Annotated in this window: 47 protein-coding genes and 1 riboswitch (1 of these 48 running past the window's edge); of the genes, 28 read left to right on the plus strand and 19 right to left on the minus strand. The window is 72.5% G+C overall.

Annotated features, from left to right (window positions below):
• The first annotated feature begins 127 nt into the window (after positions 1 to 127).
• Both ACFVYF_RS03060 and ACFVYF_RS03065 read left to right on the plus strand, forming a co-directional pair.
• Positions 128 to 1480, plus strand: a complete 1353-nt coding sequence (locus ACFVYF_RS03060; RefSeq protein WP_389449834.1) for a histidine kinase — start codon at positions 128 to 130, stop codon at positions 1478 to 1480.
• 316 nt (positions 1481 to 1796) lie between these two features.
• Positions 1797 to 2429, plus strand: coding sequence for a response regulator (locus tag ACFVYF_RS03065; RefSeq protein WP_389450635.1), 633 nt, complete (start codon positions 1797 to 1799; stop codon positions 2427 to 2429).
• A gap of 258 nt (positions 2430 to 2687) precedes the next feature.
• Here the strand turns inward: ACFVYF_RS03065 and ACFVYF_RS03070 are convergent, their stop codons facing one another.
• From ACFVYF_RS03070 to ACFVYF_RS03080, 3 genes are all read right to left on the minus strand, one after another.
• Complete coding sequence (locus ACFVYF_RS03070) at positions 2688 to 4115, minus strand: MFS transporter (RefSeq protein WP_389449837.1); 1428 nt, start codon at positions 4113 to 4115, stop codon at positions 2688 to 2690.
• 120 nt (positions 4116 to 4235) lie between these two features.
• Positions 4236 to 5429, minus strand: coding sequence for a lipid-transfer protein (locus ACFVYF_RS03075; protein WP_389449840.1), 1194 nt, complete (start codon positions 5427 to 5429; stop codon positions 4236 to 4238).
• Between the two features lie 9 nt (positions 5430 to 5438).
• Positions 5439 to 7589, minus strand: coding sequence for an acyl-CoA dehydrogenase (locus ACFVYF_RS03080; protein WP_389449843.1), 2151 nt, complete (start codon positions 7587 to 7589; stop codon positions 5439 to 5441).
• Between the two features lie 236 nt (positions 7590 to 7825).
• On the opposite strand from ACFVYF_RS03080, the gene ACFVYF_RS03085 reads away from it, so the two are divergent.
• The 5 genes from ACFVYF_RS03085 to ACFVYF_RS03105 all read left to right on the plus strand — a co-directional run bounded on the left by ACFVYF_RS03085 (position 7826) and on the right by ACFVYF_RS03105 (position 13702).
• Positions 7826 to 9571, plus strand: coding sequence for an MFS transporter (locus ACFVYF_RS03085; RefSeq protein ID WP_389449846.1), 1746 nt, complete (start codon positions 7826 to 7828; stop codon positions 9569 to 9571).
• Positions 9572 to 9874: 303 nt separating this feature from the next.
• Positions 9875 to 10525: a class I SAM-dependent methyltransferase gene (locus tag ACFVYF_RS03090; protein ID WP_389449850.1), complete on the plus strand. Its 651-nt coding sequence runs from the start codon at positions 9875 to 9877 to the stop codon at positions 10523 to 10525.
• A gap of 58 nt (positions 10526 to 10583) precedes the next feature.
• Positions 10584 to 11552: an N-acetylmuramoyl-L-alanine amidase gene (locus ACFVYF_RS03095; protein ID WP_389449853.1), complete on the plus strand. Its 969-nt coding sequence runs from the start codon at positions 10584 to 10586 to the stop codon at positions 11550 to 11552.
• Positions 11553 to 11710: 158 nt separating this feature from the next.
• Positions 11711 to 12580, plus strand: a complete 870-nt coding sequence (locus ACFVYF_RS03100) for a hypothetical protein (protein ID WP_389449856.1) — start codon at positions 11711 to 11713, stop codon at positions 12578 to 12580.
• A 111-nt stretch (positions 12581 to 12691) separates the two neighbouring features.
• Positions 12692 to 13702 (plus strand): LLM class F420-dependent oxidoreductase, encoded by a 1011-nt coding sequence (locus ACFVYF_RS03105; RefSeq protein ID WP_389449859.1) that lies wholly within the window; start codon positions 12692 to 12694, stop codon positions 13700 to 13702.
• 320 nt (positions 13703 to 14022) lie between these two features.
• Here ACFVYF_RS03105 and ACFVYF_RS03110 read toward each other — a convergent pair whose 3' ends face one another.
• A complete protein-coding gene (locus tag ACFVYF_RS03110; protein ID WP_389449862.1) occupies positions 14023 to 14571 on the minus strand; it encodes a hypothetical protein in 549 nt (182 codons plus the stop codon).
• A 160-nt stretch (positions 14572 to 14731) separates the two neighbouring features.
• On the opposite strand from ACFVYF_RS03110, the gene ACFVYF_RS03115 reads away from it, so the two are divergent.
• Complete coding sequence (locus ACFVYF_RS03115) at positions 14732 to 15025, plus strand: hypothetical protein (protein ID WP_355784178.1); 294 nt, start codon at positions 14732 to 14734, stop codon at positions 15023 to 15025.
• A gap of 84 nt (positions 15026 to 15109) precedes the next feature.
• Here ACFVYF_RS03115 and ACFVYF_RS03120 read toward each other — a convergent pair whose 3' ends face one another.
• From ACFVYF_RS03120 to ACFVYF_RS03130, 3 genes are read right to left on the minus strand one after another with little or no spacing between them, the layout of a single operon-like run.
• Positions 15110 to 16180, minus strand: a complete 1071-nt coding sequence (locus ACFVYF_RS03120; protein ID WP_389449865.1) for a prenyltransferase — start codon at positions 16178 to 16180, stop codon at positions 15110 to 15112.
• Complete coding sequence (locus tag ACFVYF_RS03125; RefSeq protein WP_389449868.1) at positions 16177 to 16911, minus strand: class I SAM-dependent methyltransferase; 735 nt, start codon at positions 16909 to 16911, stop codon at positions 16177 to 16179. Before ACFVYF_RS03125 ends, ACFVYF_RS03120 begins: the two co-directional genes overlap by 4 nt.
• The gene (locus tag ACFVYF_RS03130; RefSeq protein ID WP_389449870.1) at positions 16905 to 18314 is read right to left on the minus strand and encodes a glycosyltransferase family 4 protein; all 1410 of its coding nucleotides are present in this window, start codon (positions 18312 to 18314) and stop codon (positions 16905 to 16907) included. Before ACFVYF_RS03130 ends, ACFVYF_RS03125 begins: the two co-directional genes overlap by 7 nt.
• A gap of 277 nt (positions 18315 to 18591) precedes the next feature.
• Between ACFVYF_RS03130 and ACFVYF_RS03135 the strand changes: the two genes are divergently transcribed.
• Positions 18592 to 19335: a TetR family transcriptional regulator gene (locus ACFVYF_RS03135; protein WP_389449873.1), complete on the plus strand. Its 744-nt coding sequence runs from the start codon at positions 18592 to 18594 to the stop codon at positions 19333 to 19335.
• A gap of 72 nt (positions 19336 to 19407) precedes the next feature.
• Here the strand turns inward: ACFVYF_RS03135 and ACFVYF_RS03140 are convergent, their stop codons facing one another.
• The gene (locus tag ACFVYF_RS03140; protein ID WP_389449876.1) at positions 19408 to 19641 is read right to left on the minus strand and encodes a ferredoxin; all 234 of its coding nucleotides are present in this window, start codon (positions 19639 to 19641) and stop codon (positions 19408 to 19410) included.
• Positions 19642 to 19643: 2 nt separating this feature from the next.
• Positions 19644 to 21101 carry an aldehyde dehydrogenase gene (locus ACFVYF_RS03145; protein WP_389449878.1) on the minus strand — a complete coding sequence of 486 codons (1458 nt, stop codon included), beginning with the start codon at positions 21099 to 21101 and terminating at the stop codon, positions 19644 to 19646.
• A gap of 172 nt (positions 21102 to 21273) precedes the next feature.
• Here ACFVYF_RS03145 and ACFVYF_RS03150 point away from each other — a divergent pair, with 172 nt between their 5' ends.
• The gene (locus tag ACFVYF_RS03150; RefSeq protein WP_389449881.1) at positions 21274 to 22299 is read left to right on the plus strand and encodes an MBL fold metallo-hydrolase; all 1026 of its coding nucleotides are present in this window, start codon (positions 21274 to 21276) and stop codon (positions 22297 to 22299) included.
• Positions 22300 to 22414: 115 nt separating this feature from the next.
• On the opposite strand, the gene ACFVYF_RS03155 is transcribed toward ACFVYF_RS03150, so the two are convergent.
• Positions 22415 to 24820, minus strand: coding sequence for an ATP-binding protein (locus ACFVYF_RS03155; RefSeq protein ID WP_389449883.1), 2406 nt, complete (start codon positions 24818 to 24820; stop codon positions 22415 to 22417).
• Positions 24821 to 25065: 245 nt separating this feature from the next.
• Positions 25066 to 25132, plus strand: a riboswitch (cobalamin riboswitch).
• 129 nt (positions 25133 to 25261) lie between these two features.
• On the opposite strand from ACFVYF_RS03155, the gene ACFVYF_RS03160 reads away from it, so the two are divergent.
• From ACFVYF_RS03160 to ACFVYF_RS03185, 6 genes are all read left to right on the plus strand, one after another.
• Positions 25262 to 26488, plus strand: coding sequence for a prenyltransferase/squalene oxidase repeat-containing protein (locus tag ACFVYF_RS03160; RefSeq protein WP_389449886.1), 1227 nt, complete (start codon positions 25262 to 25264; stop codon positions 26486 to 26488).
• Positions 26485 to 27141 (plus strand): SCO2322 family protein, encoded by a 657-nt coding sequence (locus ACFVYF_RS03165; protein WP_389449889.1) that lies wholly within the window; start codon positions 26485 to 26487, stop codon positions 27139 to 27141. The genes ACFVYF_RS03160 and ACFVYF_RS03165 overlap by 4 nt, the downstream gene beginning before the upstream one ends.
• Positions 27142 to 27264: 123 nt before the next feature.
• Entirely contained in the window at positions 27265 to 28392 is a 1128-nt protein-coding gene (locus ACFVYF_RS03170; protein ID WP_389449892.1) for an energy-coupling factor transporter transmembrane component T, read from the plus strand.
• A complete protein-coding gene (locus ACFVYF_RS03175) occupies positions 28389 to 30143 on the plus strand; it encodes an ABC transporter ATP-binding protein (protein WP_389449895.1) in 1755 nt (584 codons plus the stop codon). Before ACFVYF_RS03170 ends, ACFVYF_RS03175 begins: the two co-directional genes overlap by 4 nt.
• Complete coding sequence (locus tag ACFVYF_RS03180; protein ID WP_389449897.1) at positions 30140 to 31000, plus strand: ECF transporter S component; 861 nt, start codon at positions 30140 to 30142, stop codon at positions 30998 to 31000. Before ACFVYF_RS03175 ends, ACFVYF_RS03180 begins: the two co-directional genes overlap by 4 nt.
• Positions 31001 to 31374: 374 nt before the next feature.
• Complete coding sequence (locus ACFVYF_RS03185) at positions 31375 to 31788, plus strand: transglycosylase SLT domain-containing protein (RefSeq protein ID WP_389449900.1); 414 nt, start codon at positions 31375 to 31377, stop codon at positions 31786 to 31788.
• 148 nt (positions 31789 to 31936) lie between these two features.
• Here ACFVYF_RS03185 and ACFVYF_RS03190 read toward each other — a convergent pair whose 3' ends face one another.
• Positions 31937 to 33244 (minus strand): alpha/beta hydrolase, encoded by a 1308-nt coding sequence (locus ACFVYF_RS03190; RefSeq protein ID WP_389449903.1) that lies wholly within the window; start codon positions 33242 to 33244, stop codon positions 31937 to 31939.
• A 104-nt stretch (positions 33245 to 33348) separates the two neighbouring features.
• Here ACFVYF_RS03190 and ACFVYF_RS03195 point away from each other — a divergent pair, with 104 nt between their 5' ends.
• Positions 33349 to 34032, plus strand: coding sequence for a YoaK family protein (locus ACFVYF_RS03195; RefSeq protein ID WP_389449906.1), 684 nt, complete (start codon positions 33349 to 33351; stop codon positions 34030 to 34032).
• 215 nt (positions 34033 to 34247) lie between these two features.
• On the opposite strand, the gene ACFVYF_RS03200 is transcribed toward ACFVYF_RS03195, so the two are convergent.
• The gene (locus ACFVYF_RS03200) at positions 34248 to 35417 is read right to left on the minus strand and encodes a steroid 3-ketoacyl-CoA thiolase (RefSeq protein ID WP_389449909.1); all 1170 of its coding nucleotides are present in this window, start codon (positions 35415 to 35417) and stop codon (positions 34248 to 34250) included.
• A 504-nt stretch (positions 35418 to 35921) separates the two neighbouring features.
• On the opposite strand from ACFVYF_RS03200, the gene ACFVYF_RS03205 reads away from it, so the two are divergent.
• The gene (locus ACFVYF_RS03205) at positions 35922 to 37166 is read left to right on the plus strand and encodes a cytochrome P450 (RefSeq protein ID WP_389449912.1); all 1245 of its coding nucleotides are present in this window, start codon (positions 35922 to 35924) and stop codon (positions 37164 to 37166) included.
• A 181-nt stretch (positions 37167 to 37347) separates the two neighbouring features.
• The gene (locus tag ACFVYF_RS03210) at positions 37348 to 38985 is read left to right on the plus strand and encodes a hypothetical protein (RefSeq protein ID WP_389449915.1); all 1638 of its coding nucleotides are present in this window, start codon (positions 37348 to 37350) and stop codon (positions 38983 to 38985) included.
• On the opposite strand, the gene ACFVYF_RS03215 is transcribed toward ACFVYF_RS03210, so the two are convergent.
• Positions 38945 to 40996 carry a bifunctional glycosyltransferase 87/phosphatase PAP2 family protein gene (locus ACFVYF_RS03215; protein ID WP_389449918.1) on the minus strand — a complete coding sequence of 684 codons (2052 nt, stop codon included), beginning with the start codon at positions 40994 to 40996 and terminating at the stop codon, positions 38945 to 38947. The two genes, ACFVYF_RS03210 and ACFVYF_RS03215, sit on opposite strands and share 41 nt — an antisense overlap.
• Before the next feature lie 370 nt (positions 40997 to 41366).
• Between ACFVYF_RS03215 and proP the strand changes: the two genes are divergently transcribed.
• Together proP and ACFVYF_RS03225 are read left to right on the plus strand one after the other, a co-directional pair.
• Positions 41367 to 42770, plus strand: coding sequence for a glycine betaine/L-proline transporter ProP (gene proP / locus ACFVYF_RS03220; protein ID WP_389449921.1), 1404 nt, complete (start codon positions 41367 to 41369; stop codon positions 42768 to 42770).
• Between the two features lie 227 nt (positions 42771 to 42997).
• The gene (locus ACFVYF_RS03225; protein ID WP_389449924.1) at positions 42998 to 43669 is read left to right on the plus strand and encodes an O-methyltransferase; all 672 of its coding nucleotides are present in this window, start codon (positions 42998 to 43000) and stop codon (positions 43667 to 43669) included.
• 22 nt (positions 43670 to 43691) lie between these two features.
• On the opposite strand, the gene ACFVYF_RS03230 is transcribed toward ACFVYF_RS03225, so the two are convergent.
• Positions 43692 to 44087 carry a hypothetical protein gene (locus ACFVYF_RS03230; protein WP_389449926.1) on the minus strand — a complete coding sequence of 132 codons (396 nt, stop codon included), beginning with the start codon at positions 44085 to 44087 and terminating at the stop codon, positions 43692 to 43694.
• 128 nt (positions 44088 to 44215) lie between these two features.
• Between ACFVYF_RS03230 and ACFVYF_RS03235 the strand changes: the two genes are divergently transcribed.
• A complete protein-coding gene (locus ACFVYF_RS03235; protein ID WP_389449929.1) occupies positions 44216 to 44620 on the plus strand; it encodes a DUF1992 domain-containing protein in 405 nt (134 codons plus the stop codon).
• A gap of 454 nt (positions 44621 to 45074) precedes the next feature.
• On the opposite strand, the gene ACFVYF_RS03240 is transcribed toward ACFVYF_RS03235, so the two are convergent.
• On the minus strand, positions 45075 to 45923 hold the full coding sequence (locus tag ACFVYF_RS03240) for a hypothetical protein (RefSeq protein ID WP_389449932.1): 849 nt from the start codon (positions 45921 to 45923) through the stop codon (positions 45075 to 45077).
• A gap of 5 nt (positions 45924 to 45928) precedes the next feature.
• Positions 45929 to 46645 carry a hypothetical protein gene (locus ACFVYF_RS03245; RefSeq protein ID WP_389449935.1) on the minus strand — a complete coding sequence of 239 codons (717 nt, stop codon included), beginning with the start codon at positions 46643 to 46645 and terminating at the stop codon, positions 45929 to 45931.
• A 187-nt stretch (positions 46646 to 46832) separates the two neighbouring features.
• On the opposite strand from ACFVYF_RS03245, the gene ACFVYF_RS03250 reads away from it, so the two are divergent.
• On the plus strand, positions 46833 to 47348 hold the full coding sequence (locus ACFVYF_RS03250) for a GNAT family N-acetyltransferase (protein ID WP_389449938.1): 516 nt from the start codon (positions 46833 to 46835) through the stop codon (positions 47346 to 47348).
• Between the two features lie 38 nt (positions 47349 to 47386).
• Here ACFVYF_RS03250 and ACFVYF_RS03255 read toward each other — a convergent pair whose 3' ends face one another.
• Positions 47387 to 49453: a DHA2 family efflux MFS transporter permease subunit gene (locus tag ACFVYF_RS03255; protein ID WP_389449941.1), complete on the minus strand. Its 2067-nt coding sequence runs from the start codon at positions 49451 to 49453 to the stop codon at positions 47387 to 47389.
• A 168-nt stretch (positions 49454 to 49621) separates the two neighbouring features.
• Between ACFVYF_RS03255 and ACFVYF_RS03260 the strand changes: the two genes are divergently transcribed.
• From ACFVYF_RS03260 to ACFVYF_RS03270, 3 genes are all read left to right on the plus strand, one after another.
• Entirely contained in the window at positions 49622 to 50587 is a 966-nt protein-coding gene (locus ACFVYF_RS03260; RefSeq protein WP_389449944.1) for a peptidoglycan-binding protein, read from the plus strand.
• A 113-nt stretch (positions 50588 to 50700) separates the two neighbouring features.
• Positions 50701 to 51702: an ArsR/SmtB family transcription factor gene (locus ACFVYF_RS03265; RefSeq protein WP_389449947.1), complete on the plus strand. Its 1002-nt coding sequence runs from the start codon at positions 50701 to 50703 to the stop codon at positions 51700 to 51702.
• Between the two features lie 227 nt (positions 51703 to 51929).
• Entirely contained in the window at positions 51930 to 52331 is a 402-nt protein-coding gene (locus ACFVYF_RS03270; protein WP_389449950.1) for a hypothetical protein, read from the plus strand.
• 333 nt (positions 52332 to 52664) lie between these two features.
• On the opposite strand, the gene ACFVYF_RS03275 is transcribed toward ACFVYF_RS03270, so the two are convergent.
• Positions 52665 to 53324 carry an HAD-IA family hydrolase gene (locus tag ACFVYF_RS03275; protein ID WP_389449953.1) on the minus strand — a complete coding sequence of 220 codons (660 nt, stop codon included), beginning with the start codon at positions 53322 to 53324 and terminating at the stop codon, positions 52665 to 52667.
• Between the two features lie 338 nt (positions 53325 to 53662).
• A complete protein-coding gene (locus ACFVYF_RS03280; protein ID WP_389449956.1) occupies positions 53663 to 54244 on the minus strand; it encodes a TMEM165/GDT1 family protein in 582 nt (193 codons plus the stop codon).
• A 471-nt stretch (positions 54245 to 54715) separates the two neighbouring features.
• On the opposite strand from ACFVYF_RS03280, the gene ACFVYF_RS03285 reads away from it, so the two are divergent.
• On the plus strand, positions 54716 to 55360 hold the full coding sequence (locus ACFVYF_RS03285) for an HNH endonuclease family protein (protein ID WP_389449959.1): 645 nt from the start codon (positions 54716 to 54718) through the stop codon (positions 55358 to 55360).
• Between the two features lie 80 nt (positions 55361 to 55440).
• Positions 55441 to 56729, plus strand: the 5' portion of a protein-coding gene (locus tag ACFVYF_RS03290; RefSeq protein WP_389449962.1) for an alkaline phosphatase D family protein. It continues 373 nt past the right edge of the window; only the first 1289 of its 1662 coding nucleotides appear in the window; its start codon is at positions 55441 to 55443; the stop codon falls past the right edge of the window.

Consider the following 56729-nt stretch of genomic DNA (forward strand, 5'->3'; position numbering starts at 1 on the left):
CCGGCCGGCTCCGTACAAGCGCATCTGCCCGGCACCCCCGCGGATCCCTAGGCTGGAGGTCTTCGGCTCGTACGCGCTGTTTGCGTACCGCCGGGCCGCGCGGATCGTCTGAACGGGGAGCAGGGACATGTCCTGGATACGAAGGGCCGGCCTCCGGATGGACGCCTGGCAGGCGGCGCGCACGGCGTGGAAAGCCGACATGGAGCAGTTCAAGCACGACCGGCGAACCGCCAAGAAGGCCGGGAAGACCCCCGAGCACGAGCACGTCGGTCCGCCGCCGACCGGCTTCGCGCTGCTGCCCTGGCTGCTGATGGGCATGGGCGCCTTCTCCAACCTCTTCCAGGACAAGACCGCCAACCCCTGGATCGGCGGACTGGGCCTGCTGACCTTCAACTCCCTCTACATCTACGTCGTGTTCCGCGTCTTCGCGAAGGAGTTGCGGGAGGCGCGCTCCACCCGGCTGGCGCTCGCCCTGATGACTGTGGTGACCTGCGGGCTCGCCATCGGTTACGGCGGCAACTGGCTGCTGTTCTTCCCGCTGCTCGGGCTGGCCGTGGGGGCGACCCTGCGGGGCCCCTGGCTCGGCAGGACGGGGCTCGGCCTCAGCGCGCTCGCCGGCGTGGTCGCAGGCTTCCGCGACGGCTGGGGCGCGGTGAACATCGCGTACGGCACCTTCCTCTCCGCCATGGTGACGGCGGCGATCCTCTCCCTCTCCGAGGCCGTACGCGAACTGCGGGAGGCGCGCGAGGAGTTGGCCCGCCGTGCGGTCGAGAAGGAGCGGCTGCGCTTCTCCCGCGATCTGCACGACCTGCTGGGCCACACGCTCTCGGTGATCGTCGTGAAGTCGGAGGCGGCCCGCCGTCTGGCCCACCGTGATCTGACGGCCGCCCTCGTCCAGATCACGGACATCGAGTCGGTGGGGCGCCAGGCCCTCACCGAGATCCGCGAGGCGGTCACGGGCTACCGCGAGGGCAGTCTCGCCACCGAACTGGACCGTGCCCGCTCGGCACTGTCGGCGGCCGGTGTCGAGCCGGTGGTACGGCAGTCGGGCACCCCGCTCGGCCCCCAGACCGAGGCACTCCTCGGCTGGGTTGTGCGCGAGGCGGTCACCAACGTCCTGCGGCACAGCGACGCCACGCGCTGCGGGATTACGGTCGACGGCACCCCCGAACGGGTGCGCCTGCGCATCACCGACAACGGCACCGACCGTCGCGTCGGCAACGGCACCGGCAACAGCGGCACCGGCAACAGCGGCACCGGCACCAGCACCGGCAGCGGCCACGGCCACGGCTCCGGGACCGCGTACGGGCACATCATGGACGGGATCGGCGGCACAGGTCTGAAGGGCCTCACGGAACGCCTCGCCACCGCCGGCGGCTCCCTGGGAGCGGGCCCGGGCCCGCGGGGCGGCTTCGTGGTGACGGCGGAACTCCCGGTGGAATCAGCGGACTTGATGGAACCGATCGCCCTTCGCGCGTGAGGGAGTCGGTCACGGCGTGCGCCGAGGCGGTGGCTGGTCACGGCCTGCGCCAACACGGTGGCCGGTCACCGCCTGCGCCGACGCCGTGGCCGATCACGGCCTGCGCCGACGCCGTGGCCGGTCACGGCGTGCGCCGACACGGTGGCCGGTCACGGCCTGCGCCGACACGGTGGCCGGTCACGGCCTGCGCCGACACGGTGGCCGATCACGACCTGCGCCGAGGCGGTCCCGCGCGGCGGTGGGCCGCTCCGCTCCCTTACCCGCCCATGACGCGCCGGCCCCCGCCGGGCCGCCTACCCTTGCCCCCGTGACCGAGATGCCCCAGGACCACCGCCCCGCGAAGTCCATCAGAGTGCTGCTCGCCGAGGACCAGGGCATGATGCGCGGCGCCCTCGCCCTGCTGCTCGGGATGGAGGCGGACATCGAGGTGGTGGCCCAGGTGGGGGCCGGGGACGTGATCGTCGACACCGTGCTGACGCGTCGGCCCGATGTGGCGCTGCTGGACATCGAGTTGCCCGGGATGAGCGGCCTGGACGCGGCGGCCGAGCTGCGCGAGCAGGCCCCCGACTGCCGGGTGCTGATCCTGACCACCTTCGGCCGCCCCGGATATCTGCGGCGCGCCATGGAGGCCGGTGCCGCGGGGTTCCTCGTCAAGGACGGGCCCGTGGAGGAGCTCGCCCAGGCGATCCGCCGGGTGCTGACCGGCGAGACCGTGATCGATCCGGCGCTCGCCGCGGCCGCGCTGAGTGCCGGGCCCAGTCCGCTCACCGCCCGTGAGTGCGATGTGCTCAAGGCGTCGGTGGACGGCGCCACCGTCTCGGACATCGCCGCCAAGCTGCACCTCTCCGAGTCGACGGTCCGCAACTACCTCTCCGCCGCCATCGGCAAGACCGGGACCCGCAATCGCATGGAAGCGATGCGCGAGGCCCGTCAGCAGGGCTGGCTCTGACCGACGGCCGGCTCGGCAACTGGCTACTGCCGGCTGTCGCTGTCGCCGACGGCTCACGGCTGACGGCTCACAGCTCACAGCTCACGGCTCACAGCTCACGGCTCACAGCTCACAGCTCACAGCTCACAGCTCACGGCTCACGGCTCACGGCTCACGGCTCACGGCTCACGGCTCACGGCCAGGCGATCCGGTCGCACCTCGGTTCCCGCCTCAGCCCGCACATCGGTTCCCGCCTCAGCCCGCACACCGGCTCGCACCTCAGCTCGCGGTGATCTTCCGCGGCAGCCACACCAGCATCACCACCGTGCCGGCCAGCAGGATGACGCCGCCCGTGCGGAACACCAGCGCGTATCCGGCGGTGAGGGCCTCGGCCGAACCGCTGCCCGCCGTACGGGCCGCCGCGATCGTCGACATGACGGCCAGGCCGAGTGAGCCGCCCATCGTCCGTGAGGTGTTGATCAGGCCCGACACCAGCCCGGCGTCCCCGGCGGCGGCCCCCGAGGTGGCGAGGGAGGCCAGCGGTGTCCCGGCCAGACCGGCGCCGGCCATCATCAGGATTCCCGGGACCAGGACGGCGGTGGGATACGTCCCGTCCGCCGTCATCGTCGACTGCCAGCCGAATCCCGCAGTGGCCACCAGGGTGCCGAGGACCGCCACGTTGCGCGCCCCGATCACCGGCATGAGACGCGGGGCCGCCTTCGATCCGAGGACCACCGCGAGCGAGCTCGGAACCAGGGCGAGTCCCGCGGCCAGCGGCGTGTAGCCGAGCACGTTCTGCAGGTAAAGCGTCATGAAGAACCACATGCAGAACATGGCGCAGCCGGACAGGAACAGCGCCGCGTTCGCTGAGGACACCGACCGCAGCCGGAGCAGCTTCAGCGGCATCAGCGGTGCCTTCGTCCGCGACTCCACCAGCAGGAACAGGCCGATCAGGACGAGTCCGGAGACCAACGGCACCAGCGTCGCGGCCGCCGTCCACCCCTCGGCCTCCGTCTGCACGATCCCGTAGGCGAGCGTCGCGAGCCCCGCCGTCACCAGCAGCGCGCCCGGCAGGTCGAGCCGCCGCCGCGCGCCGGCCCGGCTCTCGACGAGCCATCGCGCGGCCCCGGTCAGCACGACGGCCCCGACGGGCACGTTGATCAGCAGCACCCACCGCCACGAGAGGCCCTCCACCAGCAGTCCGCCGACCAGCCCGCCCGCCGCGCCGCCGCCGGCGCCGACCGCCGACCAGGTCGCGATGGCACGCGCGCGTGCGGGGCCCTCCGGGACGGCCGAGGTGAGGATCGTCAGCGTGGAGGGTGCCAGTACGGCGGCACCCAGGCCCTGCGCCGCCCGGGCGACCACCAGCTGCCAGCCGTCCTGGGCGAGGCCGCCGCCCAGCGAGGCGAGCGTGAAGAGGGCGAGTCCGACCAGGAACATCCGCTTGCGCCCGTACAGGTCACCGGCCCGTCCGCCAAGCAGCATGAACCCGGCGAAGGCAATGGCGTACGCGTTCACCACCCATTGCAGCCCCGGCGCGCTCAGGCCCAGGCCCGCCCGCATGGACGGCAGCGCCACATTGACGACGGAGATGTCGAGGAGGACCAGGAACTGTCCGGCGCAGGCGAGCGCGACCACCAGCCAGGTGGGCGGCGCGGTGCGGAGCGATATGGAGCTGTCTTCAGCGGCTCGGAGCATGGGTGTCATGCTCTCAAGCCGGTTGCACCCCTTGCATCGGGGTTTCCCTGCACACTGCCCAGGCCCCCGGCCCCAAGGCCTGTCCGGCGGTTCGTGATCAATACCCCCGGACCCGGCCGCGCCCGACGATCAGGCCCCCGTCCGCAGCAGCGTCACCACCGCCGCGCCGCCGAGGCCGATGTTGTGGGCGAGCCCCACGCGCGCGTGGGGGACCTGCCGGGCCCCCGCCTCGCCCCGCAGCTGCCAGGTCAGCTCGGCGACCTGCGCGATCCCGGTCGCGCCCAGCGGATGCCCCTTGGAGATCAGCCCGCCGGACGGGTTCACGACCCACTGTCCGCCGTACGTGGTCGCCCCCGACTCGACGAGTTTGCCGGACTCCCCTGGGCCGCACATGCCGAGCGCCTCGTACGTCAGCAGTTCGTTGACGGAGAAGCAGTCGTGCAGTTCCACGACGTGCACGTCCTCGATGCCGAGGCCCGACCGCTCGTACACCTGGCGCGCCGCCTCCCGGGACATCGGCTGCCCGACGACGTCGATGCACGAACCGGAGGCGAAGGACTCCTCGGTGTCGGTGGTCATCGCCTGGGCGACGATCTCCACGGCCCTGGCGCCGAGTCCGTGGCGCTCGACGAAGCGTTCGGACACGACGACGGCCGCCGCAGCTCCGTCGGAGGTCGGCGAGCACTGGAGCTTGGTGAGCGGCCGGTGGACGGTCTTCGCGGCGAGGATCTCGTCGACCGCGTACACGTCCTGGAACTGGGCGTAGGGGTTGTTCGCCGAGTGCCGGTGGTTCTTGGCGCCGACGGCGGCCAGCTGTGCCTCGGTGGTGCCGTACCGCTCCATGTGCTCGCGTGCCGCATTGCCGAAGATCTGCGCGGTGGGCGGTGTCATCTCGAAGCCGTGCCGGGCGGCCATCACGCCGTAGTGCCGGGCCACCGGTGAGGTCGAGAAGTCGCCTCCGTCGGCGCCGCCCCCGAGCGCCCCGCGCTTCATCTTCTCGAACCCGAGCGCAAGCACGCAGTCACCGGCACCGCCCTCGACGAACTGCCGGGCGAGCATCAACGCCGTTGATCCGGTGGCGCAGTTGTTGTTCACGTTGTAGACGGGCACTCCGGTCAGGCCCAGTTCGTAGGCGGCCCGCTGGCCCGCGGTCGAGGCCTGGAAGCAGTATCCGACGGGCACGTGCTCCACTTCGGCGTACGAGATCCCGGCATCCGAGAGGGCGTTGGTGCCCGCCTCCTTCGCCATGTCCCAGTACTGCCACTCCCGGGTCTCGGGCTTCTCGAACTTCGTCATGCCGACCCCGACGACGTACGCCTTCATCGCGCGCTCCTAATCCCGTGGCAGGCCGAGGATGCGCTCGGCGACGACATTGAGCTGGACCTGGGTGGTGCCGCCCGCGATGGTCAGGCAGCGGGAGAGCAGGAACCCGTGCACGGCCCGCTCGCCTGCGCCCTCGCGCACCGCGCCCGCGGGGCCGAGGAGTTCGAGCGCGAGCTCGGCGACCTTCTGCTGGTGGGCGGTCTGGACGAGCTTGCGGACTGAGGCGCCCGCGCCGGGTTCCAGGCCGGACACCTGCCGCAGCGTCGTCCGCAGTCCGATGCAGGCGAGCGCCTGCGCCTCGGCGAGCAGGGTGCCGAGGCGGGCCCCGTCGATCTCGTCCGCCCGTGCGAGCAGCGCTTCGAGACCGGTGTCGAAGGTCAACTGGTCGGCCATGTGGACGCGTTCGTTGCCGAGGGTGTTGCGGGCGACCCGCCAGCCGTCGTCGACCTCGCCGACGACCGCGTCCGGCGGCAGCGACACGTCGTCGAAGTAGACCTCGTTGAAGAGGGAGTCGCCGGTGATCTCCTTCAGGGGGCGGATGTCGATGCCGTCGGTGTTCTTCATGTCGACGACGAAGTAGGTGAGGCCCTTGTGCCTGGGCGCGTCCGGGTTCGTCCGCGCGAGCAGGATCCCGTGGTCCGCCCACTGGGCCGCACTCGTCCACACCTTCTGTCCGTTGACGCGCCAGCGCCCGTCGGCGGTCCGCTCGGCACGGGTCCGCAGCGAGGCGAGGTCGGATCCGGCGCCCGGCTCGGAGAAGAGCTGGCACCACAGGAGGTCCCCGCGCAGGGTGGGCAGGAGGTAGCGGTCCTGCTGCTGCGGTGTGCCATAGGCGATCAGGGACGGCACGACCCAGGTGGCGATCCCCAGATCGCTGAGCCGTACGCCGGCCGCCGCCAGCTCCTGCTGGACGGCGAGCTGTTGGACGGGTCCCGCGCCGAGTCCGTACGGCGGCGGCAGATGCGGGGCGGCGTACCCGGTGGGCGCGAGCAGGCGCCGTACCTCCGCGGGGGCGAGGCCGCGTGCTCCCCCGATCGCCTCCCGGGCGAGCGCACGGTACTCCGCCGCCTGAGCCGGCAGCTCCATGCGCAGCTCCCGCCGGGCGCCGGCCGCCGCGAGCCGCACGGCCCGCAGCCGGTGGGTGTCCCCGCTCCCGAGCAGCTGCCGTGCCACCAGGGCCCGGCGCAGATACAGATGGGCGTCGTGCTCCCAGGTGAACCCGATGCCGCCGAGGATCTGGACGCAGTCCTTGGCGCAGGAGCAGGCGGTGTCGAGGGCGGTCCCGGCGGCGAGAGCGGCCGCCAGCTCGCGCGTTCCGTCGGGTTCCCGGGCGGCCCGGGCGGCGTCCCAGGTCAGCGCCCGGGCTTGTTCGAGCCGCACCAGCATGTCGGCGCACAGGTGCTTGATGCCCTGGAAGCGGCCGATGGGCCGGCCGAACTGCTCCCGTACCTTCGCGTACTCGGAGGCGGTGTCCAGCGCCCAGGCGGCGGTTCCGCAGGCGTCCGCGGCGAGGACGACGGAGGCCAGATCGCGGACGAGGACGGAGTCGACGGCGAGGATCCGGCCGGCCGGGACCCGTAATCCCACCGCCCGGACCTCGGCGGTCCCCCGCGTCGGGTCGGCGCTCTCGTGGGGCCTTACGGCGAGATCTGCGGCGTCCACGGCCGCCCAGACGGTGCCGCTCTCGGCGGCGGCCGCCAGGATCAGCAGGTCGGCGTCGGCACCGGACAGGACGGGCGGCGCCTGACCGTCGAGGACGTATCCGTCGTCCGTCGGCACGGCGGTCAGGGACCCCGTCCCGAACGCCACGGCCGCGATGCGCGACCCGCCGGCCACCGCGCCCACGAGCCGGGACGCGCCCGCCGCCGCCAGTACCGCCGAGGCCAGCACACTCGCGACGTACGGCCCCGGCAGCGCGGCGCGAGCCGCCTCCTCCACGACGACGGCCAGCTCGACCAGGCCTCCACCCCCGCCCCCGTACTCCTCGGGAAGGTGCACGGCGAGCAGTCCCTGTGCGGCGAGGGCGTCCCAGTAGGGCGGCCTGCCGCCGCCCGGCGCGTCGAGCAGCTTGCGGACCTCCTCGGGCGGCGCGGCCCGCGCGATCCACCCCCGTACCGCGTCGGCCAGTTCCCGCTGCTCCGGTGTGATGCCGATGCCCATGCGCGCCTCCCCAGGCCCGAGGTGGGGCGCCAGACTAGAACACGTTCCATTATGACGGTAGGTCAGATCCCCATGGAAAGGTCAAGAATTCGTTAGTACGCCGAAGCATCGGAATAGTTGCCCGGGCGCACGGGGTTCGGATTACACGTATCCCGCACGGATGACCACGTTCCCGTCCCGCACGGATCACCACCCCGACCGCCACCCCTCTTCTTCCGGCCTGGAGGCCCTACGCAATGACGGACACGACGACCGGCCAGCCCACCCGGAGGCCGAGCGGCGCGATCGTGCCGGTGCTGGCCTTCGCGGGCATCGTGGTCGCGGTGATGCAGACCCTGCTCGTCCCGGTGATCAAGGACCTGCCGGAGCTGCTGGGCACCGCCCCCAGCAACGCCACCTGGGTCATGACCTCCACCCTGCTCGCGGGAGCCGTGGCCACCCCGATCATGGGCCGCCTCGGCGACCTCTACGGCAAGCGGCGCATGCTGCTGATGAGCCTGTCCGTGATGGTCGTCGGCTCCCTGATCGCCGGTTTCACCAGTGACCTGCTCGTGATGATCGTCGGCCGGGCCCTGCAGGGCTTCGCCATGGGTGCGATCCCGCTCGGCATCGGCCTGATGCGCGACATGCTGCCCCGCGAGAAGCTCGGCTCGGCGATGGCCCTGATGAGCTCCTCCATCGGCGTCGGCGGCGGACTCGCGCTGCCGCTCGCGGCGCTGGTCGCCCAGCACGCCGACTGGCACGCCCTCTTCTTCCTCGCCGCCGGCCTCGGCGTGCTCTCGATCGTCCTGACCCTCGTCGCCGTACCGGAATCACCGATGCGCGCCCCGGGCACCTTCGACGTGCTGGGCGCGATAGGCCTCTCCGCCGGCCTCGTCCTCTTCCTGCTGCCGATCACCAAGGGCAGCGACTGGGGCTGGACCTCCGCCACGACGCTCGGCCTGTTCGGCGCGGCGGCCGTCGTCCTCGTCCTGTGGGGCGTGATGGAGCTGCGCGTGAAGGCTCCGCTGGTCGATCTGCGCACCACGGCCCGCCGCTCGGTGCTCTTCACCAACCTCGCCTCGATCATGGTCGGTGTCGCGTTCTACGCCGTCTCCCTCGTCCTGCCGCAGCTGCTCCAGCTGCCCAGGTCCACCGGGTACGGCCTCGGCCAGTCGATGGTCGTCGCGGGGCTGTGCGTGGCGCCCCTCGGCCTGACGATGATGTTCACCGCCCCCGTCTACGCCCGGCTGTCGGCGAAGTACGGCCCCAAGATCACGCTGATCCTGGGCATGCTGATCATCGCCATCGGCTACGGCGCGGGCCTCGGCCTGATGAGCGCCGCCTGGCAGACCATCGTGATCGCGGTGATCCTCGGCGCCGGCATCGGCCTCGCCTACTCCTCGCTCCCGGCGCTGATCGTCGGCTCCGTCCCGGCGTCGGAGACGGGCGCGGCCAACGGCCTCAACACCCTGATGCGCTCCATCGGCACGTCGGTGTCCAGCGCCGTCATCGGCATGGTGCTCGCCAACACGGCGAACCACGTCGGCGGCGTCGCGGTCCCGACCATGCACGGCTTCCGGGTGTCCTTCCTGATCGCGACGGGCGCGGTGGCCGTCGGTCTGCTCATGGCGCTCTTCCTCCCCCGCCAGCGCCAGGCGGCCAAGCCGCAGCTGCGCGCGAGCAGCGAGGAGGACGCGGCGCTGGAGCGCGCGCACGAGGTGCTCGGCGGCTTCCGCGGCCGGGTCGTGGACCTCGAGGGCACTCCGGTTCCCCGCGCCAAGGTCACGCTGATCGACCGCCGAGGACGGCAGGCGGGCGCCACGCTCTCCGCCGAGGACGGCAGCTACGCGCTGGCCGTACCGGCCGAGGGTGCGTACGTCCTCGCCGCGAAGGCCGCGGGCCACGGTCCGCTCGCCTCGTCGGCGACCCACGCCGGCGACGACCGCCCGGTCGAGCTGGACCTCGCCCTGCCGGGCCGCGGCGCGGGCGTCCCGGCCTGACCCTTCCGCCCTCCCGGTCACCCCCGTCGCCCACGCGACGGGGGTGTCGTGCGTCGGGGGGCGGCGACGGACTCGTACCCGCCATGGCGCGCGAAGGGGCGCCCGCGCCGTCGCACACCGGACGTGGGACACCGACGGACTCGTGCAGACCATCGAGCGCGACGGGCGGCATCGGCGGTCGCGTGCCCGACGGGCGCCCGCGGTCGCGTACCGAACGTGGCGCACGACGGGGCGCCCGCGGTCGCCTGCCGCACGTGGGGCACCATGGGGCGTCCACAGGTTCGTACGCAACGGAGGACCCCCATGCCCGCGGCACCCAAGCCGGAGATCCTCGCCGCCTTCGAGGCCGCGAAGGGGTTCATGCCCGTCGGCGAAGGGCTGGCGCTGTACGAGGCCGCCGTGGAGGCGGGCCGGCTGGGGCTGCCGCTGCTGGAGGTCGGCACCTACTGCGGGCGCTCCACGATCCTGCTCGCCGGCGCGGCCCGCGAGGCCGGGGTCACGGCGATCACGGTCGACCACCACCGCGGCAGCGAGGAGCAGCAGCCCGGCTGGGAGTACCACGACCCGGAGACGGTCGACCCCGAGGTCGGCCGCATGGACACCCTGCCCACCTTTCGCCGCACGCTCCATCGGGCGGGTCTCGAGGACCACGTGGTCGCGGTCGTCGGCCGTTCGCCGCAGATCGCCGCCTTCTGGCGCACGCCCGTCGGCCTCGTCTTCATCGACGGCGGCCACACCGACGAGCACGCGAACGGTGACTACGAGGGCTGGGCGCCCCAGGTCGCCGACGGCGGACTGCTGGTGATCCACGACGTGTTCCCGGACCCGGCGGACGAGTTCACCGGCCAGGCGCCGTACCGCGTCTACCGCCGGGCCCTGGACTCCGGCGCCTTCACGGAGCTCTCGGCGACCGACTCCCTGCGCGTCCTGCGGCGAACGGGCACAGGGATCTGAGGGCGCGATCATGGGCCGGTCCGGCATGATCTGCCGGACAGGCCCTAGAGTCGCTGACGTGTCGTACGTAGGTCCTGACTTCGATCCTCCTCAGCCGCGCCGTTCCCGGCGGGGCCCCCTCACCGTCGCGCTCGCCGCGCTGGTCCCCGGCGCGCTGGCCGGCTGGCTGGTGTGGCAGGCCGTGGGCGACTCAGGAGACGGGGGCGGGTCGGACAAGGCGGTGCCGCGGTCGCCCGCCACGTCCTCCGCGCCCGCGTCGCCGACCGAGTCCCGCAAGGACGACGGCAAACCGAGCGCGTCGGCCTCGCCGAAGCCCACCGGCAAGCCCTCCGCGTCGCGCCCCGCGGGCTCCGGTCCGCTCCGGGGCAAGGTCGTCGTCATCGACCCGGGCCACAACTCGGGCAACTTCCAGCACACGGCCGAGATCAACCGCAAGGTGAACATCGGCACGAACTGGAAGGAGTGCGACACGACCGGCACGTCCACCAACGCCGGTTACGCGGAAGCCAAGTTCACCCTCGACGTCGCGCGCCGGATGGCCACGCTGCTCGAACAGCAGGGCGCCACGGTCGAGTTCACCCAGGACGGCGACCGGCCCTGGGGGCCCTGTGTCGACGAGCGGGCGCGGATCGGCAACAAGGCGCACGCCGACGCGGTGGTGTCCATCCACGCGGACGGTTCGGCGGCCGGCAACCGCGGCTTCCACGTGATCCTGCCCGGCGCCGTGCACGCGGGCGCCGCGGACACCCGGCCGATCGTCGCCCCCTCCCGCGATCTCGGCGAGCGCATCGCGGGCAACTTCGTGCGCGTCACCGGCAGCGCGCCCTCCAACTACATCGGCGACCGGACCGGCCTGGTCACGCGTAAGGACCTGGGCGGTCTCAATCTGTCAACGGTTCCGAAGGTGTTCATCGAGTGCGGCAACATGCGCGATAGCAAGGACGCGGCACTGCTGACCAGCGGCGCCTGGCGGCAGAAAGCGGCGCGGGGGATCTCTGAGGGAATCGTGAGTTTCCTGCACGGGTAGTGATCAGTGGGTAGAACCCGGCGGACACCCAGGTGGGACGGGCGATAGTGTCATCCCTACGATGTGGGGCCACCCCCGCGCTTCGATCAGCCGCTCAAGGGCAGCAGGACGACAGCGATGCCTCCACCGACGACGAGACGACTGACGAAGGACCTGAAGTGAATATCCGCTCCCTCACTCGAGGCGACGGCGTGGTGATCGGAGCAGCGGTATTGCTGTTCATCGCGTCGTTCCTCGACATCTACTCGGCCGACGGAGCCTCCAGCAGCTACGACTTCCCCAACGTATGGGGAAGCGGCGGAGTCCTGCTGAGCGTCACCCTCGCGGGGATCATCGGCGCCGCGCTCATCGTCGTCTCCCGGCTGCTGCCGCAGGTCCCGAAGGTCGCGGGTCTCGACCTCGGCCAGTTCGGTGTCGCCTTCACGGTCTTCGCCGTCTGGAGCGGGCTGGGCAACCTCGCAGACCCCACGAGCGCGGTCGACAACATGCCGCAGTTCGGCGAGGGGATCGACGCGGGCATCGGCCTGATCCTCAGCTTCATCGCCGCGCTCATCCTCGCGGCCGCGGCGATCACCAGTCCGCTGCTTCCCTTCCTGAAGGTCGCCCTCATCGGCGCCCCGAAGCCCGCAGCGCCGCAGCCCTACGGCGCCCAGCCGCAGGGTGGTTACGGCTACCCGGGCGCCCAGGGACAGCCGGGTCAGCCCTACGGGGCGCACCCGCAGCCGGGTCCGGGTCAGCCGTACGGCGCCCAGCCCGGTCACCCCGGTCACCCCGGTCAGCCGCAGCAGGCGCAGGCCCCGCAGGCTCCGCAGGCGCAGCAGCCCGCCGGTGACTTCTCGCCGTTCTGGTTCGCCGTTCCGGTGGCCCGGCCGCTGTACGGGGAGGACGGTTCGCCGGCCCCGATCGCCGAACTGGCGCCGGGCACCTGGTACCTGGCCGTCGAGCAGCGCGGCCCGAGCCTGGTGGCCCAGACGCAGGACGGCCGCCGCGGTGTCCTGCAGGACACGACGGGAATCCAGCGCGGCTGACGCCCGCTTTCCGTACGGCCCCTCGCCCTTCCCGGGTGGGGGGCCGTTGTCGTACAGTCGCCCTTCGGCAAGAATCTGACGGTTCGTCAGAACGCAGATGCTGGAGGGGACATGCGGCTCGGTCTGGCACTCGGCTACTGGGGGCGCGGCCCCTCCGCGGACCATGTGCCGCTGGCGCAGGAGGCGGAACGGCTCGGCTACGACTCCGTGTGGACGGCCGAGTCCTGGGGCTCCGACGCCTTCACCCCGCTCACCTGGATCGCTGCGCGGACGTCCCGGATCAAACTCGGCACGGCCGTCGCGCAGATGGCCGCGCGCTCCCCCACCACGACCGCGATGCACGCCCTCACCCTCGACCATCTCTCGGGCGGCCGGATGATGCTCGGCCTCGGCCTGTCGGGACCGCAGGTCGTCGAGGGCTGGTACGGCCGCCCGTTCCCCAAGTCCCCGCTCACCGCGACCCGCGAGTACGTCGACGTCGTCCGCCAGGTCCTGAGGCGGACGGCCCCCGTCGCGCTCGACGGCCGCTTCCACGCCCTCCCCTACCGGGGCCCCGACGGCACGGGCATCGGCAAACCGCTGAAACCGATCACCCACCCCCTGCGGGCCGACCTGCCCGTCCTGCTCGGCGCCGAGGGCCCGAAGAACATCGCACAGACGACCCGCATCGCCGACGGCTGGCTGCCCTTGTACTGGTCGCCGCTGCGCACGGAGGTGTACGAGGCCTCGCTGGCGGCGGCCCCGGAGGGCTTCCTGATCGCCCCCATGGCCCGGGTCCACGTCTGCGACGACGTCTCCGAAGGACTGCTGCCCGTGAAGGCGATGCTCGGCTTCTACATCGGCGGAATGGGGCACGCGGCCCGCAACTTCCACGCCGACCTGATGGCGCGGATGGGCTTCGAGGAGGCGGCGCGGACGATTCAGCGGCTGTTCCTGGAGGGGCGCCGGGAGGAGGCGGTGCGCGCCGTGCCGGACGCGTTCGCCGACGAGATCTCGCTCGTCGGCCCGCGCGAGCGCATCGCCGAGCGGCTGGAGGCCTGGCGCAAGGGCCCGGTGACGGACCTGCTGGCCCTGTCGCCGGACCCGCACACCTTGCGGGTACTGGCGGAACTCAACTCCTAGAGCACGTACGGCGGATGGAGCCGAACCCCTGGACCCAGTACGCCCGATGAAGCCGAACGGGACCGGGCGGCCGACACCGCACACCCTGACGGGGTGCCGGCGGACCTCAACCCCTGTGCCCCGTGAGCCCGATGAAGCCGAACGGGACCGGGCGGCCGTCATCCGCGCACCCTGACGGGGTGCCGGCGGACCTCAACTCCTGTACCCCGTAAGCCCGATGGAGCCGGACGGGGCCGCGCGGCCGGCACGCGCACACCCTGACGGGTGTCGGCAGGCCTCAACTCCTCCGCCCCGTGCGCCCGATGGAGCCGGCAGCCGGTCTAGCCGCCGGACAGCTGGGACGTCGACGGCACCTTGTCCGTGACCTCCGCGCCCGCGCTCTTACCGGCGCCCTTCACCTGGTTGATGATGTCTTCGAAGGAGCCGGCGACCGAGTCCGTCGAGTCGCCCTTGCGCAGCTTGGACGGCAGGTCCTTGAGCCCGTCGATGCCCGCCGTGAGCGGGGCGACGGCCTTGGCGAGGGTCGGGTCCCCCTCGGCGTTCTTGCGGGCCGCCTTGAGCCGGTTGTACGTGAAGGTGCCCGCGAGGCCGGCCTTGACGAGGGCGAGCTTGCGGCCCTTCGCGCCCTTCTTGAACGTGCCGGCCCGCCAGGGCTTCACGATCCACTGGTAGGTGGCCCCGGCGGCCAGCCCCGCGTTCGCCACGAAGCGCGTCTTGGCGAACTTCTGCTTCTCGGCGGAGCTGGTCGGACTCGCGGTCGCCGCGACGGCGGCGGTGTCCTGGGCGTCGCTGCCACAGGCGGTAGCCCCGGCCAGCAGGGCGCAGCAGAGGGTGAGGGCCACGAGCAGGCGGCGGATCGGTACGGGCACGGGGGGCCTCCGGGTCAACTGCCTCCCAGGGTCCGGGAGTGCACGGCTCTCCCGGCAGCCTCACCCCGGTCCGGCGGCCGCGCCACCCGGGGAAATCCGTTCGGGTGCCAGTTCGAAGCCGTCCAGGTTTCAAACAGGAATTCGGGGCCATCCGTAGGTCATGTCCCCTCGATATCGCAACGGTTCCAATCAGGCGGGGACGGTCATCGCGATCGTCGCGGACATCATGGCCGTCATCCTCGGTCTCTGGATCCTCATGTATCTGCTGGACGCGAACCGGGCCAACGACCTGGTGCAGTTCGTCCATGACGTGGCAGCCTGGCTGGCCGGCTGGTCACGTGACCTGTTCACCTTCGACGAGGCATGGGCCCGCGTGGTTGCGGGCTATGGTCTGGCAGCCGTCGTGTACCTGTTCATCGGGCACGCGATCGCCAACCGCATGCACCGGCACTGATTCGACCCCCGGTCGGCATCCAGCCGGCCCGGAACCGGCCTCCGCCGGTTCCGGGCCGGCTGAGCGCGTTCGTACGCCGGTCCGCTATCCGCAGCAGTCCGGGTCGAGGCCGGCCGGGAGGCGCTCGCCGCTGAAGACCGCGCAGGTCGGTTCGTCGCCGCCGAGGGCGGCCACCGCGAGGAGCAGTGAGCCGGCCGTCCAGCTGGTGAGCTCCTCGGGCCAGATCGCGCCGTCCTCGAAGACGTAACCCGTCCAGTAAAGGCCGGTCTCCGGATCGCGCAGGTGCTGGATGGACTGCAGGATCTCCAGGGCGCGGTCGGACTCGCCCACCACCCAGAGGGCCAGGGCGAGTTCGGCGGATTCGCCGCCGGTCACCCACGGGTTGGGGACCACGCAGCGGACGCCGAACCCGGGCACCACGAAGCGGTCCCAGCCCTCCTCGATACGGGACTTGGCCTCGGCGCCGGTCAACGCTCCGCCGAGCACCGGGTAGTACCAGTCCATCGAGTAGCGGCCCTTGTCGAGGAACCGCTCGGGGTGCCTGCGGATCGCGTGCCGCAGCGCGCCCACCGCCAGCTCCCAGTCGGGCTGCGGCTCTTCACGCTGCTCGGCGATGGCAAGGGCGCAGCGCAGGGCATGGTGAACCGACGAACTCCCGGTCAGCAGCGCGTCATTGACGGGCGTGCCGTCGTCCTCGCGCTTCCAGCCGATCTGCCCGCCGGGCTGCTGGAGCTGGAGCACGTACTCCACGGCCGCGTAGACGGCCGGCCACATCCGGTCCAGGAACGTGTCGTCCCCGGTAGCCAGGTAGTGGTGCCAGACACCGACGGCGATGTACGCGCAGAAGTTGGTCTCGCGCCCGCGGTCGGTGACGTCCTCGTGGTCCCCGTCGGCATAGGCCGCGTACCAGGATCCGTCGCCGTTCTGATGGCGCGCGAGCCACTCGTAGGCGCGCTCCGCCGCCTCGTGCTCCCCCGCCGCGTCCAGGGCCATCGCGGCCTCGGTGTGGTCCCACGGGTCGAGGTGGTGACCGCGGAACCACGGTATGGCGCCGTCCGGGCGCTGCACCCCGAGGATCCCGCGCACCGTGGTGGCAGCCTGCTCGGCGGTGAGGACCCCGGGCAGGACGAGGTGTTCTGTCCGGGGTGTCGTCACCGGGTGGCCGCCTCGGGCAGGTGGGGCTTGGTCGCGTACGCCACGAAGCTCTTGCCGATCAGCGGGTTCAGCGCCTGCTCGGCGACCCGGGTGGCGAGGGGCTTCTTCATGATGTCCCAGACCAGCAGCTTGTGGTACGCCCGCACCGGCAGCGCCTTGTCGTTGTCGACGCCGAACGCGCACTTCAGCCACCAGTACGGCGAGTGCAGCGCGTGCGCGTGGTGGGTGCCGTACGGCTTGAGCCCGGACTCCCGGATCTTCGTGAGGAGTTCGTCCGCCTTGTAGATGCGGATGTGGCCGCCCTCGACCTCGTGGTAGGCGTCGGACAGCGTCCAGCAGACCTTCTCCGGGCCGTAGCGCGGGACGGTGATCGCGATGCGGCCGCCGGGCTTCAGCACCCGGACCATCTCCGCGAGGACGCCCTTGTCGTCCGGGATGTGCTCCATGACCTCGGAGATGATCACGACGTCGAAGGACTCGTCCGGGAAGGGCAGCGCCAGCGCGTCGCCCTCCATCGCCGTGGCGGTGGCGCCGGCGGGGGCCTCGCCGGCCTCCTTCATCGCCGCGAACCACTTCGCGACCTCGGCGATGTCCTCGGCGTTCTGGTCCAGGGCGACCACCTGGGCGCCCCGGCGGTAGCACTCGAACGCGTGCCGGCCGGCACCGCAGCCGAGGTCCAGAACACGGTCGCCCGGGGCGAGCGGGAACCGGGAGAAATCGACGGTCAGCACGTGGCCCTGCTTTCGCGATCGAGGGTGTCAACGGAGGGCACGGGGGCGACGCCCCGGTCCGGTGCGGCCGCGAGGAGGCCCGGGCCGAGCGTGGCGGGAGCGAGGCCGATCGCCTCGCGGTAGCGGGCCACGGTGCCCTGGGCGGCCCGCGCCCAGGTGAAGCGCTCAAGGACCCGCGCCCGTCCCGCGGAGCCGAGCCTCGCCCGCAGCAGCGGGTCGCCGAGGAGCCGGGTGAGTGCGGTGGCCAGGGCTCCCGGGTCGCCGGGCGGTACGGCCAGGCACGTCTCGCCGTCGCGGCCCGCGACCTCCGGAATCGCTCCGCCGGTCGTCGCCACGAGCGGTGTGCCCGTGGCCATCGCCTCGGCGGCGGGCAGCGAGAAGCCCTCGTACAGGGACGGTACGCAGGCGACTTCGGCCGACCGTACGAGGTCGACGAGCTCTGCGTCGGAGATCCCCTTGACGAACTCGACGGCGCCTTCGAGGCCGTACCGCTCGATGGCCTGGGCGACCGGGCCGTCCTCGGCGCGCCTGCCGACGACGACGAGGTGCGCGCCCGGGTGCTCGGCCCGCACCTTCGCGAGCGCCTCGACGAGGAAGACGAGGCCCTTCAGCGGGACGTCGGCACTGGACGTCGTGACGATCCGTCCGGGGACCTGCGGGACGGCGGGATCCGGCGAGAAAAGGTCGGTGTCGGCGCCGATGTGGACGACGTGGATGCGGTCGTCGCGGACGCCGAGGTGGTCGACGATCTCCTGGCGCGAGGTGCCGGAGACAGTGAGCACGGAGGGCAGCCGGCGCGCGACGCGCTTCTGCATGCGGGTGAAGGCGTACCAGCGGCGGACGGACGCGCGGCGCCGCCACCCGGCGGCGGCGTCCAGCTCCAGCCCGCGGTCGACGGTGATGGGGTGGTGGATGGTGGTGACCAGCGGGGCGCCCACGTCCCCCAACAGCCCGTATCCCAGGGTCTGGTTGTCGTGGACGACGTCGAAGTCGCCGCGGCGGGCGCGCAGATGGCGCCGGGCGCGCAGCGAGAAGGTCAGCGGTTCGGGGAAGCCGCCGGTCCACATGGTGCCGACCTCGAGGGCGTCGATCCAGTCCCGGTACTCGTCGCGCTTCGGGGTGCGAAAGGGGTCCGGCTGGCGGTACAGGTCGAGGCTGGGCAGCTCGGTGAGGGAGAGCCCGTCGAGGCCCTCGCCCTCGTCGAGCACGGGGTAGGGCTGGGAGCCGATGACCTCGACCTGGTGACCGAGGCGGGCGAGCTCGCGCGAGAGGTGCCGTACGTAGACGCCCTGGCCGCCGCAGAACGGGTTGCCCTTGTAGGTCAGGAGCGCGATGCGCAGGGGTCGGTCGCCGTCGGCGGCCGAGCCCTTCTGGGGCCCCGCCTCACTGGCCTCAGCGGTCACTCCCGGCCCCCTTCTGCCTGCACTGTCCCGCGAGATTACGCCGGGACGCTAATCTAGAACAAGTTTCAGACTTGATCGTTCAAGGAGCACTGAATCTACCGGCAGGTAAGGCCGGCGTGAGACGTGGATCGGGTGATTCACGCCACGACGGACCGACCCGGTCGCCGACTCGCGCAGGGACCAGCTCTGTTCGGCCGGAGACGGGACTTGGGGATTGCCCGGGGCCCTGCCATGCTGACTCCTCGCTCCCCCTGCTGAATGTCACGGAACGGGACTTATGCCTGCGGAAGCCAAGGCGGAAGCCACCACGGCGCGGGACGGCGCGCAGCCCGCGCACCCGACCGCGCGCGCCGCCGGGCAACCCGCGCACGCCCGTCCGCGCGCCGACGCCCAGGCCGTGCACCCGAACCCGCGCACCCTCGCGCAGCCCGCCTCGCCCCCGCTCACCGAGCGGCAGGAGGCGCGCCGCCGGCGCATCCTGCACGCGAGCGCGCAACTGGCCAGCCGGGGCGGCTTCGACGCCGTGCAGATGCGGGAGGTCGCCGAGTCGTCGCAGGTCGCGCTGGGCACGCTGTACCGCTACTTCCCCTCCAAGGTCCATCTGCTGGTCGCCACGATGCAGGACCAGCTGGAGCACATGCACGGCACCCTCCGCAAGAAGCCGCCGGCCGGGGACACCGCGGCCGAGCGGGTCGCCGAGACGCTGATGCGGGCCTTCCGCGCCCTGCAGCGCGAGCCGCACCTGGCCGACGCGATGGTCCGCGCGCTCACCTTCGCGGACCGCAGCGTCAGCCCCGAGGTCGACCAGGTCTCCCGGCAGACCACGGTGATCATCCTGGACGCGATGGGCCTCGACGACCCCACCCCCGAGCAGCTCTCCGCGGTCCGTGTCATCGAGCACACCTGGCACTCGGCCCTCATCACCTGGCTCTCCGGCCGCGCCTCCATCGCCCAGGTCAAGATCGACATCGAAACGGTCTGCCGCCTGATCGACCTGACGGAGGTCAGCCAGGCGCGCTAGGCCGGACGGGGCAGCGGGGCCCGCGGCCCCGAGGACCTCGGCCCCCGGAACCGCCCCCTGCCGGCACGGCCGCTACTCCTCCGGTGGGAACACCGGTTCCCCCGAGCCCAGCAGGGTGATCATGATGGCCTCCACCGGGCAGCCCTCCGCGGCCTCCAGGATCTGCTCGTTGGCGTCGGTCTCGGGGTCGGCCGGGTGGGACTGGCGGGCCGAGTCGAGGCGGAAGGCGGCGGGGGCGTGGTGGGTGCACTGGGCGGAGCCGATGCAGACGGAGCGGTCGACCTCGAGGTGCCAGCGGTCGCCCATCCCTATGCCTCCCAGCCCGCGGGCAGGTGGATCATCTTGTGCTCCAGGAACTCGCCGTACCCCTCGGGCCCGAACTCCCGCCCCAGGCCGGAGTTCTTGTAGCCGCCGAACGGGCCGAGCATGTCGAGGCTGAAGGTGTTGACGGAGTAGGTGCCGGTACGGACCCGGCGGGCGACGTCGATGCCGCGCTCCACGTCCGCCGTCCAGACGCTGCCGCTCAGCCCGTACTCCGAGTCGTTGGCGATCTTCACCGCCTCGCTCTCGTCGCCGTACGGGAGCAGGCAGATGACCGGGCCGAAGATCTCCTCGCGGGCGACCCGCATGGAGTTGTCGACGTCGCCGAAGAGGGTGGGCTCCACGTACCAGCCGCGGTCCAGGCCGGGCGGACGGCCGCCGCCGGTGAGGATCTTGGCGCCCTCCTCCTGGCCGATCCGGATGTAGTCGAGGCTGCGCTGCTGCTGGCGTTTGGCGACCAGCGGGCCCACCTGCGTCGCCGGATCCAGCGGGTCGCCGACCACCAGCGCGCTCGCCGCCGCGGCGAACGCGTCCGCGAACTCGTCGTAGCGCGAGCGCGGCACGAGGATGCGGGTCTGGGCGACGCACGCCTGGCCGTTGTTCATCCAGGCCGCCGAGACGATCCCGGGGACGGACGTGCCGAGGTCCGCGTCCGGCAGGACGACCGCCGCCGACTTGCCGCCCAACTCCAGTGTCACGCGGGTGAGGTTGCGCGAGGCGACCTCCATCACCCGGCGGCCGGCCGCGACGGATCCGGTGAAGGAGACCTTGTCGATGCCGGGGTGTCCGACCAGGTACTCGCTGACCTCGCGGTCGGCGGGCAGGATCGACAGGACGCCCTCGGGCAGCCCGGCCTCCTTCGCGATCTCGCCGAGCAGATACGCGTCCAGGGGCGACTCGGGCGACGGCTTCAGTACGACGGTGCAGCCGGTCAGCAGCGCGGGCGCGAGCTTGGCCGCCGCCACGAACTGCGGGACGTTCCAGGGCACTACGGCCGCGACCACGCCCACCGGCTCGCGGCGGACGAGGATCCGGCCGAGGACTCCGTCCCGCGTCTCCTCGTACGTGAAGTTCCGCGCGACCGTGATCGCCGCGTCCCACACCATCATCGCGCCGAGGGCCTGCGCGAGGATGCTCCAGGAGTACGGGGAGCCGTTCTCGGAGGAGATCACGCGGGCGATCTCCTCGTGGCGCACGGCGATCGCGTCCTTGATCCGGGTGACGACCGCGATCCGCTCGTCGAGGGTCATGCGCGGCCAGGGCCCCTCGTCGAAGGCCTCGCGGGCGGCGGCCACGGCCCGGTCGACGTCCCCGGCCGAGGCGTGCGGCACCCGCCCGATGACCTCCTCCGTGTGCGGCGAGATCACCTCGATGACGTCCTTGCCCAGGGGGTCCGTCAACTCCCCGCCTATGAACAGCTGTCCGTGTTCCACGAGCTCGGTCATGGCCGACTGCCTCCCGGAGGACGTTCCCTGACGCATCATCAGATACGAGAACTGATACCAGTTCCCGTCGGAGGAGTCCACGGGACGGACACGGCACCGGACGGTCGACCCGGGCTCCCAATGGAACTGGTTCTAGTTATAGTGACCGCAACACGGCGATTGGTGGGAGCCCATGGCGCAGGTGACCGATCACGGCGGCGGCGTACGGTCGATCGAGGTCCCCATCCCGGACAACCCGCTCGGGCACACGCTGGTGTACGTCGTGGACACCGATCGCGGGCCCGTCCTGATCGACACCGGCTGGGACGATCCGGCGTCCTGGGACCGCCTCGCCGAGGGGCTCACCGCCTGCGGCACCTCCGTCACCGAGCTGCACGGCGTGGTCATCACCCACCACCACCCCGACCACCACGGCCTGTCCGCCAAGGTCAGGGAGGCGTCCGGGGCCTGGATCGCGATGCACGCGGCGGACGCGGCGGTCGTCCGGCGCATGCGGGAGAACCGGCCCGAGCTCTGGTTCGCGTACATGGCGGAGAAACTGGCGGCCGCGGGCGCGCCCGAGGAGCACGTGACCCCGCTGCGCACCACGCGCCGCCGCACCCTCCCCGGCCTCTCCCCCGCCCTTCCCGACCGCGAGATCGTCCCCGGCGACCTCCTCGACCTCGCCGGCCGGCGGCTGCGCGCGATCTGGACCCCGGGGCACACCCCCGGGCACGTCTGCCTGCACCTGGAGGAGGACCACCCGGCCCAACTCCCCGGCCACGGACGGCTGTTCTCCGGTGACCACCTGCTCCCGGAGATCACCCCGCACATCGGTCTGTACGAGGATCCGGACGACGCGACGGTCACCGACCCCCTCGGCGACTACCTCGACTCCCTGGAGCGGGTCGGCCGCCTCGCCCCGGCCGAGGTGCTCCCCGCCCACCAGTACGCCTTCACCGACGCACCCGCGCGCGTACGGGAGTTGCTCGACCACCACGAGGAGCGGCTCACCGGCCTGCTCGCCCTGCTCGCCGTCCCACTCACCCCGTGGCAGCTCGCCGAACGCATGGAGTGGAACCGGCCCTGGGCCGACATCCCCTACGGATCCCGCAACATCGCGGTCTCCGAGGCCGAGGCCCATCTGCGCCGGCTGGTGAAGCTGGGCCGGGCGGAGGCGGTGACGGGGAGCGATCCGGTGACGTACCAGGCTGTCTAGGCGGCGGACAGCGTGGGCCGCGAGGTCGGCCCGTACGGGCGGGCTCAATCGGTCCGCCCGTACGGGCAGGCCGCAACCGGTTCCGGTGGCCGTCCCGGCGTCGGACCGCCCGGAGTCAGGCGGTTCCCTTGGCCGCGTAGTCCAGCCCCTGCTCGTACGGCATCGAGCGCCCCTCCTCGTACGCCTTCTCGTACGCGGTGTCGCCGATCTCGCCGCGGACCCGTAGTTCGTGGGCGCGACGGGTGGCGAGGAGGTCGGGCGAGTTCATCCGGGCAGGTCCGGTGAGTTCCCAGACGCGGTCGCCGATGCCGAGGAGACGGGCCGCGCAGTCGCCGTCGCCGGCCGCGACGACCGCCGCCGCCAGCACGTCGAGTGCCATGGCCGCGCCCACGGTGTTGTGCAGCAGCCCGTGTCCGGCCAGGGCGGTCCTGGCGTTGCGCACGGCCGCGCCGACGTCGCCGCGCGCCAGGTCCACCTGGGCCACGAAGCATTCGGCGAAGGCGCCCACCCAGCACTCGCCGCGTTCCGCACTCGCCGCCCGCACCTCGTCCGCCACCGCCCCGGCCGCGTCGAGGTCTCCGCGCAGCAGGTGGGTGAAGGAGAGCGCGAGGCGGACCTGGAGCTGGGCGGAGCCGAGCGCGTCCTCCCGGACGGGAAGCCGGGCGGCCGAGGAGAGCAGGTCGGCCGCCTCGGCGAGATGACCGCTCAGAGCGAGTTGCCCGCCCGCGATGGAGGCCGCGGCCACCACCGCCACAGGGTCGCCCTCCGCCTTCGCCGCGTCCGCGCACCGCAGTGCCCAGTGGGCGCCGACGTCGAGGTCACCCTGGAAGAGGGCGACCGCACTGCGGGTCCACAGCGCCTGCAGGTGTCCCGGGCCCGGCGACGGTGCCGGGTGCCGGGCCTCCGGGGCGAGCGCCCGGTCGAGGAAGTGCTGGGCGTCGCGCGGATAGCCGCAGTGCTGCCAGAGGAAGCCGACGTCCGCCGCCATCTCCAGGGCGGTGCGGCGGTCCTGACCGGTGAGCGCGTGGTCCAGGGCCGCACGGAGGTTGGCGTGTTCGGCGAGTGTGCGCTCGCACCAGCCGACCTGGCGTCCGGTGTTCCACTCGGCGCAGCCCAGCCGGGCCAGCCGCCGGTAGTGACCGAGGTGGCGCAGCCGCAGGGCCTCCTCCTCACCGAGTTCGCGCAGCCAGTCGGCGCCGAACTCCCGTACGGTGTCGAGGAGTCGGAGACGGCCGGGATCGGTGCGATGGCGTTCCACGATGGACTGCTCGACGAGCCGGTCCAGCAGGCTCGCGACGTGTCCGGTGGCCAGGGGGCCGCCGGCGCAGACGTCCTCGGCGGCCGTCACGCAGAAGCCGCCCGCGAAGACCGAGAGCCGGGCCCACAGCAACCGCTCCAGCGGGGCGCACAGTTCATGGCTCCAGCCGATGGCCGTCCGCAGGGCCTGGTGCCGCGGGGGTCCCTCGTCGCCGTGCGCCGTGAGCAGGTCGAGCGAGGAGGGCAGCCGCTCGCCGAGCCGGCCGTGCAGGTCGTCGAGGGAGAGCTCGCCGAGGCGGGCGGCCGCGAGTTCGATGGCGAGCGGGCTGCCGTCGAGGCGGCGGCAGACGGCGACGGCGGCGGCCCGGGTGCCCTCGTCCAGCACGAAGGCGGGGTCGGCCGCGGCCGCGCGGTCGGCGAACAGGGTCACCGCGTCGTCCCCCACCGGCAGCGGGTCCAGGCGCAGCACCCGCTCACCGGGCATCCCCAGCGGCTCCCGGCTGGTGACCAGGATGTCCACCCCCGCCCTGCCCCTGGCGGACCCTCCCGGCGGGGTCGACTCCGACGCCGGGTCCTGGCGGGGTGGTGCGGATGCCGATGCCGGGGCCTGGCGATGCCTCGTCGATGCCGGGTGCGGGGGGTGCAGCCCCGGTCCGGGGTACGGGGGCTGCGGTCCCGGTGCCGGACGGTCCTCGTGAACGGGCTGCTCCGGGAAACCGGAGACGGGCTGCTCCGGGAAACCGGGGACGGGCTGCTCCGGGAAGTCGGGGACGGGCCGGTCCACGAAACCGGAGAGGGGCTGCTCCGGAGAGGCGCCGAGGCCCGGCAGCAGCGCGTCGACCAGCTCGGCGCAGTCCGCGAGGACGTGTTCGCACGAGTCGAGGATCAGCAACAGCCTTTTACCCCGGGCCCATTCGGCGACGACGTCGGTGACCGGGGCCGTCGACCGGTCGGCGAGGTGCAGTGCCTCCACCACGGCGAGGCCGACCAGACCGACGGTGTGCAGCGGGGACAGCTCGACCAGCCAGACGCCGTCCGGGTAGGCGCCGTCCGGGTGAGCCTCCCGGGCGGCGCGGGCCGCGGCGTGCAGGGCGAGCCTGGTCTTGCCGATACCGCCGGCGCCGACGACGCTCACCAGCCGGCCGGCGCCCGCCGCGGGATCCAACTCCCGTGCGATCCGGTCGAGTTCGGTCCGGCGTCCGACGAAGCTGCGGGTCTCGGGCGGGAGATTGCCGGGTCGGTCACCGGTTGTCTGCTCGGACACACGGACCAGTCTGGCGACATCGGGGCGAGACCGTGTGCAGCTCCCCGCACTCGGACAGAAAGAGCGCACGACGGTGTCATTTGCGGGCACATTCCGAAGCCGTGCGGTCAACCCCGCGCCAGTACCGCGGGCGGCGCCGGCGGGGCGCGCTCGACCGCGGGCGGCGTCGGCGGTCGTACAGGTGTGCCAGAGGCCGTCGGCTACGGGCCGGTAGAGTGAGCGGGTCGTCATCATGCCCGTACGGGGGGAAGCCGGTGCAATTCCGGCGCTGACCCGCAACCGTGAGCCGCCCAGGCGGTGAGCCGGATCGCCACGCACGGGACGTGACCGGCTCGTGCCATCGGCAGTCCGCCGCTGGCAGGCACCGTCGAGGGATACGGAGCCGGAGCCGCCCGGGGTCCAGTGGGTGCCCGTGCTGCCCGGCTCCCCGCAGGGAGAGTCATGATTGTTCGCCGCAGCGCCGCGGTACTGGCCGCCACCGCCGTGATCGGCACGGCCTTCGCGCCGAGCGCCCTCGCCGACGACTCGTCCCCGTCCTCACCGTCGCGGGCGCTCCCCTCCGGTCTCTACGGGTCCACCGACCCCACGTACGACGGTGTCTGGCGCCAGTCCCTCGCGCTGCTCGCCCAGCACACCGCGGGTGTGCGGCCCGCGGCCAAGGCGGTCGACTGGCTCGCGGGGCAGCAGTGCGCGAACGGCGCCTTCGCTCCCTACCGCGCCGACGCGACCGCGAAGTGCGACGCCAGGACGATGGTCGACACGAACAGCACGGCGGCCGCGGTGCAGGCCCTCGAAGCGCTCGGCGGTCACGACTCCGTGACGGGCGCGGCCGTGAAGTGGCTGAAGTCCGTGCAGAACAAGGACGGCGGCTGGGGCTACACCGCGGGCGGCGCGAGCGACACCAACTCGACCGCCGTCGTGATCGGCGCGCTCGGCGCGGCCGGCACCGACCCGGAGGCGGTCCCGTCGAAGGGCGCCAAGACCCCGTACGACGCCCTGCTCGGCCTGTCGATCGGCTGCGGGAAGAAGGGCAGCGGCGCCTTCGCGTTCCAGCCCGGCAAGAAGGGCGGCCTCGCGGCGAACGCGGACGCCACCGCGGCGGGCGTGCTCGGCGCCCTGGGCAAGGGGTTCGTGACGAAGGCCGGGACGTCGTCCGGGGACTTCACCTGTGCCGGCGGTGACACCTTCGACTCCGCGGACGCGGCGCACAACGGCGCCTCCTACCTCGCCGAGTCGCTGAAGGACACCCCTTACCTGAAGTCCGCCCTGGCCGGTGCCGACGACCAGCCCGACTACGGCAACACGGCCGACGCGGTCGTGGCGCTCGCGGCCGCGGGGTCGACGTCGGCGGCGAAGCAGCCCCTCGCCTGGCTGGAGAAGAACTCCGGCGCCTGGGCGGCGAAGTCCGGGCCCGCCGCGTACGCGCAGCTGATCTTCGCGGCGCACGCCACCGGCACGGACCCGCGCGACTTCGGCGGCACGGACCTGGTCGAGCGGCTGGGCGCGACGGGCCCGGCGGCCGACGCCCCGGCCTCTCCCGGCGCCGAGCAGAAGGACGACGACGGGGACAGCGGTCCCGGTGTCTGGTGGATCGTCGGTGTCGGCCTGGTCGCCGGTATCGGCGTCGGCTTCCTGATCAGCGGCCGCAACAGGAAGCGTCAGCTGTGAGCCGGCGCGGTACGGCCGGCCCGGCCGGCGTCCTCGCCGGCCTGCTGCTGCTCGTCCTCGGCGGCGCGGGCCAGGCCCACGCCACCGGCTACCGCTACTGGTCCTTCTGGGACCTGACCGGCGGGAAGTGGACGTACGCGACGCAAGGGCCGTCGACCGCGCGGCCGTCCGACGGTGCGGTGCAGGGTTTCCGCTTCGCGGTGAGCGAGGACTCCCGGAGCGCGGTGCAGCCCCGCGGGAAGACGGACTTCGCCGCCGTGTGCGCCGGTACCCCCGCCCAGGACGGCAGGAAGCGGATCGCTCTCGTCCTCGACTTCGGTACGGCGGCGGACGCGCCGTCCGGCGAGGCGCCGCCGCGGGCCCGTACCGCCTGCGCCCGCGTCCGTTCCGACGCCACCACGGCCGACGCGCTCGCCACGGTCGCGAAGCCCCTGCGCTACGACACCAACGCGCTGCTGTGCGCCATCGCGGGGTACCCGCGGACCGGCTGCGGCGAACAGGTGCGGGCCGCCGAGCCGCAGGCGTCGGCCAGCCCCGGAACCGGGTCGGGGACCGAAGACGACGGCCCGTCCGTCGGACTGCTCGGGGGCATCGCCGCGGTGGTGCTGCTGGGCGGGGCCGCGGTCTGGCAGTCCCGGCGCCGTCGGGGTTGAGCTGAGGTGGACGCGTTGACCGTCGGCGCCGGAGCAGTCCGCACGCGCGCGGAAGGAACCCCTGGCCGGTGGACGGCCCGCCCAGCCGGCGGAGGCGGGCGGTGGCAGCGGCCGGCGCGCGGTGTGCTGACCGAGCGGCGCCGTACCCGCGCGCCGGAGGCGAGCCGGGCCAACGCCCTCCATCCGGGCGCCTGGTGGATCTGGGCCCTCGGCCTCGGCACCGCCGCGTCCCGGACCACCCATCCCCTCCTTCTCGCGCTGCTGATCGGCACGGCCGGATACGTCGTGGCGGCCCGCCGGAGCGACGCCCCCTGGGCCCGCTCGTACGGCGCGTTCGTGAAGCTGGGGATGGCGGTCCTCGGCATCCGTCTCGTGTTCGCGGTGTTCCTCGGCTCCCCGATCCCGGGTACGCATCTCGTGGTCACGCTCCCCGAAGTCCCGCTCCCCCACTGGGCGCAGGGCATCCGCATCGGCGGCCGGGTCACCGCCGAGGGCCTGGTCTTCGCCCTCTACGACGGCCTGAAACTGGCCACGCTCCTCATCTGCGTGGGCGCCGCGAACGCCCTGGCGAACCCGACGCGGCTGCTGAAGTCGCTGCCGGGCGCGCTGTACGAGGCGGGCGTGGCGGTCGTCGTCGCGCTGACGTTCGCGCCGAACCTGATCGCGGACGTCCAGCGGCTGCGGGCCGCCCGCCGGCTGCGCGGCCGCCCCGACCGTGGCCTGCGCGGTCTGCTGCACGTCGGACTCCCGGTCCTGGAGGGCGCGTTGGAGCGCTCGGTCGCCCTGGCGGCGGCCATGGACGCGCGTGGCTACGGCAGGACCGCCGAGGTGCCGCCCGCCGTCCGCCGTACCACCGCCGTGCTGACGCTGGGCGGTCTGCTCGGCGTCTGCGTGGGTACGTACGGACTGCTGACCGCGGAGGGCGGGAGCTACGGTCTGCCGCTGCTGCTCGCCGGGCTGGCCGCGGCGCTCGGCGGGCTCGGTCTGGGCGGCCGGCGCTCGCTGCGGACGCGCTACCGGCCGGACGCCTGGGGGGTGCGGGCGTGGCTCGTCTCGGCGTCGGGGGTCGCGGTGGCCGCGCTGCTGATCGTGTCCGGGTCCCACGACCCGGCCGCCCTGCATCCCGGTGTCGTACCGCTGACGGCACCGTCCCTCCCGCTGTGGCCGGCCGCCGCGATCCTGCTCGGCCTGCTCCCCGCCTTCGTCGCCCCCGCCCCGGCCCAGGCCCCCTCATCCAAGGAGTCCTCATGATCCGCTTCGCGGACGTCTCCGTGACCTACGAGGGGGCGGCCCGACCGACCGTCCAGGGGTTGGACTTCGAGATCCCGGAGGGTGAACTGGTGCTGCTCGCCGGGCCGTCCGGGGTCGGCAAGTCGACGGTGCTCGGCGCGGTGAGCGGTCTGGTGCCGCACTTCACGGGCGGCACCCTGCGCGGCCGGGTCACCGTCGCCGGGCGGGACACCCGCACGCACAAGCCGCGCGAACTCGCGGACGTCGTGGGCACGGTCGGCCAGGACCCCCTGTCGCACTTCGTCACCGACACGGTCGAGGACGAACTCGCCTATGGGATGGAGTCGTTGGGCCTCGCACCGGACGTCATGCGGCGCCGGGTGGAGGAGACCCTGGACCTGCTGGGCCTGGCGGAGCTGCGCGACCGGCCCATCGCCACGCTGTCCGGCGGCCAGCAGCAGCGGGTCGCCATCGGCTCGGTCCTCACCCCGCACCCCCAGGTGCTGGTCCTCGACGAGCCGACGTCCGCCCTGGATCCCGGCGCGGCCGAGGAGGTCCTCGCCGTCCTCCAGCGGCTCGTCCACGACCTCGGTACGACCGTCTTCCTGGCCGAGCACCGGCTGGAGCGGGTGATCCAGTACGCGGACCGGGTCGTCCTGCTGCCCTCGCCGGGTGCCGCGCCGGTGCTCGGCACGCCCTCCGAGGTGATGGCCGTCTCCCCGGTGTTCCCGCCGGTGGTGGGCCTGGGCCGGCTGGCGGGCTGGTCGCCCCTGCCGCTGACGGTGCGCGACGCCCGGCGCACCGCGGGGCCGCTGCGCGAGCGCCTCGCGACGCCGGCCCCGGCCCCGTCGGCGACACCCACACCGGCGCCCGCGACGACACGCGTCCCGGCCTCCGGGACCGCCCCGGCCCCCTCGGCGAACCTCACGCCGGGCGCCGAAGCGGCCCCCGGACCCTCGTCCTCCTCCCGCCTCCCCCGCTTCCTCCGTCGGCGCGGCCCCCACGACGCCTCACCCCCCGTACGGACGGCGGTGGTCGAGGCGCTGGCCGTCCGGCGCGGCCGGGTCGAGGCGCTGCGGCGGGTCGATCTCACGGTCGCTCCCGGCGAGACCGTCGCGCTGATGGGCCGGAACGGCGCCGGGAAGTCCACCCTGCTAGGCGCCCTCGTCGGCCTGGTCGAGCCGTCCGCCGGGTCGGTGCGGGTGGCCGGCGCGGCCCCGCACCGGACCGCGCCGCGGGACCTCGTACGCCGCGTCGGTCTCGTACCGCAGGAGCCGCGCGATCTGCTGTACGCCGACACGGTGGCCGCGGAGTGCGCGGCGGCCGACGGGGACGCCGGGGCCGCGCCCGGCACCTGCCGCGGTCTGGTCTCCGGGCTGCTGCCGGGCATCGGCGACGGGACGCATCCGCGCGATCTGTCGGAGGGGCAGCGGCTGGCGCTGGCACTGGCCGTCGTCCTGACCGCGCGTCCCCCGCTGCTGCTGCTCGACGAGCCGACCCGGGGTCTCGACTACGCGGCGAAGGCACGGCTGGTGGCCGTATTGCGGGGGCTGGCAGCCGAGGGTCACGCCATCGTGCTGGCCACCCACGACGTGGAGCTGGCCGCCGAGCTGGCTCATCGGGTGGTGATCCTCGCGGACGGCGAGGTCGTCGCCGACGGCCCCACCGCCGAGGTCGTCGTCGCGTCCCCGTCCTTCGCACCGCAGGTGACGAAGATCCTCGCTCCGCAGCGGTGGCTCACGGTCGCCCAGGTCCGGGCGGCCCTCGCATGAGGGCCCCGCGGGCCGCCCGGACCCGGCCGGAGCTCCCGTCCGCACCTCAGCGCCAGGCCCGCGCCGTCCGGCTCGGTCCCCGTTCCGTCGCCGCTCTCGCACTGGTCAGCGCGGTGGGCGTGGCGGGGTTCGGCTGGCCGCTGTTCGCCGGGCCCGGCTCGCAGGTGAACGCGCACGCGCAGGACGCGCCCTGGCTGTTCGCCGGGCTGCTGGTCCTGCTCGTCGGGGTGGTCGCCGCGACGATCTCCGAGTCGGGCCTTGGGCCCAAGGCCGTCGCCATGCTGGGCGTGCTGGCCGCCACCGGTGCCGCGCTGCGGCCGATCGGGGCCGGCACCGCCGGGATCGAGCCGATGTTCTTTCTGCTGGTGCTGAGCGGGCGGGTGCTCGGACCCGGCTTCGGGTTCGTCCTCGGGTCGGTGACGATGTTCGCGTCGGCGCTGCTCACCGGCGGGGTCGGGCCGTGGATGCCGTTCCAGATGCTGGCCATGGGGTGGTTCGCGATGGGGGCCGGGCTGCTGCCGGGCCCCGACCGGCTGCGCGGGCGCGGGGAGCTGGCGATGCTCGCCGCGTACGGCTTCCTGGCCGCCTTCGCCTACGGCACCGTCATGAATCTCGCCGGCTGGCCCTTCATGGACGCCCTGGCCTCCGGCGTCGCCTTCGACCCGGACGGCGCGCTCTCCGGCAACCTGGCCCGTTTCCTCGCGTACTGCGTGGCCACCTCGCTCGGCTGGGACCTGGGCCGGGCCGTCGTCACCGTCGTACTGACGCTCACGCTCGGCGCGACCCTCCTCAAGGCGCTGCGCCGGGCGACCCGGCGGGCCGCTTTCGAGACCCCCGTCACGTTCCGGGAGCCCTGAGCTGCGACCCGGGTCACACCCGCCGAACGCACCCCGTGGGCCCCGGTGCACCTGCTGTTACTTACGGGGTGAACCAGCCCACAGGACCTTCGTCCTCTACGAAGCCCGGCCGTAGACCGAAAGTGCTGACATGTACGCGTCCGCAACCCCGCTGACCTGGGCATTGAGAGCCACATCACAAACGGCACTTTCGTCCTTCATGCGACCACAACTAGTAAAAGGGGTCATTGCGGACGCGCCTCCAGCCTGTTTCTCTGGAGGAGTCGCCAGGCGCCGACGTGCCCTCCCGGGCCTCGGCGCCGCTGTATGCCCCCGCCACCAGCGTGTGGTCACGGCGTACCGGCGCACCACCGTCCCCGAAGAAAAGGTTCTCCGTGTCCGTCTCTGTCATCCGCCGCATCGCTTCCCCGAAGAAGGTCCTCACCACCGCCGCCGTGGCCGCCGCCGCGACCGGCATGGTCCTGGCCGCGTCCCCCGCCCAGGCCGCCACCACCTCGACCTCCTCCGCCCAGTCGATCGCGCACAAGATGATCCCGGACGCCGCGCAGTACACCGCGTTCAGCAAGATCGTCGAGCACGAGAGCGGCTGGAACGTCAAGGCCACCAACTCCTCGTCCGGCGCCTACGGCCTGGTCCAGGCGCTGCCCGGTTCGAAGATGGCTTCGAAGGGCTCCGACTGGAAGACCAACCCCGAGACGCAGATCAAGTGGGGTCTGGACTACATGAACTCCCGCTACGGCAGCCCGGCCGGCGCCTGGAACTTCTGGCAGGCCAACGGCTGGTACTGACCAGCAGGCCCGGCGCACCGCTCAGCGGCGCCACCCGGCAGCCCCTTGTACGCGAAGGCGGCGGCCCCCGATCCCCGGGGCCGCCGCCTTCGTCATGCCCTGAGGCCGTCGCAACCGTCGCCCCCCGTCCTGCGGCCGTCCCGTGCGCTCAGGAACCGCTGACGGCGTCGAACCACCGCACCACCTTCGGCGCCGACACCTGGAACGTCCCGAAGTGATCCAGGTCCCCCTGGTTCATCACGGAAGCCCGGACCCCCCGCTCCGCCAGCTGCGCGGCACAGCTGTGCGCGTTCGCGATCGGTGCGTCGGTGTCGGCCGCCCCCGCGTACAGCCGCACCGGTGCGGCCGGCTTCCAGTCGCAGCCGTGGTCGTTGTCGCGCAGCGCCGCCAGCAGGCCACCCTCGGGGTGCCGCAGCTTCTCGTAGTAGGCGGGCGTGAGCAGCTCCTTCAGCGAGGCCGGCAACGCCCGCACGATGTCCTCCTCCTCGTGCGTCCCGTCGTACAGCCCCTCGACCCGGTCCGCGTAGGGAGCCCGGAAGGCGTCGGCCGGGTCCTTGTAGAGGGGGTGCAGCCGGTTCTGGGCGACCAGCCAGTACCCGATGTAGAGGACGCCGCTCGTGTCGTTGACCCGGCCGTCGAAGAGCGCCGGGATCTCCACGCCCTCCAGGTCGTAGGGACCACTGACCGGCGCCAGCGCCTTCAGCCGGAAATGCCGGTCCGCCCCCTCCTCCAGCGCCCGTCCGAGCGCCATCGCCACCTGCCCGCCCTGCGAGAAGCCGGTCGCGTAGACGTCACCGGTGAGCGGCCGGTCCAGCTGCCGGGCCGCCGTACGGGCGGCGCGCAACATGTCGACCGAGGCGGTCACCGAGGAGCGGGTGTCCATGTAGGGGTGCAGGCCGGGGCCCCCGCCCAGACCGAGGTAGTCGGGCGCGGCGACCGCCCGGCCGGCGCCCGCGTGCAGATAGGACGGGATGCGCCCGAAGTCCTCCTCGGCGGAGGGGGCGTAGCTCCGGTTGACCATGGTGCCGTGGGTGTCCGAGACCAGGTCGAGGCGGTGGCCGCCGCCCGTGGGCAGCGTGAGCAGTCCGGTGGCGGTGGTGGGCTCGCCGTACGGGTCGACGGTCCGGTACGTCAGCCGGTACGCGCGGACGCCGTACCGCACGGAGTCCGCCGCCGTGCCGCGCTCGGCCAGGAAGGCCTTGACCTGGGCGGTGTCGCCCACGGCGACCCGGGTGACGGAGATGAGAGCGCCGCGCCGCGCATCGGCGTCCGCTCCGGCCGAGGGAGCGCGGACCGACACCGCGCCGGCCGGCGCCGGGCGGTCCAGCGCGGTGGCGGCGGGTGCCGCCGCGACCCCTACCAGCAGGAGCGCCGCCGTCACGGCGAGCCCCTGCCGCGTACGCCAATTGCGCTGTGTTTCAATGGATTTGACGGACTTGTACGTGTCGTCGCTCATGCCCCTGACGCTACGGACGCGCAGCTCGTCCCGGTATCCGAGAAGCCCCCGCGCCCATGGTGGACCTGAGTGCACCCCGACCATCCCGCTGACCGGAGGCCGCCATGACCACAGAAGCCCCCGTCCGTGATCCGGAGGCGCGCGGACTGCCTCTGTCGGTCGTGCTGCTGGCGCTGACCGTGGTCAGCGGATTCATCGACGCGGTGAGCTATCTGGGTCTGGGGCACGTCTTCACCGCGAACATGACCGGCAACGTCGTGGTGCTCGGCTTCGCGGCCGCGGGCGCGCCCGGCTTCTTCGCACCGCACTCGCTGACGTCCCTGGGGGCGTTCCTGGTGGGGGCGGCGGCGGGCGGCCGGATCGCGGTGCGGCTCGGCGGGGGGTCGCGCCGTTTCTGGGCCCGGATCACGCTCGCCGCCGAGGCGGCCCTGGTGGGCGTGACCGCCGTGGTCGCGTTCGCGGCGCCGGACGCGGCCGGCACGACGTACACCCTGATCGCGGTCACCGCGTTCGCCATGGGTCTGCGCAACGCGACGGTCCGCCGGCTGGGCGTGCCCGATCTGACGACCACCGTGCTGACGATGACCCTGACCGGGCTCGCCGCCGACTCCCGGCTGGCCGGTGGCGCGGGCCCCCGTTCCCCGCGCCGTTCGGCCGCGGTGGTCGCGATGCTGGCGGGCGCCCTGCTCGGCGCGTGGCTGGTGCTCCACCACGGTCTGGGCGTCCCGCTGCTGGTCGCGGCCGCGGCCACCGCGGTGCTGGCCGTGACGGCCTCGGGCCGCGAATGAGCGCCGTAACGACCGCGAGCCCGTGACACCCTCCGGCCACCGCTGAGCGCCGTAACGACCGCGAACCCGTGACACCCTCCGGCCACCGCCGAGCGCCGTAACGACCGCGAACCCGTGACACCCTCCGGCCACCGCTGAGCGCCGTAACGACCGCGAGCCGCGCATGAGCCCGTGACCGCCTCAGGCCGGAAAGGTGCGCCGGTCCGGCCGGCTCGTCACAACCGCTGGATGATGGTCCCGGTGGCCAGCCCGCCGCCCGCGCACATCGTGATCAGCGCGAACTCCTTGTCCCGGCGCTCCAGTTCGTGCAGGGCGGTGGTGATCAGCCGGGCTCCCGTCGCCCCGACCGGGTGCCCGAGGGCGATCCCGCCGCCGTTGACGTTGACCTTTTCCAGGTCCTGCTCGAAGACCTGGGCCCAGCTCAGCACCACCGACGCGAAGGCCTCGTTGATCTCGACGATGTCGATGTCCTTCAGCGACATGCCCGCCTTGCCGAGGACCGCGCGCGTCGCGTCGATCGGTCCGTCGAGGTGGTAGTGCGGGTCCGCGCCGACCAGCGCCTGGGCGACGATCCGGGCGCGCGGCCGCAGCTTCAGCGCCCGCGCCATCCGCTTGGACGCCCACATGATCGCGCAGGCTCCGTCGGAGATCTGCGAGGAGTTGCCCGCCGTGTGGACGGCCGTCGGCATCACCGGCTTCAGCCGGGCCAGTGCCTCCATGGAGGTGTCGCGCAGCCCCTCGTCCCGGTCCACCAGACGCCACATGCCCTGGCCGGCGGCCTGCTCCTCCTCGGTGGTGGGCACCTGGACGGCGAACGTCTCGCGCTTGAAGCGCTCCTCGGACCAGGCGTTCGCCGCCCGTTCCTGGGAGATGAGCCCGAGGGAGTCGACGTTCTCGCGGGTCAGCCCGCGGTTGCGCGCGATGCGTTCCGCCGCCTCGAACTGGTTGGGCAGGTCGACGTTCCACTCGTCGGGGAACGGCTTGCCCGGACCGTGCTTGGATCCCGAGCCCAGCGGCACCCGGGACATCGCCTCCACACCGCAGCTGATCCCGACGTCGATCACCCCGGCCGCGACCATGTTGGCGACCATGTGGGAGGCCTGCTGCGAGGACCCGCACTGGCAGTCGACGGTCGTCGCCGCCGTCTCGTACGGCAGGCCCATCGTCAGCCAGGCGATCCGCGCGGGGTTCATGGACTGCTCGCCGGCATGGGTCACGGTGCCGCCGACGATCTGCTCGACGCAGTCGGCGTGGATACCGGTGCGGCCGAGGAGTTCACGGTAGGTCTCGCCCAGGAGATAGGCGGGGTGCAGATTGGCGAGCGCGCCACCGCGCTTGCCGATGGGCGTGCGTACGGCTTCGACGATCACGGGTTCCGCGGCCATGGGGGCATCGTCCTCTCCTAGGGTCCGTGCGGCGGATCTTGCGGTTCCGTCCCCACCGCGCCTGGACACAGAGCTGAGCGGGGTGTGGTGCGTGCAGCTGCAAGGCGGAGGAGGGAGTCATGGCGGAGCCATGACGACCGACGACAACGCCGCAGACGTGCGTGCCACACCCCGCGACCCACCGCACGATCCGCCGGACAGACCCTGGGGCCTGTGCGGCGGATGGGCCCTGGTGACCCGCGCAGCGGGGCGTCCCGGCCCACCCACCACGCAGAACTAGAACGCGTACCAGTTCTGCATGCAGTGTGCTGAGCGGAGACCCCGCGCCGCAAGGGTCGTGCAGCCCCGGAAGTCGCGATCTGCGCGAGTTCCGCACGCAATTGGGCCTGCCGCACCCCTTGCCACTTGTAGAACCCGTTACTACCTTCACGGCAATTCCCGGTTCCTGATGGGCCGTCAGAACCCGCACCGCCAGAACACCAGGCGCGAGATCCGGAGTTGCCGATGCCCTGTCCAGCGCTGCCCGACGGGTTCGATTTCACCGACCCCGATGTGCTGCACCACCGCGTTCCCCTCCCGGAGTTCGCCGAGCTGCGCCGGGCCGAACCGGTCCACTGGATCCCGCAACAGCCCGGCATCGCCGGGTTCGAGGACGACGGCTACTGGGCCGTCACCCGGCACGCGGACGTCAAGTACGTCTCCACGCATCCGGAGTTGTTCTCCTCGTACCTCAACACCGCGGTCATCCGCTTCAACGAGCGCATCCAGCGCGAACAGATCGAGGTCCAGCGGCTGATCATGCTCAACATGGATCCGCCCGAGCACACCCGGGTCCGCCAGATCGTGCAGCGCGGCTTCACCCCGCGTGCCATCCGCTCCCTCGAAGCGACCCTGCGTGCGCGTGCCCGCTCGATTGTCGAGAGCGCCCTCGCCGGTGCCGCGCCCGACGGTTCCTTCGACTTCGTCACCCAGGTCGCCTGCGAACTGCCCCTCCAGGCGATCGCCGAGCTCATCGGTGTGCCCCAGGACGACCGCACCAAGATCTTCGACTGGTCCAACAAGATGGTGGCGTACGACGACCCGGAGTACGCGATCACCGAGGAGGTCGGCGCCGAGTCGGCCACCGAACTCATCTCGTACGCGATGAACATGGCCGCCGACCGCAAGCAGTGCCCGGCCAAGGACATCGTCAGCACCCTGGTCGCGGCGGAGGACGAGGGCAACCTCGCCTCCGACGAGTTCGGCTTCTTCGTGCTGCTGCTCGCCGTCGCGGGCAACGAGACGACCCGCAACGCCATCACGCACGGCATGCACGCCTTCCTCACCCACCCCGACCAGTGGGACCTCTACAAGCGCGAGCGCCCGAAGACGACCGCCGAGGAGATCGTCCGCTGGGCGACGCCCGTCGTCTCCTTCCAGCGAACCGCAACCCAGGACACCGAACTGGGCGGGCAGCAGATCAGGAAGGGCGAACGCGTCGGCATCTTCTACTCCTCCGCCAACAACGACCCGGAGGTCTTCGAGGGCCCCGAGACCTTCGACATCACCCGCGACCCGAACCCGCACCTCGGCTTCGGCGGCGGAGGCCCGCACTTCTGCCTCGGCAAGTCCCTGGCCACCCTGGAGATCGACCTCATCTTCAACGCCATCGCCGACGCGATGCCCGGCCTGCGGCTGGCCGGCGACCCGCGCCGGCTGCGCTCGGCCTGGCTGAACGGGGTCAAGGAGCTCCAGGTCACCCGCGGCTGACCCACCCGGGCCGGCGGCCTCCCGGCACCACCGGCCCGTCCCGAGGGAGGCAGGGGCACCCCACGCCCGGCCCCTGCCTCCCCCGAGAGCAGTAACGCGGAGTTCCGGACAGCCAACCAGCCTTCTACGGTGGGCGTCTTCACGGTGACTGAGCTCAACCGCCCGGAACGGAACGCGATCTGTGCCGCCCACCCTCGAGACCACCGCCGGGCCGTCCGCCCGGCGGCCCGCAGCACGCCGGACCGCTCTCCGCTCCTGGCGGCCGCACCCCGTCCCGCTGCTGGCACTGGCCCTCGCCGTCCCGCTGTACGCGCTGTGGGCCGCGTATCTGGGGACGGGCGGCGGTGACCTCGCGGCGCAGGTGGCCTGGCGCGACTTCACCGGACAGCATCCGGGCACGCCCTACAACCTCTCCTGGTACGGCGGCATCCACGTGGCGAGCTACAGCCTGCTGTCGCCCTGTCTGATGGCGGTCCTCGGGGTGCGGACCGTCACGGTCATGGCCGGGCTCGCCGGGTCGTGGCTCGCCGCGTGCCTCTTCGTCCGCAGCGGGATGCGACGGCCGCTGTGGCCCGCCCTGCTGGCCACGCTCACCCTCTGGGCCGACGTGGCCTCGGGGCGGTCGACCTTCGCGCTGGGCACCGCCGTCGGGCTCGCCGCCTGTCTGGCGGTGACGGGTCCGGCCCGGCGGCCTGCGACGGCCGCGGTGTGCGCCGCGCTGGCCACCATGGCGAGCCCGGCGGCCGGGCTGTTCCTGCTGGTCGTCGGCGCGGCCCGGCTGCTGACCCGGGAGTTCGCCACCGCCGCCGCACTCCTCGCGCCCCCGGTCGTGGTGATCGGGGCGACGAGCCTGCTGTTCCCGCTCGACGGTGTGCAGCCGATGCAGACCGACGACATCTGGAAACCGCTGCTCTTCGGCGCCGTCCTCGCCGTGGCGGGACCGCGAGAGTGGCGCGCGCTGCGCCGGGGCGCCCTGGTCTACATGGCGGGGATCGTGCTGACGGTGCTGATCGACTCGCCGGTCGGCTCGAACGTCGTACGTCTCGCCGAGCTCTTCGCCCCGCCCGCGCTGCTCGCCGCGCTCCTGGCGCCGGGGCTGCACGCCGTACGGCGCGTCGACGCCGTACGGCGTCTCGCCCTGGCGCTCGCGCTCGCCCTGTCGGTGAACTGGGTGGCCCAGCACACGGTCCAGGTACTGAAGATGTCGACGCCGGTGCCCGCCTGGGCGACGCACACCGAGGGCGTGGTCGCGGCACTGGACCGGCTCGGGGCCGGCCGCACCCGCGTCGAGGTCGTCCCGGCCGTCAACCACCGCGAGACCACCGCCCTGGCCCCGCACGTCGACACCGCGCGCGGCTGGAACCGCCAGGTGGACGTGGAGCGCGGCGCCCTCTTCTACGACGGGTCGTTCTCCGCGCGCACCTACCGCGCCTGGCTGGACCGCTGGGCGGTGGGCTTCGTCGTCCTGCCGGAGGCCACCCCGGACTGGGCCGCCGAGGACGAGGCCGCCCTGGTGCGCTCGGGCCCGGCCTGGCTGGAGCCGGTGTGGCGGGACGCCCACTGGCGGGTCTACCGCGTCCGGGACGCGACCGCGCTGGTCTCGGGGCCCGCCTCCGTCGTACGGGCCGGCGCCGCGGCGCTGACCGTGCGCGTCGAGGAGCCGGGACCGGTCACCGTCCGGATCGCCTACTCGCGCTGGCTGCGCACCGACGGCGGCTGTCTGGAGCGGGCCGGACAGTGGACCCGGCTCCGGGTGAGCGAGCCGGGCGAGTACCGGATCAGCTCTTCGTACCGACTGCCGTGGCAGGGGGGCTGCTGACCGACGGGTCCCGCTCCCGGCCCGGCGGCTCCGCGGTGACGGCCGCCGCCCGGGGCCCGGACAGCAGATAGGTGAGCCCGAAGCCCGCGCCGATCACGGCCGCGCCGCCGACCGCGTCCAGCACCCAGTGGTTGCCGGTCGCGACGATGGCGGACACCGTGAGCAGCGGATGCAGCATGCCCAGCGCCTTCATCCACCACTTCGGGGCCAGTACGACGATGACGATGCCGCACCACAGGGACCAGCCGAAGTGCAGCGAGGGCATCGCCGCGTACTGGTTGGTGACCGCGGTCATCGCCCCGTAGTCCGGCTGGGCGAGGTTCTGCGCGCCGTGCACGGTGTCGATGAAACCGAGGCCCGGCATCAGCCGCGGCGGCGCCAGCGGGTACAGCCAGAAGCCGGCCAGGGCGAGCAGCGTGCCGAAGCCCAGCGCGGACCGGGCCCAGCGGTAGTCCGCGGGCCGGCGGGCGTAGAGCACACCGAGGATCGTCAGCGGCACCACGAAGTGGAACGACTCGTAGTAGAAGCTGAAGAAGTTCTCCAGCCACGGGACCTGCACGATCGCGTGGTTGATGCCGTGCTCGACGTCAATGAAGAGCGCCTTCTCCAGCGAGTGGATCTCATGGCCGTGCTTCTCCGCGGCGGCGCGTCCACCGGTCGCCGCGAGCCGCACGGAGGAGTACGCGGAGTAGAAGACGCGGATCAGCAGCAGTTCGAGCAGCAGACTCGGCCGGGTCAGCACCCGGCGCCAGAACGGGAGCAGCGGCACCCACCGCAGCCGGGCCGGACGGGCGGGCGCGTACTGGGTGGGGGCGGGCGCGCGGAACGTGGGCGACTTCAGGGACAGGAACGGGACGGCGCAGGAGGCGGCGAGCGCCACGATCAGGAGGACGTTCTCCCGGACGGGATACATCACCGGCATGTTCGGCAGCAGCGCCTTGGCGGGCAGGGTCATCGCAAGGACGACGGCGACCGGCCACACGAACCGGTCCGAGACGCGCCGGCCGGCCCGGCCGACCACCGCGAGCAGCACCCACAGCAGCTGGTGCTGCCAGGTCGTCGGGGAGACCGCGACCGCGACACAGCCGGTGACGGCGACGGCGAGCAGCAGCTGTCCGTCGCGCGCGTAGCGCACCGCGCGGCGCAGGCCGACGACCGCGACGGCCGCCCCGAGGACCAGGAACAGGCCGATCTCCAGCGGCCCCTCCAGGCCGAAGCGCAGCAGCGCGCCGTGCAGGGACTGGTTGGCGAGGTCGTCGGCCTGACCGCCGAGCCCGACGCCCGCCAGGTGGTGCACCCAGTAGGTGTACGAGTCGTGCGGCAGCGCGGCCCAGGCGAGCAACGTGCTGGCGGCGAAGGTGCCGCCGGTGGCCACGGCGGCACGTCTGCGCCCGGTGAACCACAGCAGCGGCGCGAAGAGCAGCACGGTCGGCTGGAGCGCCGCGCCGATCCCGATCAGGACCCCGCTCGCGCGCTCCCCCCGGACGGCGAAGCAGCCGAGCAGGACGAGCAGCACCGGAATGATGCTGGTCTGGCCGAGGTAGAGGGTGTTGCGCACCGGCAGGGAGAGCATCAGCAGGCTGATCGCCACGGGCGCCGCCAGCAGCCGCGAGCGCCGGGTCACCGGCTGCGGCAGGGCGCGCGCCACGATCAGGCCGAGCGCCACGACGAGCAGCAGCGTGCCGAAGGTCCAGCCCCAGCCGAGGGCCTGTTCCGCCGAACGAGTGAGGGGCTTGAGGACGAGACCGGCGAACGGGGTGCCGGTGAACTGCGTCGAGTCGTACAGCGAGCCCTTCACGTGCAGGACGCCGTTCGGGCCGACCCAGGTCTCCAGGTCCGTCAGCCGGTCGCCCTTCGGCGTGCCGAGGACGGCGGTGACCTGCCGTACGGCCAGGACGGCGGCGATCAGCCAGAGGCCTGCGCGGGCCGCTTCCAGTCGTGCCCGTGCGGTCCCGGCCGGCCCTGTCCCGAAGGCAGCCTCCGGTCGCCCTCTGCGCTCCGCATTCGCCACGCCGCGTCGGCCCTCCCGCCCCGTCAGTCACGCCCGTATGTCCGTGTCCGAACCCTATGAGGCTCGCATTCCCCCTGGGGAGAGACGCAGGCAACCCCCGCTTCACCTGGCGTCCGCCCGCCTTTTGTCCGGATGACGATAGTGGGCGGACGGTCCGGTTCCTTCCACGGGCCGCGACAAAGATCACAATCAGCCGTCCGAAAAGTGCCCCTCGGACCCGCCGTCGCGCCTGGTTACGCGGCATTTATGTGCACTGTGCGGTGGGTCGTGCACGCCACGTGAGAGCGGTGAGAGCCCCTATCGTCGGTTTTCGGCCCGCTTCGACAGGGGCCCTGTCCTTGTCCCCGTCGAAAGGCAGGCGAGCGGAATCTTGCCGACCGTCACTCCCGTCGCTCCCGTCGTATCCGCCGCGCCACCGGCCCCCACCGGGCCGGAGGTCACCGTCACCGACCCCGCTCTGGTGAAACGAGCCGTCAAGGCCGCCGCACTCGGCAACGCGATGGAGTGGTTCGACTTCGGTGTCTACAGCTACATCGCCGTGACGCTGGGCAAGGTGTTCTTCCCGTCGGGCAACCCCACCGCGCAGCTGCTCTCCACGTTCGGCGCGTTCGCCGCGGCCTTCCTGGTCCGCCCCCTCGGCGGCCTGGTCTTCGGCCCTCTCGGTGACCGCATCGGCCGTCAGAAGATCCTCGCGGTCACCATGATCATGATGGCGGCGGGCACCTTCGCGATCGGCCTGATCCCGTCGTACGGGACCATCGGCGTCGGCGCTCCCCTGCTGCTGCTCGCGGCCCGCCTGGTGCAGGGCTTCTCGACCGGCGGCGAGTACGCGGGCGCCTCCACGTTCATCGCCGAGTACGCGCCGGACAAGAAGCGCGGTTTCTTCGGAAGCTGGCTGGAGTTCGGCACACTCGCCGGTTACATCGGCGGCGCCGGCCTGGTGACCCTGATGACCGCCCTGCTGTCCAGTGCCGACCTGCTGTCCTGGGGCTGGCGCATCCCGTTCCTGATCGCGGGCCCGATGGGCATCATCGGCCTCTATCTGCGGATGCGGCTGGAGGAGACCCCGGCGTTCGCCGCCGAGCTGGAGAAGGCCTCCCGCAAGGAGAAGGACCGCCCCAGGGTGCCGCTGCGCGCGATGGTGAGCGGCCAGTGGAAGGCGCTGCTCCTGTGCATGGGCCTGGTGCTGGTCTTCAACGTCACCGACTACATGCTGCTGTCGTACATGCCCAGCTATCTGACGAGCGAGCTGAAGTACGACGAGACGCACGGTCTGCTCGTCGTCCTCGGCGTGATGGCGCTGATGATGGTCGTGCAGCCCTTCGCGGGCGCCCTGACCGACCGCGTCGGGCGCCGTCCGGTGATCGCCGCCGGCTGCGCGGGCTTCCTCGCGCTGTCCGTCCCGGCCATCCTGCTGATCCGCCAGGGCAGCCTGCTCGCCGTCGCCCTCGGCATGGGCGCGCTCGGTCTGCTCCTGGTCTGCTTCACCGCCGCGATGCCGGCGGCGCTGCCCGCGCTCTTCCCGACGAAGGTCCGCTACGGATCGCTCTCCATCGGCTTCAACGTCTCCGTCTCGCTCTTCGGCGGCACCACCCCGCTGGTGGTCACGGCGCTGATCGGGGCGACCGGGAACATGATGATGCCCGCGTACTACATGATGGCCGCCGCCGTGATCGGCGGTACGGCGGTGTGGTTCATGACGGAGTCGGCCGGCAAGCCGCTGCCCGGGTCCGCGCCCGCGGTGGAACCGGCCGCGGACGCGCGGGCCCGCTGATCCACTGATCCGCCGCCCCGGAACCGCGGCCTCCGCCGCGCGCCGTCCGGTGGCGCCTTCAGCGCGCTCCGTCCAGAGGTGCCCGCGCCCCTCGCGCGGGCATCTCCGCCGATCGGCTGACCCGGTGCGGTCGCCCGGCAAAGACGCTGACAACCGCCCATACGCACGGCTATATTCCTTAGCGGAACTAGTTAGCTCCTCTAACTAGATACGAAAGGCATTGGTGCATGAGCGAGTCACAGCTCTGGAACGACGTCGACGACTACTTCACCACCCTGCTCTCCCCGCCCGACGAGACGCTGACCGCGGCCCTGCGCGACAGCGAGGCGGCCGGGCTGCCGCCCATCAACGTCGCGCCGAACCAAGGCAAGTTGCTCCAGCTCCTCGCCCAGATCCAGGGCGCCCGCCGCATCCTGGAGATCGGCACGCTCGGCGGCTACAGCACGATCTGGCTGGGCCGCGCGCTCCCCGCCGACGGCCGGCTCATCACCCTGGAGTACGACACCACGCACGCCGAGGTCGCCCGCCGCAATCTCGCCCGCGCCGGCCTCGACAAGATCTCCGAGGTGCGGGTGGGCCCGGCCCTGGAGTCGCTGCCCAAGCTGGCCGACGAGCACCCCGAGCCCTTCGACCTGGTCTTCATCGACGCCGACAAGGTCAACAACCCGCACTACGTCGAGTGGGCGGCCAAGCTCACCCGCCCCGGCAGCCTGATCGTCCTCGACAATGTGGTCCGCAGCGGCCGGGTCACCGAGGCGGGCAGCGACGACCCGAGCGTGCGGGGCACCCGGGCCGCGCTGGAACTGTTCGCCTCCCACCCGAAGCTGACCGGTACGGCGATCCAGACGGTGGGCAGCAAGGGGTACGACGGGTTCGCGCTGGCGCGGGTGCTGGCCTGAGGGTGCCAAGCCGCGCCGGGCCTCACGCCTCGTGGTAGAAGCCGACGTTCACACTGCGCGGACCGGTGCGGTCCTGGATGACCAGCTCCCCGGAGCCGCCCTGCGGCAGCTTGGCCGTCCCGCCGTACGGAAGCGGCTGCGGCGGGAATCCGGCCAGCGTCAGCCGCACCTCGGACGACGGGTCGGGGTGCGAGCCGCGCAGCCAGCTGACCTGCCAGGTCCCGTCGGGACCGCACAGGAACTCCAGATGGACCCGGGAGACGAACAGCCAGTCGTCCGGCGTCGCCAGCCGGCACACGGCCTTGTCCCGGCCCAACCGCAGCACGGCGCCCGGGTCGCTGGGCGCGTCGGCCATCAGCATGCCGGCCGTCGCCCCGGCGTCCGCCCCGGAGACCGAGGCCATGGTGAGTTCGAGCACGTGCGCTCCTTCGGGTCCAGCGGGTCGTGACGATCCAAGTGTCCTTGCGCGGAGCGTGGTTGGCGCGCCGCCGCCGCATGATAGATCGCACCATCGTGCCGGCGGGCGAAGTCCGGCACACTGGACACATGACCGAGCGCAAGCCACCGGGCGTCAGCTTCGAGACCTGGGTCGACAAACAGATCCGCGAGGCGGAGGCGCGCGGGGAGTTCGCGGAACTCGCCGGCGCGGGAAAGCCGCTGCCGAGCATCAGCAGCACGTCGTACGACGAACTGTGGTGGATCAAGCAGAAGATGGCCCGCGAAGGACTGTCGGTGCTGCATCCGACACTGGCCCTGCGCAAGGAGGCCGAGGACGCGCTCGCCGCGGCGGCGGCCGCCCCCTCGGAGCGCGTCGTCCGCCGGATCGTCGAGGACATCAACGCCAAGATCCGCGAAGTGATGTTCAAGCCGCCGCCGGGACCTCCGCTCGGCCTCAAGCCGTACGACGTCGAGGAGATCGTCCGCGACTGGCACGAACGCCGGGCCGACTGACACCACACGCCACACGGCGAGGCCGCGCCCCGGGAACATGGTCCGGGGCACGGCCTCGCTTCGCGCGGTGGCCTCGCCTTACGCGGGGCGGTCTCGCCGTGGGTGACGCGGGCCGCCGTGGGTGACACGGGCCGCCGTGGGACAAGTGCGGCTTCACCGCGTGCGGTACGCATCGCTGCGAGCAGTGCGCGCCGCTGCGGGCATTGCGCGCCGCTGCGAGCAGTGCGCAGCGCTGAGTGCGGTACGCATCGCTGAGTGCGGTGCGCATCGCCATACGCGGTGGTGGCCGCCGTGGGGTGGCGCGGGCCGCCGTGGGACAAGTGCGGCTTCACCGCGTGCGGTGCGCAGCGCTGAGTGCGGTGCGCATCGCCGTACGCGGTGGTGGCCGCCGTGCGCGGGGCGGTCTCGGCGTGGGCGGGTGTTGGCCGCCCGCCGTACGCCGGGCGCGGTCGCGTCAGGTGTGCAGCAGCCGTTCCGCCATCTCGCGGTAGTCCCGCAGGGCCAGCCGCAGTTGTTCGGTGTCGGTCTCGGTGCCCTTGCTGTCGCCGGCCCGCTGCCAGGACGCCTGGAGTGTGCGGCGGCGCTGGGTGATCGCGTCCGTGAAGCGCGCGGCCACCTCCTCCAGCACCTGGTCGGCCTCCTCGACGGCCGTACGGGGCCCGTCCACGAAGCCGCCGACGGCGTGCTGGAGCCGCAGGGCGAGCTTGTCGGACTCGTCGTGCGCGAGCAGCGGCCCGCCGTGCCCGTGGGTGCCCTCGCGGCCGGCCGTACCGGTGCCCTCGCGGGGGACCCGGGTGATGCCTTCGCCGCTCGCCGGGGAACCGGCGTCCACACCGAGCCCGGTGCCGGTGCCCTCGCGGACACCAGGGGTGACCCCTTCGGCTGTCCTGGCGCGCCCGCCCTCACCGAGCCCTGTTCCGCTGCCCTCACGGACCCCGGGAGTGGCGCCCGCGGCAGTGGTGGCGCGACCGCCGTCCTCGCCGAACCCCGTGCCGGTGCCCGCGCGGGCGGCCCTGGCGCGTCCTTCACCGGCCGCGCCGGCGCTCTCGCCGACGCCCGTCGCGGACCGCCCCGCGAGCGGGCCGGTGGCCTGCGGCCGGGCGCTCGCCGCGCTCCCGCGATCCGTGGCGCCGCGACCCTCGTCGCGCGCCGCGGTACCGGGGCCTGGAGTACCCGTCGTACCCGCGGCCTCGTGCGCGGCCGCGGCCTCCCGCGTCTCGGCGGTCTCGCGTCCTGTGACCGCCTCGGCCTGCCGTGCCTTGCTCCTGCGGTCCGCACCGCCGTCTGATGTCACATCTGGCATATCCGTCAACTCCCCTTGGCGTGGCGCCTGTTGAACGTCCACGGCGCATGACCGCGGGAACCGGGCGCAGCCGGCTCCGGGTCGTCCGCGGCCCGCTCCGTCTGCTGCGTACCGGTGTCCGCGCCGCGCTGGACGGTGTCCTTGCGGTGGGTGTGCTTGTGGTCGGATGTCATGAGGTCCTCGAAGAGCGCGCGGGCCTCGACCAGGGCCTCACGCAGCTCCTCCGTACCGGAGCCGTTCTCGGCTGCGGCGGTGTCGGAGCCGGCGTGCACGGCCGAGTGGACCCGGCGGTAGCCCTGGACATGCCGCGCGTGGTGCACGGAGAGGGCCTCGACCTGCTCCTCGTGTCGGCCGCCGTCGGGGAAGCCGCGGGCTCCCGCGAGTTCGCCGATCAGCCGGTCGGCCTCGGTCACCGCGTCCCGCGGTGAGTCGACGAAGCGTTCCTGGACGGCGGCCCAGCGGGCCTCGTACTGCTGGCGGGCCGCGGGCTCCAGCGGCGTCTCGCGCAGCGAACCGTGCCGCTTCACCCGCTCGGTGAGGTCGCGCTCGGCGGCCTTCGCGTCACCGTCGTGCCGGGCGACGGCACGGTCGTACTCGGGCCCGAAGCGCCGCTGCAGGCTGTGCCCGCCCTGCGGCCTGCGGGCTCGGAGGGTCAGGGCGGCCGCGACTAGGGCAACGGCCGCCACGATCACGATCAGAGCGATGATCACGCCTGTGGACATGGGTGCCTTCCGGAGTTCTCGACCCAACGGGCCGGTTCTCCGTCCGGGTTGCCCGCGAGACGGTCCTCAAACGGCGCCCGGCCACCGAGCGCGCCGCGCGAGGGCGTACGCGGGCCGCTCGCGCCGCCGCGGGACACCTCGCGTCGAGGCAAATCCAGTTGCGGGCGGGGTGCGGGACATCGTGAGAATGGCCGGCATGACCCGGACCACCGCCTGGACCATCGCCCCCGAACCCTTCGACTCGCCGGTCGCCGCCGCGCTGTGGCGGGCGTACTACACGGAGGTCAGCGACCGCTGGTACCAGCTCCACGAGGGCCGCCCGACCGAACCCGGCGAGCTGGAACGGGAGATCGCCGCGGACACCGGGGAGTACCTGGCCCCGCCCGGTGGCCTGCTGCTGGTGGGGCGGTACGACGGTGAGCCCGCCGGCAGCGCGGGCCTCCGGCTGACGGAGCCGGCCACCGCCGAACTCACCCGGGTCTTCCTGTACCCGGAGATGCGCGGCAGGGGCGGTGCCGCGCTCCTGGTGCGGGCGGCGGAGGACGCGGCCCGCGGACTCGGCGCCGAGCGGATGGTGCTCGACACCCGCACCGACCTGGTGGAGGCCCGGACCCTGTACGCGCGCCTCGGCTATCAGGAGACCGCACCGCAGCACACCCGCGCCTACGCCGAGCACTGGTTCACGAAGCCGCTGACGGCCTGAGTCCGCTCAGGGTTCGAAGCCACCGCGGGCGAACCGGGTCACGCGAAGCCGCCGCGCGGCCGCTTCACCTCACCGTCGTGCGGGCGCTCCGCGTCGGAACCGCACAGCTCGGCGTTCAGCTCCTCGACCAGCTGGACCAGGTCCGTCGGGCGGTCCGGGCCCCACCAGTCCCCCAGCAGCTCGGCCAGGGACTCCTCACGGGCCTTGGCCAGTCTCCCGGCGACCTCACGGCCCCGGTCGGTGAGGATCAGGTCCACGCCCTCGCGGGTGGCGAGGCCGCGCTCCTCCACCTGACGGGCAGCGGCGAGCACGACGTTCAGCGGCACGGGGCTGCGCTCGGCCAGCACCCCGGGCTCGACCCGGCCGTATTTCTTCACGCGCAGCAGCACCCAGCTCGCGGCCGGGAGCAGGTCGTAGCCCGCCCGCGCGGTGATCTTCTCGTAGATCTCACGGCGCCCCTCGCGGGTGCCGAGGACCGACAGCGCCCGGCACACCTCGTCGTACGAGGACCGTTCGACGGGGTTGCTGGCCAGCGTCTGCGTCACGTCCGGTGCGGTCACGGAGCCCCGCAGCCGGTCCTCGCGCAGGAACCAGGCGAGTACGAAGCCGACGAACGCGACCGGGGCCGCGTACAGGAACACGTCCGTGATCGACGAGGCGTACGCGTGCAGCACCGACGGGCGGAGCGAGGCCGGGAGCCCGGCGATGACCTTCGGGTCGGACTTGAGGGCGTTCGCGTCGAGGCCCGCGGGCAGCTGCTGTCCCCTGAGCGCGGCCGTCAGCTTGTCGCCGAGGCGGCTCGCGAAGATCGTGCCGAAGATGGCCACGCCGAAGGAGGCGCCGATGGAGCGGAAGAAGGTGGCGCCGGAGGTGGCGACGCCCAGATCCTCGTACGAGACCGCGTTCTGCACGATCAGGACGAGGACCTGCATCACCAGGCCGAGGCCGAGGCCGAAGACGAAGAAGAAGGCGCTCATCGTGGCGGTGCCGCTGTTCTCGTCGAGCTGGTGCAGCAGGAGCAGCCCGAGGGTCGTGACGCCGGTGCCCGCGATGGGGAACACCTTCCAGCGGCCGGTGCGGCTGACGATCTGGCCGGAGGCGGTGGACGAGATCAGCAGGCCGAACACCATCGGCAGCATGTGCACGCCGGACATGGTGGGCGAGATGCCCTGGACGACCTGGAGGAAGGTCGGCAGATACGTCATCGCGCCGAACATGGCGAAGCCGACGACGAAGCTGATGACGGCGGCGAGCGTGAAGGTGCGGATGTGGAACAGCTTCAGCGGCAGCACCGGTTCGGCCGCCCGGCGTTCCACGGCGGCGAAGGCCACGGCCAGCACCACCGCGAGGACGGCGACACCGATCAGCTGCGGCGAGGTCCAGCCCCACGTGGAACCGCCGAGTGAGGCGACCAGAATCAGACAGGTCGCGACCGCGGCGATGAGGAAGGTGCCGAGGTAGTCGATGACGTGCTGGGCGCTGCGCCGCGGGATGTGCAGGGCGGTGGCGATCACGGCGAGCGCCACCACGCCGACGGGCAGGTTGATGTAGAAGACCCAGCGCCAGCTCAGGTGCTCGGTGAAGAACCCGCCGAGCAGCGGCCCGAGCACGCTGGTCGCACCGAAGACGGCACCGAACAGGCCCTGGTACTTGCCGCGTTCACGCGGCGAGACGAGGTCGCCGACGATCGCCATGGACAGCACGATCAGCCCGCCGCCGCCCAGCCCCTGCAGGGCACGGAAGGCGATCAGCTCGGGCATGTTCTGCGCCATGCCGCACAGCGCGGACCCGATCAGGAAGATCACGATCGCGGTCTGGAAGAGCTTCTTGCGGCCGTACTGGTCGCCGAGCTTGCCCCACAGCGGGGTCGCCGCGGTCGACGCGAGCAGGTACGCGGTGACGACCCAGGACAGGTGCTCAAGGCCGCCGAGGTCGCTGACGATGGTCGGCAGCGCGGTCGACACGATCGTCTGGTCGAGGGCGGCGAGCAGCATGCCGAGCAGCAGCGCGCCGATCGACACGAGGACGCTGCCGTGCACCTGGCCCTCGGGCGCCGGGCCCGGGCTCGCCACCGCCGCGTCCGTGCCCTGCACGTCCCCGGTCATACGGACCTCCCATGGGCCCCTGGATCTCGGTCAGCTTCCATCCTGGTCGGTGTGTCCAGTTATGGCCTGTTGAGTCCTCCGCGGAGGCCGGTAATCCCAGGGAGCCGGGGAGATTCCGTGAGGGCGGTCCGGATATTCTCTGGAATCCGTGAGGGGGAGGGACCACACGTGAGCGGACCGAAGGGATCTGTCTGCCCGGAGTGCGGAACGCACCGGGAGCCGGACGGCACACCGTCCTGCGCGTGCACCCAGCGAGCCTCCGACGCCCTCCGCGACGCCCGCACCGCGGACGCGGCGGCAGCGGAGGACTTCGATCCCCTGCGCATACGGCCCTATGTGGACGTCGGCGGAACGCCAGACGTCCACGTTTCCGGTACGCCCCACGCGAGCCGTGACGAGACGAGCCGGGGTGAGTCCGAGCGGACGACGCCCCTGCCGAAGGCGACGCCCGGACCGGAACCGGAGGAGGCCCGGCTCCCCCAGGAACAGGCCCCTGCCACCGTGGCCTCCGGCGCCGCGTCCCCGCCCCCCGGCGACCGGCCCCGGCGCCGTATCGCACTCGTCGGAGCCGCCGGAGCCGTCGTGGGCGTCCTGGCCGCCGCGGGATTCGCGAGCGGTCTGCTGTCGTACGACTCCCCCGAGCGGGACAGCGCGCTGCCGGACTCCGTACGGGAGAGCGTGCCGGAGCAGTCCCCGGCCGGGACCGCCTCGGCACCGGCGTCCCGGAGCGCGAGCCCGACGGCCCCGGCAACCGGGACGACATCCGGCACCGGCCCGTCGCCCTCGGCAGCACCGTCCGGTACGTCGGCGACGCCCTCGCGGCCGGCCACTCCGACGCAAGCACCGACGACCGCTCGCGCCACCGGTTCGGTCGGACCCCCCACCGACACCGGCCAGGACAAACGCGGCGCCCAGGTCCTGCGACCCGGCGACCAGGGCCCCGAGGTCACCGAACTCCAGCTGCGGCTGACCCAGTTGGCCCTGTACATCGGCACCCCCGACGGCACCTACGACAACCGGGTCGAGGAAGCCGTCCGCCGCTACCAGGGGGCCCGCGGCATCACCGCGGACGAACAGGGCGTGTACGGCCCGGCCACCCGAACGGGCCTGGAGTCGGAGACGGCGGAGCCGTGAGGCCGTTCCCCGCCAGTGGCGCGGCCAACGCCTGAATACCCGGTCAGGCGCGCCGAGTTGGGGCATGCTGGGGTGCGCTCGCGCGCTCTCCCTCGGTGGCAGGAGGCCGGTCGGTGTTACGCATTCACTTCACGACGGAAGACCTCGCCCGGATACGAGTGGCCACCACGATCGGCGTGGCAGCGGAGGTCTACTACAGCCTGGAGCTCCTGAGAGAGAACCGGGAGCTTCCACACTTCCGCACGTGGCGGTCGGCGGTCGCGGGCCGGATGGGAGCCGACACGCGCCCCCTGACGTCCCTGGTTCCGATGCGAGGTCCCGGGCTTGATCTGCTGGCCCTGATGGGCGATGTGCCCTCTCTGGACCACGCCGTGGACAACCTGCTGCACGCCCCGGCGTCCCGGCTGCGACGCGAGTTCGAGGGTCTCCACTTCCACCCCGGACACCTGCCCTGGGCCAAACGGGTGTCCGAGGGCGACCGTGACGCGCAGCGGGAGCTCGCCGAGGCCGTGCGCGCCTGCCATCGGCTGACCGTGGAGCCCTTCTGGCATCGAGGGCGGTCCGAACTGGTCGCGCTGTCCACCCGTTTCGCGAACCTGGTGCTGGAGGGAGGAATCGATCTGCTGCTGCGTTCGGTCTGCGCACCACTGGTCCGCTGGCGTCCGCCGGTGCTGGAAGCTCCCTACCCGCGCCGAGTTGAGGTACGTCTGCGGGGCAGAGGACTGCTCATCACGCCCACGGTCTTCTCGAAGCACCCGGTGAGCTTTCTGTGGGACCCGCTGGATACCGCCCAGCCACCCCGACTGACCGTGCCGGCTCTCCGTCGGCCGCTGACCGGCACCGGCCCGGCAGAAGCGGACGGCTCCGCCGTGCGGAACCTGGAGTCTCTGCTCGGCCGCACGCGAGCCGCCGCCCTGCAGGTGACAGCAGAGGGCTGCACGACGAGCGAGTTGGCCCGCCGTCTCAACGTCACGGCCGCAGCGGCCAGTCAGCACGCGACCGTGCTACGGAACGCGGACCTCATCACCACCAGCCGCCGAGGCGGGTCCGTGCTGCACCTCATCACCCCCCTCGGGGTGGCCCTGCTGCAGACCGGTGCCGTGACACAGCCGTGAGGTCCGAGGACGCCCCGGCGCCAGACCGGTGCACGCGGTGCCGCCCGGCGCGGGTGCCACCGGACACTCGTGCCGAGGTACGTGAGGCGGTGCGCCTGCCGTCCCGTCCCCCTTCAAGCCGTGACTCACCCGTCCCCCTTTAAGCCGTGACTTAAGAGATAGGCCGCAGGTGACCGACCTGCCCAGGATGTGAAGCCGCAACCGGCTCATCCCCTTCTGGAGGTCGTATGAAGACTCATCTCGCTGCCGCCGTCGGTTCCGTCGTGCTGACCGCGGGCACCTTGCTGGGTGCTCCCGCCGCCGGCGCGCAGACAGCCGCCTACCCGAGCACCGCTTTCGACGTCACATACGGGGCCAGTTACGCCCGCGGCACCCTGACTTGGTACAACCGGTCGGTCGGGGCCACCGGAACACTCCGTGCCGTCGGCTGCCGACGGGCGTGGTTCGGCACGTACACCGCCGCTGCAAACGGGCTCGACTCCAGGAGCACCAGCACTCAGTGCGACGTGACGTATCCGATCAAGACCACAGTCCCTGCCGATGTGCCCGGCGGGGCCGCGTTTGTCATCGTCTGTGTTGACGATGCGAACGCGCAACCACTCAAGTGCGTGCAGTACAACCGGCCCTGACCCATCGCAGCAACCTGTCAGCTGACCGACCGCCACCGGTCCGGAGTCGATGTCCAGCCGCTGCCGCGTACGGCAGCGCAGAACTGACGTGGGCACAGGAGCAAAGCCGCTGACCGCTGTCCACCCATGTGCCCTGGCGAGCCGCGTCACGGCTGCCAGGGCTCGGGTGTACCGAGCCTTTCGGAAGGCACGCTGCGAGTGCACCGGGCTCACCAGCACCGCGGACGCCGGTCGGAAACGTGGATGCGGCCCGCACCATGCTGCAGTCTCCGGGTTCGCGCCGCACCCCGGGTCCCCGGGGGCCGGAACCCCCGAGCCGGCCCAGAATCGACGTCAGCCGATCCGCAGCCGTATCTCCCCGCCCTCCAGGGCGTCCACCCGCACCTGCGTGAGGTCGTGCACCAGCGCATCGGGCTCATGGACCGCAGCCCGCGGCCCGACCCCCACGACCTGCATCCCCGCAGCCTTCCCGGCCGCGATTCCCGCCCCGGAGTCCTCGAACACGACACAGTCCTCGGGCGCGACCCCCAGCTCGGCGGCCCCCTTGAGGAACCCCTCGGGGTCCGGCTTGCTGGCCCCCACGGACTCGGCGGTGACCCGCACGTCCGGCAGCGCCAGCCCCGCGGCACCCATCCGCGCGGTGGACAGCCCCACGTCCGCGGAGGTCACGAGGGCGTGCCGCAGCCCGGCGAGCGAGGCGAGGAAGTCCTCGGCCCCCGGCACCTGGACGACGCCGTCCATGTCGGCGGTCTCCTCCGCGAGCATGCGCGCGTTGTCGGCGTGGTTCTGCTCCATGGGCCGGTGCGGCAGCAGGACGGCCATCGAAGCGTAGCCCTGCCGGCCGTGGACGACCTTCATGACCTCGTCCCCGTCGAGCCCGTGCAGATCGGCCCAGCGCCGCCAGCAGCGCTCGACGACGGCGTCCGAGTTGACGAGGGTGCCGTCCATGTCGAGCAGGAGGGCGCGGGCGGTCAGAACGGTGGTGGCCGTCATCAGCAGGCTCCAAGGCGCGGGATAGGGGGCCGGGAGGCGTCGTCCAGTGGGACGGCGTCCCCGGGGAACAAGGTGGCCCCGCCCACCGGTCAGGGAGTGCGGGCGGGAACCACTTTGTTTCTTCACGATACAAAACGAGGGGACCTCGGCGCCACCGCCGCCGACCAGGGCTTCCTCACAGCGGACGGAAGCGGGCCGGCAAGCACCGTTCGAGCCCGCCCGAACCGCACCGGCCCGAACCCGACCCGACCCGGACCGACCCGGCCCGAACGAGACCCACCGGACCCCCGGCCCAGCCGGCTCACCCCGACCACCCCGACCAACCCGACCAACCCGGCTCACCCCACCACCGCCTCGTACAGACTCCACACCCCCAGCCCCAGCATCAGCAGGGCCGCGATCTTGGTGATGAGTTCGAGCGGTACCCGCTTCATCAGGGCCTTGCCGCCGACGATGCCGAGCCCGGCGACCGCCCACAGCGCGAGGACCGCGCCCAGGCCGACGGAGAGCGGGTCGTCGTACCGGGCGGCGAGGTTCGCCGTCATGATCTGGGTGAGATCGCCGAACTCGGCGATCAGGATGAGCATGAAGCCCGCCCCCGAGACCTTCCAGAAGCTCTGGTTCTCGGGCTTGCGGACCTCGCCCTCGTCCTCGTCCTTCTTCATCAGCAGCACCGCGGCGCCACCAAGGAAGAGCACGCCCGTGATCGCGTGCACGATCTGCTGCGGCAGCAGGGTCAGCACACTGCCCGCCGCGACGGCGAGCGCGACATGGAGGGCGAAGGCTGCGGCGACGCCGGCGAAGACGTACGAGGCGCGGTAGCGCGTGCCGAGCACGAGTCCGGCGAGCGCGGTCTTGTCCGGCAGCTCGGCGAGGAAGACGACGCCGAAGACGAGCGCCATCACACTGAAGCTGATCAAAATTCCTCAATCGGTCGGGGCCGCCCCACCGAGAGTGCTGTGACTGCGCTGCGACACCTCGGCACGGCAGCACACACGGGCACCCGCACGAGGACGCACGGGCGGTGCACTGCTTGCCGAAGGTCTCGCTGGCCGGCCTCTGGAACGAGGCCTGCCTCCGGGCGCCGGCTCAGACGAGCTGAGCAGTATGTCGACGGTCCGGCGAAGAGCTACTCCCCTTCTGCGCCATCCATCGTACGGGACGCCCGGACGGACCGGCGAGGGCCCTTGGTCCCGGACCACCGGTCACCCACCCCAGCACGCGGAGGTGCAGGGTGCCGCACCCGGCCCCTCCCGTAACAGGTTCCGTCAGGGACCTTGTTGTGTCATGAACACGTCACTAGGTTCTCACCCGACGCACACCTGCTGGAAACACGCCGCCCGGAGCATGAGCTCGCTCGCCCAACGGCACCCCACTGCAAGGGAGTTCGCATGCCCAAGGTCTACGCGCGTCGACGGCTGAGCATACTCGCCGCCGTCACGGGTCTGATAGCCCTGGCCGGGATTTTCAACAGCCCGGCCGCCTCCGCCGCGTTGCCGACGCCGGTCAGCGCCGCCACCGCCCGCACCTACCTCGCCTCCCTCACCGTGGCGACCGAGGACCGTACCGGCTACAGCCGCGATCTGTTCCCGCACTGGATCACCATCAGCGGCGCGTGCAACACCCGGGAGACGGTCCTGAAGCGGGACGGCACGAACGTCGTCACCGACTCCGCCTGCGCCTCCACCAGCGGCAGTTGGTACTCCGTCTACGACGGTGCGACCTGGACCGCCGCCTCCGACCTGGACATCGACCACCTCGTGCCGCTGGCCGAGGCGTGGGACTCCGGCGCGAGCAAGTGGACCACCGCACAGCGCCAGGGCTTCGCCAACGACCTGACCCGCCCGCAGCTCATCGCCGTCACGGACAACGTGAACCAGGCGAAGGGCGACCAGGACCCGGCCACCTGGATGCCGTCCCGCACCGCCTACGCCTGCACCTACGTGCGCGCCTGGGTCCAGGTGAAGTACTACTACGACCTCTCGGTCGACTCCGCGGAGAAGTCCAAGCTGACCTCGGTGCTCAGCGGCTGCTGAGCACCCGATTCTTGCCCGGAACCTCCCCACCGGCCTCCGTCGTTCCGTACCGTACGGGGCGACGGAGGAAGGTGATCGACATGGCGGCGCTGCGTCTGGGCCCCCTGCTGAGGTATGTCGACGACTCGTCCGCGACCGTCTGGGTCGAGACGAGCCGTCCGTGCACCGCCGAGGTGCGGTGCGCCAAAGGCGCCGGAGGGGAGACCCGCACCTTCCAGATCGGCGGCCATCACTACGCGCTGGTGCCGGTCACGGGGCTCGCGCCGGGCACGGAGTCCGCGTACGAGGTGCTGCTGGACGGCACCCCGGTGTGGCCGCCGGACGACTCGCGTTTCCCGCCCCCGGCGATCCGGACCCCGGACGGGGACAGCGTGAAGGTCGCCTTCGGCTCCTGCCGCTGGGCCGCCCCGCCCGGGGACGAGAAGGACCCGGTGGGCCCGGACGCGCTGGACACCCTGGCGGCGCGCCTCGTCTCCGCCGACGGGGCGGAGCGGCCGGACGTACTCCTGCTGCTGGGCGACCAGGTGTACGCGGACGAGACCTCGGAGGCCACCCGCCGCTGGATCGCCGGCCGCCGGGGACTGGACGAGCTCCCCGGCACCCAGGTCGCGGACTACGAGGAGTACACCCACCTCTACCGTGAATCGTGGCTGGACCCCGAGATCCGCTGGCTGCTGTCCACGGTCCCCAGCTGCATGATCTTCGACGACCACGACATCATCGACGACTGGAACACGAGCGACGCCTGGCTCGCCGACATCCGGAAGACGTCGTGGTGGCGCGAGCGCATCCTCGGCGGCCTGATGTCGTACTGGGTCCATCAGCACCTCGGCAACCTCTCCCCCGCCGAGCTCGCCACCGACCCGCTCTACGCCGCCGTCCGCGAGACACCCGACGGCACGGACATCCTGCGCGCCCACGCCGCCCGGTCCGACACCGACCCGTCCTCCGTCCGCTGGAGCTACCGCCGCGACTTCGGGCGCGTGCGCGTGGTGATGGTCGACTCACGGGCGGCGCGGGTCCTCGAGGAGGACGACCGCTCGATGCTGGACAGCGGGGAGACGGAGTGGCTGCGGGAGCAGGTGTGGGACCACCGCGAGACGTACGACCACCTGCTCATCGGCACCTCGCTGCCCTGGCTGCTGCCCCACCTCATTCACGACGCCGAGACGTGGAACGCCGCCCTGTGCCGGGGCGAGCGCGGGGCACGGTGGGCGCGGATCGGGGAACGGGTGCGCAGGGGCGCCGACCTGGAGCACTGGGCCGCGTTCCCGGAGTCGTTCGAGGAGCTGGGGCGGCTGGTCGCCGAGGCGGGGACCGGGGCGCAGGCGCCGGCGACGGTCTGCGTGCTGTCCGGGGACGTCCATCA

This window comes from Streptomyces sp. NPDC058274 (assembly GCF_042881375.1).
Taxonomy (GTDB): Bacteria; Actinomycetota; Actinomycetes; order Streptomycetales; family Streptomycetaceae; genus Streptomyces.

What these genes read in the sequence shown, in the direction of transcription:
- ACFVYF_RS03060 (WP_389449834.1), top strand. Translation starts at nt 128, where the DNA reads ATGTCCTGGATACGAAGGGCCGGCCTCCGGATGGACGCCTGGCAGGCG.
- ACFVYF_RS03065 (WP_389450635.1), top strand. Translation starts at nt 1,797, where the DNA reads ATGCCCCAGGACCACCGCCCCGCGAAGTCCATCAGAGTGCTGCTCGCC.
- ACFVYF_RS03070 (WP_389449837.1), bottom strand. Translation starts at nt 4,115, where the DNA reads ATGACACCCATGCTCCGAGCCGCTGAAGACAGCTCCATATCGCTCCGC.
- ACFVYF_RS03075 (WP_389449840.1), bottom strand. Translation starts at nt 5,429, where the DNA reads ATGAAGGCGTACGTCGTCGGGGTCGGCATGACGAAGTTCGAGAAGCCC.
- ACFVYF_RS03080 (WP_389449843.1), bottom strand. Translation starts at nt 7,589, where the DNA reads ATGGGCATCGGCATCACACCGGAGCAGCGGGAACTGGCCGACGCGGTA.
- ACFVYF_RS03085 (WP_389449846.1), top strand. Translation starts at nt 7,826, where the DNA reads ATGACGGACACGACGACCGGCCAGCCCACCCGGAGGCCGAGCGGCGCG.
- ACFVYF_RS03090 (WP_389449850.1), top strand. Translation starts at nt 9,875, where the DNA reads ATGCCCGCGGCACCCAAGCCGGAGATCCTCGCCGCCTTCGAGGCCGCG.
- ACFVYF_RS03105 (WP_389449859.1), top strand. Translation starts at nt 12,692, where the DNA reads ATGCGGCTCGGTCTGGCACTCGGCTACTGGGGGCGCGGCCCCTCCGCG.
- ACFVYF_RS03115 (WP_355784178.1), top strand. Translation starts at nt 14,732, where the DNA reads ATGTCCCCTCGATATCGCAACGGTTCCAATCAGGCGGGGACGGTCATC.
- ACFVYF_RS03135 (WP_389449873.1), top strand. Translation starts at nt 18,592, where the DNA reads ATGCCTGCGGAAGCCAAGGCGGAAGCCACCACGGCGCGGGACGGCGCG.
- ACFVYF_RS03140 (WP_389449876.1), bottom strand. Translation starts at nt 19,641, where the DNA reads ATGGGCGACCGCTGGCACCTCGAGGTCGACCGCTCCGTCTGCATCGGC.
- ACFVYF_RS03145 (WP_389449878.1), bottom strand. Translation starts at nt 21,101, where the DNA reads ATGACCGAGCTCGTGGAACACGGACAGCTGTTCATAGGCGGGGAGTTG.
- ACFVYF_RS03150 (WP_389449881.1), top strand. Translation starts at nt 21,274, where the DNA reads ATGGCGCAGGTGACCGATCACGGCGGCGGCGTACGGTCGATCGAGGTC.
- ACFVYF_RS03160 (WP_389449886.1), top strand. Translation starts at nt 25,262, where the DNA reads ATGATTGTTCGCCGCAGCGCCGCGGTACTGGCCGCCACCGCCGTGATC.
- ACFVYF_RS03175 (WP_389449895.1), top strand. Translation starts at nt 28,389, where the DNA reads ATGATCCGCTTCGCGGACGTCTCCGTGACCTACGAGGGGGCGGCCCGA.
- ACFVYF_RS03180 (WP_389449897.1), top strand. Translation starts at nt 30,140, where the DNA reads ATGAGGGCCCCGCGGGCCGCCCGGACCCGGCCGGAGCTCCCGTCCGCA.
- ACFVYF_RS03190 (WP_389449903.1), bottom strand. Translation starts at nt 33,244, where the DNA reads ATGAGCGACGACACGTACAAGTCCGTCAAATCCATTGAAACACAGCGC.
- ACFVYF_RS03195 (WP_389449906.1), top strand. Translation starts at nt 33,349, where the DNA reads ATGACCACAGAAGCCCCCGTCCGTGATCCGGAGGCGCGCGGACTGCCT.
- ACFVYF_RS03200 (WP_389449909.1), bottom strand. Translation starts at nt 35,417, where the DNA reads ATGGCCGCGGAACCCGTGATCGTCGAAGCCGTACGCACGCCCATCGGC.
- ACFVYF_RS03205 (WP_389449912.1), top strand. Translation starts at nt 35,922, where the DNA reads ATGCCCTGTCCAGCGCTGCCCGACGGGTTCGATTTCACCGACCCCGAT.
- ACFVYF_RS03225 (WP_389449924.1), top strand. Translation starts at nt 42,998, where the DNA reads ATGAGCGAGTCACAGCTCTGGAACGACGTCGACGACTACTTCACCACC.
- ACFVYF_RS03235 (WP_389449929.1), top strand. Translation starts at nt 44,216, where the DNA reads ATGACCGAGCGCAAGCCACCGGGCGTCAGCTTCGAGACCTGGGTCGAC.
- ACFVYF_RS03240 (WP_389449932.1), bottom strand. Translation starts at nt 45,923, where the DNA reads ATGCCAGATGTGACATCAGACGGCGGTGCGGACCGCAGGAGCAAGGCA.
- ACFVYF_RS03245 (WP_389449935.1), bottom strand. Translation starts at nt 46,645, where the DNA reads ATGTCCACAGGCGTGATCATCGCTCTGATCGTGATCGTGGCGGCCGTT.
- ACFVYF_RS03250 (WP_389449938.1), top strand. Translation starts at nt 46,833, where the DNA reads ATGGCCGGCATGACCCGGACCACCGCCTGGACCATCGCCCCCGAACCC.
- ACFVYF_RS03255 (WP_389449941.1), bottom strand. Translation starts at nt 49,453, where the DNA reads ATGACCGGGGACGTGCAGGGCACGGACGCGGCGGTGGCGAGCCCGGGC.
- ACFVYF_RS03270 (WP_389449950.1), top strand. Translation starts at nt 51,930, where the DNA reads ATGAAGACTCATCTCGCTGCCGCCGTCGGTTCCGTCGTGCTGACCGCG.
- ACFVYF_RS03275 (WP_389449953.1), bottom strand. Translation starts at nt 53,324, where the DNA reads ATGACGGCCACCACCGTTCTGACCGCCCGCGCCCTCCTGCTCGACATG.
- ACFVYF_RS03285 (WP_389449959.1), top strand. Translation starts at nt 54,716, where the DNA reads ATGCCCAAGGTCTACGCGCGTCGACGGCTGAGCATACTCGCCGCCGTC.